General features: G+C 69.8%; 62 protein-coding genes and 3 pseudogenes (1 of these 65 running past the window's edge). 35 read left to right on the forward strand and 30 right to left on the reverse strand.

The genetic code is table 11. The features are described from left to right. Positions 1–146: 146 nt before the first annotated feature. Complete coding sequence (locus ACH442_RS34400) at positions 147–1,226, reverse strand: cellulose binding domain-containing protein (RefSeq protein ID WP_396342239.1); 1,080 nt, start codon at positions 1,224–1,226, stop codon at positions 147–149. A 395-nt stretch (positions 1,227–1,621) separates the two neighbouring features. Between ACH442_RS34400 and ACH442_RS34405 the strand changes: the two are divergent. Together ACH442_RS34405 and ACH442_RS34410 are read left to right on the forward strand one after the other, a co-directional pair. Next, positions 1,622–2,677 (forward strand): annotated as a pseudogene (locus tag ACH442_RS34405) (GAF domain-containing protein); the annotation flags it as partial. 79 nt (positions 2,678–2,756) lie between these two features. Continuing rightward, positions 2,757–3,506 (forward strand): sensor histidine kinase, encoded by a 750-nt coding sequence (locus tag ACH442_RS34410; protein WP_396342240.1) that lies wholly within the window; start codon positions 2,757–2,759, stop codon positions 3,504–3,506. 170 nt (positions 3,507–3,676) lie between these two features. Here ACH442_RS34410 and ACH442_RS34415 read toward each other — a convergent pair whose 3' ends face one another. Beyond that, positions 3,677–3,928, reverse strand: a complete 252-nt coding sequence (locus ACH442_RS34415; protein ID WP_396342241.1) for a hypothetical protein — start codon at positions 3,926–3,928, stop codon at positions 3,677–3,679. 97 nt (positions 3,929–4,025) lie between these two features. After that, entirely contained in the window at positions 4,026–5,972 is a 1,947-nt protein-coding gene (locus ACH442_RS34420; protein WP_396342385.1) for an amino acid transporter, read from the reverse strand. Positions 5,973–6,206: 234 nt separating this feature from the next. Here ACH442_RS34420 and ACH442_RS34425 point away from each other — a divergent pair, with 234 nt between their 5' ends. Next, positions 6,207–7,643: a hypothetical protein gene (locus ACH442_RS34425; RefSeq protein WP_396342242.1), complete on the forward strand. Its 1,437-nt coding sequence runs from the start codon at positions 6,207–6,209 to the stop codon at positions 7,641–7,643. Positions 7,644–7,922: 279 nt separating this feature from the next. On the opposite strand, the gene ACH442_RS34430 is transcribed toward ACH442_RS34425, so the two are convergent. From ACH442_RS34430 to ACH442_RS34440, 3 genes are read right to left on the reverse strand one after another with little or no spacing between them, the layout of a single operon-like run. Further along, positions 7,923–8,162: a hypothetical protein gene (locus ACH442_RS34430; protein ID WP_396342243.1), complete on the reverse strand. Its 240-nt coding sequence runs from the start codon at positions 8,160–8,162 to the stop codon at positions 7,923–7,925. Continuing rightward, a complete protein-coding gene (locus ACH442_RS34435; RefSeq protein ID WP_396342244.1) occupies positions 8,144–8,572 on the reverse strand; it encodes a TMEM175 family protein in 429 nt (142 codons plus the stop codon). Before ACH442_RS34435 ends, ACH442_RS34430 begins: the two co-directional genes overlap by 19 nt. 44 nt (positions 8,573–8,616) lie before the next feature. Beyond that, positions 8,617–9,171 (reverse strand): RBBP9/YdeN family alpha/beta hydrolase, encoded by a 555-nt coding sequence (locus ACH442_RS34440; protein WP_396342245.1) that lies wholly within the window; start codon positions 9,169–9,171, stop codon positions 8,617–8,619. A 77-nt stretch (positions 9,172–9,248) separates the two neighbouring features. On the opposite strand from ACH442_RS34440, the gene ACH442_RS34445 reads away from it, so the two are divergent. Continuing rightward, entirely contained in the window at positions 9,249–9,467 is a 219-nt protein-coding gene (locus tag ACH442_RS34445) for a hypothetical protein (RefSeq protein ID WP_396342387.1), read from the forward strand. Between the two features lie 82 nt (positions 9,468–9,549). On the opposite strand, the pseudogene ACH442_RS34450 reads toward ACH442_RS34445, so the two are convergent. Then, positions 9,550–9,603, reverse strand: a pseudogene (locus tag ACH442_RS34450) (hypothetical protein); the annotation flags it as partial. On the opposite strand from ACH442_RS34450, the gene ACH442_RS34455 reads away from it, so the two are divergent. The 3 genes from ACH442_RS34455 (at position 9,580) to ACH442_RS34465 (ending at position 11,200) form a co-directional block, all read left to right on the forward strand. Further along, the gene (locus ACH442_RS34455; RefSeq protein WP_396342388.1) at positions 9,580–9,732 is read left to right on the forward strand and encodes a hypothetical protein; all 153 of its coding nucleotides are present in this window, start codon (positions 9,580–9,582) and stop codon (positions 9,730–9,732) included. The pseudogene ACH442_RS34450 and the gene ACH442_RS34455 overlap by 24 nt on opposite strands. A 103-nt stretch (positions 9,733–9,835) precedes the next feature. Beyond that, positions 9,836–10,273, forward strand: coding sequence for a chemotaxis protein CheW (locus ACH442_RS34460; RefSeq protein ID WP_396342246.1), 438 nt, complete (start codon positions 9,836–9,838; stop codon positions 10,271–10,273). Between the two features lie 249 nt (positions 10,274–10,522). Next, positions 10,523–11,200: an NADPH-dependent F420 reductase gene (locus ACH442_RS34465; RefSeq protein WP_396342247.1), complete on the forward strand. Its 678-nt coding sequence runs from the start codon at positions 10,523–10,525 to the stop codon at positions 11,198–11,200. An 81-nt stretch (positions 11,201–11,281) separates the two neighbouring features. Here the strand turns inward: ACH442_RS34465 and ACH442_RS34470 are convergent, their stop codons facing one another. Further along, on the reverse strand, positions 11,282–12,103 hold the full coding sequence (locus ACH442_RS34470) for an SDR family oxidoreductase (protein WP_396342248.1): 822 nt from the start codon (positions 12,101–12,103) through the stop codon (positions 11,282–11,284). 180 nt (positions 12,104–12,283) lie between these two features. Here ACH442_RS34470 and ACH442_RS34475 point away from each other — a divergent pair, with 180 nt between their 5' ends. The 3 genes from ACH442_RS34475 (at position 12,284) to ACH442_RS34485 (ending at position 13,647) form a co-directional block, all read left to right on the forward strand. Beyond that, on the forward strand, positions 12,284–12,712 hold the full coding sequence (locus tag ACH442_RS34475) for a universal stress protein (RefSeq protein ID WP_396342249.1): 429 nt from the start codon (positions 12,284–12,286) through the stop codon (positions 12,710–12,712). A gap of 26 nt (positions 12,713–12,738) precedes the next feature. Next, on the forward strand, positions 12,739–12,978 hold the full coding sequence (locus tag ACH442_RS34480; protein WP_396342250.1) for a hypothetical protein: 240 nt from the start codon (positions 12,739–12,741) through the stop codon (positions 12,976–12,978). 75 nt (positions 12,979–13,053) lie between these two features. Continuing rightward, positions 13,054–13,647, forward strand: coding sequence for a dihydrofolate reductase family protein (locus ACH442_RS34485; protein WP_396342251.1), 594 nt, complete (start codon positions 13,054–13,056; stop codon positions 13,645–13,647). A gap of 61 nt (positions 13,648–13,708) precedes the next feature. Here the strand turns inward: ACH442_RS34485 and ACH442_RS34490 are convergent, their stop codons facing one another. Beyond that, positions 13,709–14,125 carry an NUDIX domain-containing protein gene (locus ACH442_RS34490; RefSeq protein WP_396342252.1) on the reverse strand — a complete coding sequence of 139 codons (417 nt, stop codon included), beginning with the start codon at positions 14,123–14,125 and terminating at the stop codon, positions 13,709–13,711. Between ACH442_RS34490 and ACH442_RS34495 the strand changes: the two genes are divergently transcribed. The 6 genes from ACH442_RS34495 (at position 14,042) to ACH442_RS34520 (ending at position 18,233) form a co-directional block, all read left to right on the forward strand. Beyond that, on the forward strand, positions 14,042–14,557 hold the full coding sequence (locus ACH442_RS34495) for a suppressor of fused domain protein (RefSeq protein ID WP_396342253.1): 516 nt from the start codon (positions 14,042–14,044) through the stop codon (positions 14,555–14,557). The two genes, ACH442_RS34490 and ACH442_RS34495, sit on opposite strands and share 84 nt — an antisense overlap. Before the next feature lie 116 nt (positions 14,558–14,673). Next, positions 14,674–15,099 carry a hypothetical protein gene (locus tag ACH442_RS34500; protein WP_396342254.1) on the forward strand — a complete coding sequence of 142 codons (426 nt, stop codon included), beginning with the start codon at positions 14,674–14,676 and terminating at the stop codon, positions 15,097–15,099. 262 nt (positions 15,100–15,361) lie between these two features. Then, positions 15,362–15,658 carry a hypothetical protein gene (locus tag ACH442_RS34505; RefSeq protein WP_396342255.1) on the forward strand — a complete coding sequence of 99 codons (297 nt, stop codon included), beginning with the start codon at positions 15,362–15,364 and terminating at the stop codon, positions 15,656–15,658. A gap of 170 nt (positions 15,659–15,828) precedes the next feature. Beyond that, a complete protein-coding gene (locus ACH442_RS34510; protein ID WP_396342256.1) occupies positions 15,829–16,149 on the forward strand; it encodes a hypothetical protein in 321 nt (106 codons plus the stop codon). A 222-nt stretch (positions 16,150–16,371) separates the two neighbouring features. Next, entirely contained in the window at positions 16,372–17,793 is a 1,422-nt protein-coding gene (locus ACH442_RS34515) for a cutinase family protein (protein WP_396342257.1), read from the forward strand. A 44-nt stretch (positions 17,794–17,837) separates the two neighbouring features. Continuing rightward, the gene (locus ACH442_RS34520) at positions 17,838–18,233 is read left to right on the forward strand and encodes an integrase core domain-containing protein (protein WP_396342258.1); all 396 of its coding nucleotides are present in this window, start codon (positions 17,838–17,840) and stop codon (positions 18,231–18,233) included. Here the strand turns inward: ACH442_RS34520 and ACH442_RS34525 are convergent. Next, the gene (locus ACH442_RS34525) at positions 18,209–18,532 is read right to left on the reverse strand and encodes a hypothetical protein (RefSeq protein WP_396342259.1); all 324 of its coding nucleotides are present in this window, start codon (positions 18,530–18,532) and stop codon (positions 18,209–18,211) included. The two genes, ACH442_RS34520 and ACH442_RS34525, sit on opposite strands and share 25 nt — an antisense overlap. A gap of 276 nt (positions 18,533–18,808) precedes the next feature. On the opposite strand from ACH442_RS34525, the gene ACH442_RS34530 reads away from it, so the two are divergent. Further along, positions 18,809–19,330 carry a hypothetical protein gene (locus ACH442_RS34530; RefSeq protein WP_396342260.1) on the forward strand — a complete coding sequence of 174 codons (522 nt, stop codon included), beginning with the start codon at positions 18,809–18,811 and terminating at the stop codon, positions 19,328–19,330. A gap of 249 nt (positions 19,331–19,579) precedes the next feature. Here ACH442_RS34530 and ACH442_RS34535 read toward each other — a convergent pair whose 3' ends face one another. From ACH442_RS34535 to ACH442_RS34565, 7 genes are all read right to left on the reverse strand, one after another. Beyond that, complete coding sequence (locus tag ACH442_RS34535; RefSeq protein WP_396342261.1) at positions 19,580–20,362, reverse strand: GNAT family N-acetyltransferase; 783 nt, start codon at positions 20,360–20,362, stop codon at positions 19,580–19,582. A gap of 358 nt (positions 20,363–20,720) precedes the next feature. Next, complete coding sequence (locus ACH442_RS34540; RefSeq protein ID WP_396342262.1) at positions 20,721–20,882, reverse strand: hypothetical protein; 162 nt, start codon at positions 20,880–20,882, stop codon at positions 20,721–20,723. Continuing rightward, entirely contained in the window at positions 20,879–21,181 is a 303-nt protein-coding gene (locus tag ACH442_RS34545; RefSeq protein WP_396342263.1) for a cupin domain-containing protein, read from the reverse strand. The genes ACH442_RS34540 and ACH442_RS34545 overlap by 4 nt, the downstream gene beginning before the upstream one ends. 18 nt (positions 21,182–21,199) lie before the next feature. Further along, a complete protein-coding gene (locus ACH442_RS34550; protein WP_396342264.1) occupies positions 21,200–22,150 on the reverse strand; it encodes a helix-turn-helix domain-containing protein in 951 nt (316 codons plus the stop codon). 79 nt (positions 22,151–22,229) lie between these two features. Beyond that, positions 22,230–22,787, reverse strand: a complete 558-nt coding sequence (locus tag ACH442_RS34555) for a DUF4865 family protein (RefSeq protein WP_396342265.1) — start codon at positions 22,785–22,787, stop codon at positions 22,230–22,232. Positions 22,788–22,795: 8 nt separating this feature from the next. Then, positions 22,796–23,332, reverse strand: coding sequence for a TetR/AcrR family transcriptional regulator (locus ACH442_RS34560; protein WP_396342266.1), 537 nt, complete (start codon positions 23,330–23,332; stop codon positions 22,796–22,798). 141 nt (positions 23,333–23,473) lie between these two features. Then, the gene (locus ACH442_RS34565; RefSeq protein ID WP_396342267.1) at positions 23,474–24,460 is read right to left on the reverse strand and encodes a LacI family DNA-binding transcriptional regulator; all 987 of its coding nucleotides are present in this window, start codon (positions 24,458–24,460) and stop codon (positions 23,474–23,476) included. Between the two features lie 264 nt (positions 24,461–24,724). Between ACH442_RS34565 and ACH442_RS34570 the strand changes: the two genes are divergently transcribed. From ACH442_RS34570 to ACH442_RS34635, 14 genes are all read left to right on the forward strand, one after another. Then, on the forward strand, positions 24,725–25,990 hold the full coding sequence (locus ACH442_RS34570) for an extracellular solute-binding protein (RefSeq protein ID WP_396342268.1): 1,266 nt from the start codon (positions 24,725–24,727) through the stop codon (positions 25,988–25,990). Positions 25,991–26,053: 63 nt separating this feature from the next. After that, positions 26,054–26,959: a carbohydrate ABC transporter permease gene (locus ACH442_RS34575; RefSeq protein WP_396342269.1), complete on the forward strand. Its 906-nt coding sequence runs from the start codon at positions 26,054–26,056 to the stop codon at positions 26,957–26,959. Positions 26,960–27,068: 109 nt separating this feature from the next. Continuing rightward, complete coding sequence (locus tag ACH442_RS34580) at positions 27,069–27,866, forward strand: carbohydrate ABC transporter permease (protein WP_396342270.1); 798 nt, start codon at positions 27,069–27,071, stop codon at positions 27,864–27,866. After that, positions 27,863–29,242, forward strand: coding sequence for a GH1 family beta-glucosidase (locus tag ACH442_RS34585; RefSeq protein WP_396342271.1), 1,380 nt, complete (start codon positions 27,863–27,865; stop codon positions 29,240–29,242). The genes ACH442_RS34580 and ACH442_RS34585 overlap by 4 nt, the downstream gene beginning before the upstream one ends. Positions 29,243–29,264: 22 nt before the next feature. Then, a complete protein-coding gene (locus ACH442_RS34590) occupies positions 29,265–29,858 on the forward strand; it encodes a LytR C-terminal domain-containing protein (protein WP_396342272.1) in 594 nt (197 codons plus the stop codon). 96 nt (positions 29,859–29,954) lie between these two features. Then, positions 29,955–30,323: a YciI family protein gene (locus tag ACH442_RS34595; protein ID WP_396342273.1), complete on the forward strand. Its 369-nt coding sequence runs from the start codon at positions 29,955–29,957 to the stop codon at positions 30,321–30,323. A 196-nt stretch (positions 30,324–30,519) separates the two neighbouring features. Beyond that, positions 30,520–31,674: a S1 family peptidase gene (locus tag ACH442_RS34600; RefSeq protein ID WP_396342274.1), complete on the forward strand. Its 1,155-nt coding sequence runs from the start codon at positions 30,520–30,522 to the stop codon at positions 31,672–31,674. Positions 31,675–31,884: 210 nt separating this feature from the next. After that, positions 31,885–32,229, forward strand: a complete 345-nt coding sequence (locus tag ACH442_RS34605) for a response regulator transcription factor (RefSeq protein WP_396342275.1) — start codon at positions 31,885–31,887, stop codon at positions 32,227–32,229. Between the two features lie 76 nt (positions 32,230–32,305). Then, positions 32,306–32,653, forward strand: a complete 348-nt coding sequence (locus ACH442_RS34610; protein ID WP_396342276.1) for a PadR family transcriptional regulator — start codon at positions 32,306–32,308, stop codon at positions 32,651–32,653. Beyond that, positions 32,650–34,014 carry a permease prefix domain 1-containing protein gene (locus tag ACH442_RS34615; protein ID WP_396342277.1) on the forward strand — a complete coding sequence of 455 codons (1,365 nt, stop codon included), beginning with the start codon at positions 32,650–32,652 and terminating at the stop codon, positions 34,012–34,014. The genes ACH442_RS34610 and ACH442_RS34615 overlap by 4 nt, the downstream gene beginning before the upstream one ends. A gap of 275 nt (positions 34,015–34,289) precedes the next feature. Continuing rightward, the gene (locus ACH442_RS34620) at positions 34,290–34,853 is read left to right on the forward strand and encodes a hypothetical protein (protein WP_396342278.1); all 564 of its coding nucleotides are present in this window, start codon (positions 34,290–34,292) and stop codon (positions 34,851–34,853) included. Positions 34,854–34,958: 105 nt separating this feature from the next. Continuing rightward, entirely contained in the window at positions 34,959–35,789 is an 831-nt protein-coding gene (locus ACH442_RS34625) for an alpha/beta fold hydrolase (RefSeq protein WP_396342279.1), read from the forward strand. Further along, entirely contained in the window at positions 35,782–36,393 is a 612-nt protein-coding gene (locus ACH442_RS34630) for a TetR/AcrR family transcriptional regulator (RefSeq protein ID WP_396342280.1), read from the forward strand. The genes ACH442_RS34625 and ACH442_RS34630 overlap by 8 nt, the downstream gene beginning before the upstream one ends. Before the next feature lie 10 nt (positions 36,394–36,403). After that, a complete protein-coding gene (locus tag ACH442_RS34635; protein ID WP_396342281.1) occupies positions 36,404–37,339 on the forward strand; it encodes a DUF389 domain-containing protein in 936 nt (311 codons plus the stop codon). On the opposite strand, the gene ACH442_RS34640 is transcribed toward ACH442_RS34635, so the two are convergent. After that, complete coding sequence (locus ACH442_RS34640; protein WP_396342282.1) at positions 37,317–38,069, reverse strand: alpha/beta fold hydrolase; 753 nt, start codon at positions 38,067–38,069, stop codon at positions 37,317–37,319. The two genes, ACH442_RS34635 and ACH442_RS34640, sit on opposite strands and share 23 nt — an antisense overlap. A 74-nt stretch (positions 38,070–38,143) precedes the next feature. On the opposite strand from ACH442_RS34640, the gene ACH442_RS34645 reads away from it, so the two are divergent. Continuing rightward, on the forward strand, positions 38,144–38,920 hold the full coding sequence (locus ACH442_RS34645; RefSeq protein ID WP_396342283.1) for a helix-turn-helix domain-containing protein: 777 nt from the start codon (positions 38,144–38,146) through the stop codon (positions 38,918–38,920). Between the two features lie 319 nt (positions 38,921–39,239). Here the strand turns inward: ACH442_RS34645 and ACH442_RS34650 are convergent, their stop codons facing one another. From ACH442_RS34650 to ACH442_RS34665, 4 genes are all read right to left on the reverse strand, one after another. Beyond that, a complete protein-coding gene (locus ACH442_RS34650) occupies positions 39,240–39,659 on the reverse strand; it encodes a peptidase inhibitor family I36 protein (protein ID WP_396342284.1) in 420 nt (139 codons plus the stop codon). Positions 39,660–39,986: 327 nt separating this feature from the next. Further along, positions 39,987–40,862: a hypothetical protein gene (locus tag ACH442_RS34655; RefSeq protein WP_396342285.1), complete on the reverse strand. Its 876-nt coding sequence runs from the start codon at positions 40,860–40,862 to the stop codon at positions 39,987–39,989. Positions 40,863–41,109: 247 nt separating this feature from the next. Further along, positions 41,110–43,932 carry a GH92 family glycosyl hydrolase gene (locus ACH442_RS34660; protein ID WP_396342286.1) on the reverse strand — a complete coding sequence of 941 codons (2,823 nt, stop codon included), beginning with the start codon at positions 43,930–43,932 and terminating at the stop codon, positions 41,110–41,112. Positions 43,933–44,288: 356 nt separating this feature from the next. Continuing rightward, positions 44,289–45,179 (reverse strand): hypothetical protein, encoded by an 891-nt coding sequence (locus tag ACH442_RS34665; protein WP_396342287.1) that lies wholly within the window; start codon positions 45,177–45,179, stop codon positions 44,289–44,291. Between the two features lie 535 nt (positions 45,180–45,714). On the opposite strand from ACH442_RS34665, the gene ACH442_RS34670 reads away from it, so the two are divergent. After that, positions 45,715–46,506, forward strand: a complete 792-nt coding sequence (locus ACH442_RS34670; RefSeq protein WP_396342288.1) for an endonuclease/exonuclease/phosphatase family protein — start codon at positions 45,715–45,717, stop codon at positions 46,504–46,506. A gap of 64 nt (positions 46,507–46,570) precedes the next feature. Here ACH442_RS34670 and ACH442_RS34675 read toward each other — a convergent pair. The 6 genes and pseudogenes from ACH442_RS34675 to ACH442_RS34700 all read right to left on the reverse strand — a co-directional run. After that, positions 46,571–46,793, reverse strand: a pseudogene (locus tag ACH442_RS34675) (IS1380 family transposase); the annotation flags it as partial. 79 nt (positions 46,794–46,872) lie between these two features. Continuing rightward, entirely contained in the window at positions 46,873–48,129 is a 1,257-nt protein-coding gene (locus ACH442_RS34680; protein ID WP_396342289.1) for a ThuA domain-containing protein, read from the reverse strand. A 162-nt stretch (positions 48,130–48,291) separates the two neighbouring features. After that, complete coding sequence (locus ACH442_RS34685) at positions 48,292–48,753, reverse strand: peptidoglycan-binding protein (RefSeq protein WP_396342290.1); 462 nt, start codon at positions 48,751–48,753, stop codon at positions 48,292–48,294. 68 nt (positions 48,754–48,821) lie between these two features. Further along, positions 48,822–50,267: an FAD-dependent monooxygenase gene (locus tag ACH442_RS34690; RefSeq protein ID WP_396342291.1), complete on the reverse strand. Its 1,446-nt coding sequence runs from the start codon at positions 50,265–50,267 to the stop codon at positions 48,822–48,824. Between the two features lie 189 nt (positions 50,268–50,456). Next, complete coding sequence (locus ACH442_RS34695) at positions 50,457–51,407, reverse strand: anti-sigma factor RsbA family regulatory protein (protein WP_396342292.1); 951 nt, start codon at positions 51,405–51,407, stop codon at positions 50,457–50,459. Continuing rightward, a complete protein-coding gene (locus ACH442_RS34700; RefSeq protein ID WP_396342293.1) occupies positions 51,404–52,237 on the reverse strand; it encodes an MEDS domain-containing protein in 834 nt (277 codons plus the stop codon). The genes ACH442_RS34695 and ACH442_RS34700 overlap by 4 nt, the downstream gene beginning before the upstream one ends. A gap of 83 nt (positions 52,238–52,320) precedes the next feature. On the opposite strand from ACH442_RS34700, the gene ACH442_RS34705 reads away from it, so the two are divergent. Then, positions 52,321–53,595, forward strand: a complete 1,275-nt coding sequence (locus ACH442_RS34705; protein WP_396342294.1) for an ArgE/DapE family deacylase — start codon at positions 52,321–52,323, stop codon at positions 53,593–53,595. 139 nt (positions 53,596–53,734) lie between these two features. Further along, complete coding sequence (locus tag ACH442_RS34710) at positions 53,735–54,931, forward strand: MFS transporter (RefSeq protein ID WP_396342295.1); 1,197 nt, start codon at positions 53,735–53,737, stop codon at positions 54,929–54,931. 8 nt (positions 54,932–54,939) lie between these two features. Here ACH442_RS34710 and ACH442_RS34715 read toward each other — a convergent pair whose 3' ends face one another. Further along, a complete protein-coding gene (locus ACH442_RS34715) occupies positions 54,940–55,125 on the reverse strand; it encodes a hypothetical protein (protein WP_396342296.1) in 186 nt (61 codons plus the stop codon). 7 nt (positions 55,126–55,132) lie between these two features. Next, positions 55,133–55,490, reverse strand: the 3' portion of a protein-coding gene (locus ACH442_RS34720; protein WP_396342297.1) for a hypothetical protein. It continues 1,001 nt past the right edge of the window; the window shows 358 of its 1,359 coding nt (coding positions 1,002–1,359); its start codon lies off the right edge, out of view; its stop codon occupies positions 55,133–55,135.

The raw sequence follows: 55,490 nt of genomic DNA on the forward strand, positions 1-55,490 counted from the left end.
CCAACATCCTCAACTGCCGCTCCAAGACCGTCGGCACCGCCGCCGTCTACGCCCAGAACGGCGCGCCGTACTACACCCAGGACTTCGGCTACTGATCTTCACAGTGATGCCCCGCGGCTCCCCCGAGCGCGGGGCATCACGTTTTTTCAAGAGAGGAACCTGCCGTAGGGGCCGGCCAGGATGGCGTTCTTCTGGGCCTGGCTGAAGTGGGTGTCCGGGTAGTCGTAGAACGAGGCGGACATCGGCGTGCCGTCGGTCGACGTGGAGTCGGGCAGGCCGAAGGCGTGGCCCAGTTCGTGGACCATCCCGCCGTACCAGCGGTTCATCGCGCCGTTGACACCGGCCGCGCCGTCGGCGTCGTGGCCGCTGAGCAGCACCCAGCCTGGGCTGGCGCCGCCGCCGGACCGGCCGGTCTCCTCGGCGCTGATCTCGCCGACGCACAGCCACCGGCTGTCCGGGTCGGTGATGCCGAACCGGCGCATCAGCTCCTGGTGCAGGTTGCCGGCCACGCACCAGTAGTGGTCACTCCCGGTGCAGTTGGTGGTGATGTACCAGTTCCGGTCGTGCTCGCCGGCGACCACCTCGACGACGGTGTTGTCGAGCGTGAACGTCTTACCGAGCTCCTGCCGGTAGTAGCTCTGGGCCTCGCGCATGACCGCGGCGATGCCGTCGGGGTAGCGCTGGTCGTAGGCGACGTCGGTCGGCCGCAGCCAGAAGACCCGGACCGTCCTGGTCGCCGGCGTGCCCGTCGCTGCCGGGGTCGGGGAGGCGCTGGTCGTGGGGATGACCGTTCCGGTGCAGGCAATGCCGTTGAGGGTGAAGGCCGTGGGCACCGGATTGCTTCCGGTCCAGGAACCGTTGAAGCCGAACGAAGCGCTGCCGCCGGTGGCGAGGGTGCCGTTGTAGGAGGCGTCGACGGCGGTGACCGCGGTGCCGGACTGCGTCACGGTGGCGTTCCAGGCCTGGGTGACGCCCTGTCCCACGCCGAACGACCAGCGCAGCGTCCACCCGGTGATCGGATCGCCGAGGTTGGTGACGGCCACGTTCGCGCCGAAACCCCCGGACCACTGCGAACTGATCGTGTACGACACCTGGCAGCCGGCCGCGGCCGCGCCGGCGTTCCCGGCGGTGACGGCCACCGTGGCACCGAGGGCCGTTGCCGCCGCGGCCGTCAGCAGAACTCGGATCCGCATCGTTCCCTCCAGCATCAGACGATAGAAGCTCATCTATCAAAGTGCGCGCCGAAAACGTTTTCGGCAAGAGGTCGCCCGGGTTGCCGAGCGCCCGATCGTGGCGGCAGTCCCGCGGCGGATCGTGCGCCGGTATTCCGCCCGGTCGATCAGAAATGCCGTCCGCCACGGACTAAACCCGTCAAAGCCGGTAATGCCGACAAATGAAGCTCGGTGTCAGGATCGTCACGTGGTGCAGGGGTGGTCGTTGTCCCGGCGGCTTCCCCGATGATCTCCGCTGGATGGGACTGGCCGTGGCGCAGGTGAACGAGGCAGTGCTGCACGATCCGGTGCGGCTGGCCGCGGTGGGCGCGGCGCGTCGCCGATGGCCGGCCGCGCCGCCGCCGATGGACGCGATCGCGCGCCTGGCAGCCCGCCTCTCGGGCGCCTCGATGGGGGCGATCACGCTGGTCGACGACCTCAGCGAGTATTTCGCGGGCGTCCACCACCTGCCACGCGAGCTGACCGCCGGCGGGCAGGCCCCGTTGACGTACTCGGTGTGCAAGTACGTCGTCAGCCATGACCAGCCGGTCTTCGCCGCGGATCTGCTCGCCGAGGAGTCCCGCGAGCTGAGCGAACACCCGTTGGTGCGGGACTTCGGGGTGCGGGCCTTCGCCGGGGTGCCGCTGCGCGACGCGGCCGGCCACCCGGTCGGGTCGCTGACCGTGTTCGACACCGGGGTCCGGCCGTGGACGGCCGAGCACATCATGACCCTGACCGAGGTCGGCGATCTGCTGCGGCCGGCAGGACCGGACCCGGCGCCGGTCGCGGTGGAGGGCCTGGACACCGCGGCCGTGCTCGACAGCGTGCAGGAGGCGTTCCTGGCGATCGATCAGGACGGCATCGTCATCGGTTTCAACCAGGCGGCGCAGAGGCTGTTCGGGTACACGGCCGAGCAGGTGTGCGGCCGGCACCTGGACGCCAGTCTGCTGCCCGGCTACGACGGGAAGCCGATCGACCTGGCGCTGGGCCGGTTGTTCGAGGCGGCGCCGCGCCTGCCGGTGCTGCGCAGCCTGACCATGCGGCACCGTGACGGGAGCCGGCTGCCGGTCCGCGCGTCGCTGTCCGTGGTCCGCAGCACCACCGGCGCCCTGGCCTGCGTCTTCCTCACCGACCTGTCCGAGCAGAACGCCGCCGAGCAACTGGCCGACCGGCACAGCAGCTTCCTGACCGCGCTGCTCGACAGCCTGTCGGTCGGGGTCGCCGCCTGCGACGACCTCACCGGCGACCTGCGCTCGGCCGGGCACTACGACGCGACCAGCACCACCGGCGACGGCTTCTTCGGCCGCCGCCCGCTGTGCGGGCAGGGCATCACCGGCCGGGTCTGGGACAGCGGCGAGCCGATCTGGGTGCCCGACCTCGCCGGCCTGCCGTCGCAGACGCCCTACGATCAGGAACACATCCGGATCTGCCTCGCCCGCGGGATCCGTACCGTCCTCGCGGTGCCGGTCCGCGAGGGCAGCAGCCTGCTCGGCGTGCTCACCTGCTACGCCGGCTCACCGGAGTTTCCACGAGGACCTGCTGACCGTGCTGCTCGACGGGGTCGCCGCGCAGATCGGCGTCCACGTGGCGCTGCGCCGCTCCGAGCAGCTCACCCGGCAGCTGACCCGCGCCCAGGACGACTTCATCGACCTGGTCGGGCACGAACTGCGTACCCCGTTGACCTCGATCGCCGCCAACGCGAGCCTGCTCGCCGACGAGTCGTCCGACCTCAGCGCCGACCACCAGCACATGATCGAGGTGGTCAGCCGCAACACCGCCGTGGTGCAGCGCATCGTGGACACCCTGCTCGACCTCGCCGGCCTGGAATCCGGCCACGTCTCGCTGCGCGTCGAACGGATCGACCTGGCCCGGATCGTCACCGACGCGGTCACCGCCGCCGGCCGCCGCACGATCGACACGGACCTGCCCGGCCACCTGCCCGTCGACGGCGACCCGGCCCGGCTCCGTCAGGTCGTCGACGACCTGCTCGCCAACGCCATCATCTACAGCCCGCCCGACGGCCGGATCCACATCCGCCTGTGGGTTCACGACCAGCTCGCCGAGCTGAGCATCGCCGACCACGGCATCGGCATCCCGGACGACGAACACGAGCGCGCCCTGGACCGCTTCTACCGCGGGAGCAACGTCCGGCACCAGGGCATCTCCGGCAGCGGCCTGGGGATGAGGCTGGCCCACGCCATCATCCGCCGCCACCACGGCACCGTGACCCTCGACGACAACGCGCCCACCGGCACCGTCGTCCGGGTCCGCCTGCCGCTGCCCCCGTCACGATGACCCCACCCGGTTCCGGAGGATCGCGCGGCCGGCGGTCCCGACCGGTCCTCGCCGGGGCCGGCACAGGGAAGTGGCCGAGCCCGATCGGACCAGCGGGCCGAGAACCAGAACCCGGTTGGTACGCCGTCGACCTGCGCGGGCAAACCTTCGACCTCGACCGAGCAGACACGCTACGCCTGGCCGGCCACACACCATCTCGACCCGGACCGGGCCATCTGCCGCTCGACGTCGTCCACGACGGGCCGTACGACGTCGTCCTCGTCGACGAAGTCGGTGCCGCCACCATCCCGGAAGTCCTGCTCGCCGTCTCCCGAGCCGGAACCACCGCGGTGCTGCTGGGCGACTTCCGGCAACTCGGCGCCGTGGTCCCCGACGCGATCGAAGACAGCAAGGAGCCGGTCGTCCGGCACTGGTCGTGCCAAGACGTCACCGCGCGCCCCGGAGTGGTTCATGGCCGAGCAGGCCGTCCGGCCTCGTGGCGACACGGTGCCGGGCCACCGAACCTGACGGCGGCGCCGGCTACGACCCGACGTGGATGCCGGGCCGCCGGGCCGGGTCGGATTCGTGCTCGCGGATGATCTCGCGGGTGACCGGTGCGGTGTCGCCGCGGCCGAGCAGGAAGTATCGGATCATGTGCACCAACGGGCTGCCTTCGGCCCAGGCGAAGTAGCAGTGCGGGCGGACGCCGGTGGCGTCGCGCAGCGCCAGCAGGATCGCCGCGATCGCGTTCGGTGCCGCGGGTGCCGAGGCGCGCAGCACGCGGAAGCCGCCCACGTCGGCGCCGTGCACGACGAGGACGTCGCTGAACGCCGACGGATCGACCACGTCGATCTCGAGGAAGAGGACGTCGGCGGTTCCGGGGACGGGGTTGTCGCCGCGTTGCTCGTTCTCCTTGTCCCGGTACTCCTCGGCGTCACCGGTCTGCCTGCGGTTGGCGATCAGGTTGATCTGTTCGTCGAAGGCGATGGTGTCGGCGACGAACCGGCGGGCCTGCTCGTCGAACTCGATCCGGTCGACCCGCAGTTCGGTGGTGCGGCTGATCCGGGACACCAGCGAGACCGCGATGATCCCGGCGATGAACAGGGCCGAGATGGTGATCCCGTCCGGCTTCTCGATGATGTTGGCGATCAGGGCGTAGCCGAGGATGAGGGTGAGCAGCGCGAACCCGGCGGTGGCCGGTCGGCGGTGGTGCCGCAGCGCCCAGACGGTGACCGCGAACGCACCGGAGACCATCATGGCCAGGATGCCGGTGGCGTAGGCACCGGCCTGGGCGTTGACGTCCGCGCCGAACGCGATGGTGATGCCCACGCTGATCGCGGTGTAGACCAGCACCACGGGCCGGACCGCCCGGCCCCACTCCGGTGCCATGCCGTATCCGGGAAGGTAGCGGGGCACGATGTTGACCAGACCGGCCATCGCCGACGCGCCGGCAAACCACAAGATCAAAATCGTGCTGACGTCGTACGCCGTACCGACCGTCTCGCCGAGGTAATGGTGCGCCAGCCACGCCAGTGCCCGGCCGTTGGCCTCGCCGCCGGGTTCGAACTCGGCGGCCGGGATCAGGACCGTGGTGACGACACTGGCGGCCAGCAGATACACGCTCATGATCAGCGCGGCCGTGGTCAGCAGGCGACGACTGTTGCCGATCCGGGCCCGCAGGCGCTGCTTCTCGTCGGCGCCGTCCGCGGCGATCAGCGGCATCATGCTCACCCCGGTCTCGAACCCGGACAGGCCCAGCACCAGCAGCGGGAACGCGACCACGGCGGGCTCGACGAGGCCGCCGACGCCACCGCCGAGGTCACCGAGCGCCGCTGTCCACTGCGACCAGGCAGCCGGTTCGGTGAACAGATGGACCAGACCGGCGCCGATCGTGACCGTGTTCAGCACCAGGAAGACCGCGACCAGGGGGATGGCGACGCTGACCGCCTCGCTGAAGCCGAGCAGGAACACGAAACCCAGCACCAGTAGCAGGCCGACGGTCAGGGCAACCTCGTGACCGTGCAACGCCTCGGGAAAGAACGGGTTCTCCACCACGTGCACGCTCGCGTCGGCCGCGGAGAGAGTGATCGTGATGATCCACGAGGTGGCCACGAATCCGAGCAGGACCAGCACGAACACTTTGCCGCGCCAGAACGGCAGCAGCCGTTCCAGCATCGCCACCGAACCGGCCCCGTGCGGGCTCTCCTGCGCGACCCGGCGATACATGGGCAGGACACCGAACAACGTCAGAGCCACGATCAGCAGGGTCGCCAGCGGAGAAACCACCCCGGCGGCGGTGACCGCGATCGCCGGCACGTACGCCAGGCTGGAGAAGTAGTCCACACCGGTCAGGCACATCACCTTCCACCAGGCGTGCTGCTCCGTGTGGTTCTCCCCGGCGGCGGGGCCGACCGGATGCACCTGGTGGCGCAGCAGCCAGCCGCCGATCCCGCGCGAGGGCACCGCGACGCGAGCGGGTGACGGCATCACTGCCGGCAGCGCTATTTCATCCTCCGTAGCCGGTGCCTGCGCGCCGGCCTGTTCCCCGCTCATCGGTCCCCTTCCTCGTCGGGCGAGTTTGTGCCCGCGAGGAGTGTGCCTCAACCACTCAACCCGGCCGCGACGCCGGCGGTAACGCCGCCCTCGGTCGGCGAGACACCTCGCGTTCACCCGGATCGCCTATGTTGCGACGCAGAGGCCGAGTCCACAGAGGAGTCCGCGGTGCCGCAGCACGCCCACACCCGATCGGCGTCCCCGGTCACCCGCTCGGCGACCGCGCCCACCCGGCCCGGCCAGGCGGGTCCGCACGCGCTCCTGGCCCTGCAGCGCCGGGTCGGCAACGACGCGGTCAACCAGATCGTTGCCCGTGCTCCGGCCGAGGTGGATCCCGGCTTCGCCGCCGAGCTGGCGGCCGACCCCGAGTTCGCCGCCCTCGTGCGAGCGATCCTGCCCATGCTGGACGAGGAGCCGGGCGCCGCGCCGCCCTCGCCGGCTGTCGTCCGTGAGCCGACACCCACGCCTCCCGGGACGGCCACGCCCACCCGGACACTCACGCCCACCCGGACACTCACGCCCACCCGGACACTCACGCCCACCCCGACTCCCGCGCCGTCGATGACCGAAACCGATCAGGCGGTGGACGAGGACCCCACGCAGACCATGCCGGGCGCCTGGCAGCAGGCGTGGAGCCGCGACGGCGACAAGTGGAAGGAGCGGGGCGCGGCCGCCGCCTCGCTGGCGTTCGGTCTCGGGGCCGGGGCGGCCTACACCCCGCTCAAGGCCGTACCGCTCGGTGGCACCGCGACGATCGTCAACGCCTCCACGGCGTTCGGTGACTTCATGAGCGAGCAGCAGAAGCCCGTGCCGCCGCTGACCGAACCCGGTCCCGACCCGGAACGAGCCGAAACCCCCAAGAAGATCGAAAACCGAAACCTTCCCAAGTACGTCGGAAGCGGCACGGTCCTTGCCGGTGCCCTGACCAACGGCATCGGCTTCCTCGCGAACAACAACGTTCCGGCGCGGCAGGCGGGCCTCGCCGTCCAGGGCGTCGGTCAGCTGATCAAGGCACCGGGCGAGGCGCTGAGCTTCAACAAGACACCGCAGATGTTCACCCGTGAAGGCCTGCAGCTGGCCGACTGGCCGAAAGGGGCCGGCGCGATCGGAGCCGGCACGGGCGCTTTCGTGCAGGCGGCCGGTCTCGGCAAGCAGCAACAGTTGAGGGCACAGGGTCTGTCCGGCCCGGCCGCCGTACCCCCGGAGCTGGTTGCCGCCGCCGCCCTCAACGGCCTCGCACCGGCCGGCGAAGCCGCCAACGAACTCCGCAAGGGCTGGGACACCGGCCGCCTCAACCCCGGCAAACTCTCCTCCGGCATGGTCGGCACCGCCGCCGCGGGAGTCACCGCCAAGGGCATCCAGTCCACCGACCCCGGCTGGCTCACCGCCGGCCTCGCCCTGACGTTCCTGAGCCTCGCCCTCAAAGCCTGGGGCGAAGGCACCAAACTGGAGAACACCAGCTGGGGCGACCTCAGCCGGCTGCCGCTGGGCCTCGGCTCGTACTTCAGAAAGATCCAGGACGAGAAGAAGCAGGCCGCCGAGGCCCCCGCCGGCCTACCGGGCGCCGAATCCCACGAGCTGCAGAACCGCCGCCCGGACGCGTGACAGCTTCACCGCCCGGCGCGGTGCTCTCCCCGGAGGTCGACTACGCCGACGCGGCCCCGTTGAAGGGCAAGGACTTCGACGCGCCGGTGACCCGCCGGCTCGGCCGCGACGATGTCGCCCGGCATCCAGACCGTCCCGCCCGGCATCCAGACCGTCGCGGCCGGCATCCAGACCGTCGCGGCCGGCGCCGGGCAGACGGGAGCCTCGCCTCAGGAAGCCGCCCGGGCAGACTCCGGACCGGGAACGCGACGTCGGAGCACTGCAGATCTGAAGCAGGCGTCAACGTGTCCGGGCGGCGCGGCGGCCGAGGATCGAGCCGAGCACCGGCGCGCCGAACCACAGGAACGTCAGCCACGGGGTGAACCAGCACAGCAGCACCGTAGCCAGGAAGTACCAGCTCACGGTCCACGAGATGCGCAGGTCCCGGCGGTAGGCGGCCCGGTCGACGTCGTCGCGCAGCAGGCCGTCCTTGAGGGCCAGCCCCTGGATCCCCGAGCGGATCAGCAGCAGGGTCGCCACCGCGAGCGTGAACAGACCGCGGCGGCCGGGTTGAGCGAGTTGTGGTCGTAGACCGTCGTGGCGTACGGCAGCAGCCCCGCGAACAGCAGCAGCGGGAAGTGCAGCCGGATCAGGCCGGGGGAGAGCCGCTCGAGCCGGTCGAACAGCTGGTGGTGCTGGCGCCAGACGACCCACAGGATGTAGAACGCCAGCAGGTACGCGGAGAAGGACGGAATCTGCTCGTACAGGAAGTGCAGCAGATTCCGTGCCGCCTCGGCGCGCCCCACCTCGCTGACCTCGAACTCGGCACCGCCCTCGGGTTTGGGGATGTCGATGACCAGCAGGGTCATGGCGATCGCGAACACCGCGTCGGTGAAGAAGCCGACGCGTTCCGGGCTGTATCCGGCGGGGATGCTCTCCTCGTTCTGCACCGCGCGATTCTGTCGTACGAAGATCAGCCCGTCGTCGGCGAGGCTCAGGGGATGAGCCGATCGACGAGTTCGAACGTGTCGAACGGCTGGTTCCAGTCGCCGAAGTGACCGTCGTCGCGCACGATCTGCGTACCACCGAGCCGCTCGAACATGGCGCGGCCCTGACGTTCGTCGCAGCCGTACGGATCCGTACGCGAGTTGATGAAGTAAATGTCGCGCACGTGGCCACGGATGGCATCCCAGTCGTAGTCCGCCTGCAGGACCGGCTCTTGGCTGTCGTTGGGTCGCGTGCAGTAGCCGGCCACGAGGATCGCCTGGGCCACGGTCACGTCCAGGTGTTCCAGCACGGCGAGCAGGAGGGCGGCCCCACCGGAGTGGCCGACGAGGACGGTGTTCTCGTCGAAGCGGTGCTGTTCCAGGACCGTGGGCAGGAACGTTGCGATCGGCTCGACGTTGATCTCGGGGTGGTGCGGCACCTCGACGGCGTAGCCGCGCTTGGTGAGCTGCCCGGCCAGCCACGGATACCAGGCCACGCCCGGGTTGCCGCCGGTCCCGTGGAAGATGATCGCCGACCGTCCGGTGCCGCTCTCCGTGTTCACGATCCGATCAAAGCACGACACCGGCGAATGTTCTGCCCCTCACCGGGGCAGCGGGCCGTTCTCGTCGGTGACGTCGAGTGGCACGAATCGCGCCCCGAACCAGGGAGATCGAGCCCGCCCAGCGCCACGGCGACCTCGCCGCCGACACCGAGCGGTTCGCGGGCCTGCTCCTGGCCGTGCTGCGCGGCGTCGAGGTGGTCGGCAGGGCCGGCCTGCCCCCGCCGGCCTTGATCGACATGGCCGACACCGCGCTGGCCGTCCTGCCGCGCCCGCACGGCCGCGGCGACGGGGCGTAGACCGGGGACTTCTCAGCCCAGGGTGGCGTGCATCTCCCAGGATGCCGGTGCCGGCGCTCATCCGCTGGGCCAGGCCCGGGTAGATGATCCCGTTGTGACCGGTGGAGTCCTGGTGGACCAGCGACCCCTGCAGCACCCAGGTGACGATCTCCATGTCCTGATGCGGGTGGGTCTCGAAGCCGGCGCCCGGGCGCACCCCGGCCAGACCCGAGTCGTCGGCCGGCTCAGCGAGGCGGTGCTGACCGCGCTGGACACCAAAGGTTGAAAAATCCGGCAGACTTCTTGGATCGGTGCCCGAGCGTCCGATGATCCCGGGGAACCCGTCGCGGCATCCTCTCCCGGCGGAAAGACAATCCCGGGAGTCACGCATGTCCAGTCGTCAGTTCGTCACGTTCGAGGTCGCCGGCCAGTTCTTCGGCGTCGACGTCGGTGCGGTGCAGGAAGTCCTGTCGTACAGCGAGTACACCCCGGTCCCGCTGGCCCCGAACGCCGTCGGCGGCCTGTTCAACCTCCGCGGTCAGGTGATCGCCGCAGTCGACCTGCGGGTACAGTTCGGCCTGCCCCGCCGCGACATGACCGGCCTGGTCCAGAACGTGATCGTCCGCTTCGAAGGCGAGCCGGTCAGCCTCCTGGTCGACCGCATCGGCCAGGTCGCCGACCTCGACGAGAAAATGTTCGAGGAGCCTCCCGCCACCCTCACCGGCCCCTCTCGTGCCCTGGTCACCGGCGCCTACAAGACCGACGGCCGCCTCTTGCTGGTCCTCGACGTCGCCGAGTGCGTCAGCACCACCCGAGTCCTCGCCTGACCCCTTCCACAGTCAAGATCCTTATTTGGTACGCCGTGAGCACCGCACCCCATCCGGCGCCGCCCCGCCCGGGCGCGCCGATCGGGCGGAACTCGCGGCGGCGCGGCGCGGCCGGCATCAGCGGCCACGTCGCGCCGCCGCGCCGGGCGATCAGCCGGCGATCGACGCCCACGACGGCTGATCGTCGACGAACGATGCCGTAGCCGACGTCACGAAATGATCAGAGCCGGCCGGATGTTGCCGTCCGGTATGACGACTGTGGGATTTATCGGTAGCGGATCGATCGGGGCCACGGTGGCTCGCCTGGCCGCGTCGGCGGGATACGACGTCGTGGTGAGCAACTCGCGAGGGCCGGAAACACTCGCGGACCTGGTGGCCGAACTGGGCGACAGGGCACGGGCGGCGACTGCCGCCGAAGCCGCCGAGGCCGGCGAGATCGTGGTGGTCAGCGTGCCGTTCCACGCATTCCGCAAGCTGCCGGTCGAACAGCTGGCCGGCAAGGTGGTGCTGGACACGAACAACTACTACCCGCAGCGCGACGGGCAGGTGGCCGAGCTCGACGAGGGTCAGGTGACCAGCGCCGAGCTCGAGCAGCGGCACCTCGCGACGGCCAAGCTCGTCAAGGTGTTCAACAACATCTTCTTCAAGCACCTGGGAAGCCTGGCCCGGCCGGCCGGCGCGCCGGACCGAACCGCCCTGACGATCGCGGGGGACGACGCCGAGGCCAAGCAGACCGCGACCGACTTCCTGACCGCGATCGGCTACGACGCCGTCGACATCGGGCCGCTCAGCGAGAGCTGGCGGGTCGAGCCGGGACAGCCCGCCTACGGGCCGCCCTACGGCACCTTCGAGGACCCGGTCGGAACGCCGGCGAGCGCCGACAAGGTACGGGCCGCGGTGGCGGAGGCCAAGCGCTCCGCGAACTGAGATCGATACACGTTCGGGCCGGCCACCGTGTGATTTGCGCCCGGCCGCGGCGTGGGCCGCGGCCGGGCATCAGCGGATCGGTCAGCCCTGGGCTTCGGTGGCGACCGCCTCCCACTCGCGCCACTCGGCGATCCGGGATTCGTAGTCGGCCACCGCGATCCCGAACGGCGCGGTGCCGAAGAAGATCCGCAACGGCGGCTTGTCGGCGTCGACGACCTTCAGGATCGCGGAGCGGGTCGCCGCCGGGTCGCCCGGATTCGACGTACGTCCCTTCCGGGCCTCGGCGGCCTGCTCCCGCACCGGCTCGTAGACCGGCAGCGCCGTCGCGTGTTTGGCCGACGAGCCACCCCAGTCGGTGCCGAAGCCGCCCGGCTCGACCAGGGTGACCTTGATGCCGAACGAGGAGACCTCCTGGGCGAGCGCCTGGCTGAAGCCTTCGAGGGCCCACTTGGAGGCGTTGTAGATGCCGATGTTGGCGAACGCCGAGATGCCGCCGATCGACGACACCTGGATGATGTTGCCGCCGCCGCTCTCCCGCAGATACGGCAACGCTCCCTGAGTGATCCACAACGCCCCGAAGACGTTCGTCTCGAACTGCGCGCGAACCTCCTCCTCGCTGAGTTCCTCGATCATGCCGAACTGCCCGTAGCCGGCGTTGTTGACGATCACGTCGAGCCGCCCGAAGTGCTCGAACGCTCGTTTCAGCGCGGCGAGCCCGGCCGCCTTGTCGGTCACGTCGAGGGCCAGCGGGAGCACGAGGTCGCCGTACTCGGCGACCAGGTCGTCCAGCGAGGAGACGTCCCGGGCGGTGGCGGCGACACGGTCGCCGCGGTCGAGGGCGGCCTCGGCCCATTCGCGGCCGAAGCCACGCGAGGTGCCGGTGATGAACCAGGTCCTGGCCATGGATGATGCCCCTTCTCCGAAGATTCACCACCACTCTTATCCCGGTTGACCGCGAACGACACCCGGTTCGCCGAGCAATCCGGCACACGGATCCGTGCCGGTCGACGATCTTGAAGGGCTCGATCGAGCGTCGGGCGGCGCTCGCGCCGAAGGGCGAGCCGCAGTGCAAGAATCGCTGACATGCGCGGTGTGATCATCGTCGGTGTCGACGGTTCCGAGACGTCGATGCGAGCCGGCGCGTATGCCGTCGGCCTGGCCCGCCGGGAGAACCGGCGACTGGTCGGCGTGTTCGTCCGGCCGCTGACCGCCAGCGTGCTGTCGTTCGCCGACCCGTTCGGCGCGTCGATCGCCTCCGCGTTCGCGATGCACGAGGCGGTGGAGACCGAGTTCCGTGACTCCGTGCAGCGGGACCGGCCGGGGCTCGACGCCGACTTCGAGATCATCACGCGCCAGGGCGACCCGTTCGCCGAACTGTGCCGGGCGGCGGCGGAACTGTGGGCGGACGCGGTGATCGTGGGCCGGTCGCAGAGCGCTGTGCACCGGATCGCCGGTTCGGTCGCACAGCGCCTGGTCCGTTGCGGCCGCTGGCCGGTCACCGTCGTCCCGTAGCGGGCCCGTGCTCGCCCGGCCGGACGGTGCTCGACGCCGCCGGCCTTGCCCCGGTCGCGGCCAGCAGCAATCAGGTGGCGCTCTACGGGCCGGCCGACGCCCGTACGCTCGGAACTGCATCTGGTCTGTCGCGGCCCTCCGGCTACCTCGGATCGATCGCGTCCTCGGCCGTCACCGGAACCGTCTACCGTGACCAGCTCACCGACACCGGGGTCGCCGGCATCGCGGACACGATGGCGGCCGTCGAGTCGCGCTCCTGTCCGTGACCGTTCCGGACCGGGCCCTCCACGCACCGCGAGTGTGCAAAGCTGGCGTTTCCCGTGTAGGCGAGGAGGACAGCGATGGCGCGAGTCGTGATGCAGGCGGTCGTCTCGGTGGACGGTTTCATCGCCTACCCCGACGACAGTGTCGGGCCCCTCTTCGACTGGTACGGCAACGGCGACGTGACCGTCCACGCCAACGACAAGTGGTCATTCTCGGTCAGCCGCGCCTCCGCGGATTATGTGAAGCCCTTCTGGGACGCGGTGAGATGCACCGTGATCGGGCGTCACCTGTTCGACACCACCGACGGCTGGTCGGGTGTGCCGGCCGCCGGTGAGACGCTGGTCGTCGTCACCCACCGGCCGCTGCCCCCGGAATGGCTCGCGCGCTTTCCCGACGCGCCGTTCCACACGGCGGACTCCGTCGAGGAAGGCATCCGGCTCGCTCAGGAACTGGCCGGGGACGGGCTGGTCTGCGTGACCGCGGGCGACGTCGGTGGGCAGGCGTTCGCGGCGGGACTCGTCGACGAGGTCGCCATGGACGTGGTGCCGGTGGTCCTGGGGGAGGGGGTGCGCTTCTTCGGCGGCCACACCGGAACTGTCCTGCTCGACGACCCGGACCGGGTCGTCCAGGGTGATCGCGTCCTCCATCTGCATTACACGGTCGAACGCTGACGCCGTGCGCCTGCCCTACGCCGACCGACTGCGTGACCACTTCCGGTCGACGACGCTTCCCTCACCCGGCGAGCACGGCGGTGAAGATCGAGCGGTAGGACTCGTGGGCCAGGCGCAGATCCTCCAGATCGGACGTCTCGAACCACGCGACGGCGTCATGCTCGTCCGGCGCGGCGTTGAACGGTGCTCCGCTCCACTTTTCGACCAGCCAGATCCGCATGTCGAACGTCGCGGCCCGGACCTCACCCAGCGGCGGGCCGGACGGAACCGGCACCGTGATCCCCAGCTCCTCCCGGAGCTCACGGACGAGGCTCTCCGCCGGTTCCTCCCCGCCCTCGACGTGACCGCCCGGCAGGTCCCACACATCCGGGAACCAGCGACGGCCGGGGCGTCGATGACACAGCAACACCCGATCCCCGTCCCGAAGAAGCCCCGTAACAATCCTGGCGCGACCAGCGCCCTCAGCGAAGACCGTCATCGGCGCAGTCTGCCCCATGGAGGTCCACACGACCGACCTCCCCTGACCCACGGCCTCGAGTTTGTGCTCGCTGCCCCTACGAGTGACGACGAGATCCACGTCGAAACCCTGACCATGATCGCGTACTACCACGCCACGGGCGGAGACTATGCCCTCGATCATGGCCACACCGTGCCGATAGGTCGACCCTGGCTACCGGGCTCGCCCTGCGATCACTTGCTGGTCAGCCTGCCCTACCCGTGGGGCCCAGAACTGGAACACTGCGATGTCCCAGGCGGGCATGCACGGGTGCTGTGGCTACTTCCGATTACCGGGGCGGAGAAAAGATTCCGGCACAGTGACGGCTTGGAGGCTTTGGAGCAGCGCTTCGAGGCAGCCGGCATCATCCCCACAGATCCGTATCGTGAAGCTGTTGTTGCCGATATGAGCTGATTTCTGACTGGCATCATTGAGCAAACGGCTCTCTGCCGCGGCGAATGCGTGGGAGGCCGGCTTCTGCCCGGGCTCGGCGGCACTCGCGGTGGCCACCCTGATCTGTTGGCCGGGGAGTGGACATGCTTGGGTTGGCGGGCCGACAACCGCGATCCGGGGAGCCGACCATCTTCTTTTTCGAGGGCAAGCGTGCCGGCTTGTCCAAGCGCCGGTCGGCGCTGGCCGGGTTCTGGGCGCTGCTGTGCGGCGGCGTGCTGATGACGGTGCTGACAGTCGCGCTTCAGCCGGCTACTGACGTGCGGGGCTGCTCGAACTACGGCGGCAATGGCAACGGCACCGCGTTCTCGGACGGGATCTGGGACCTGATCTACCCGTTGCTGCTGCTCGGCTGGCTGGCGGCGGTGATCGTGGAACAGCTGCTTCCGGTTACGTGGAACGGCCGTAAGGCAGGTTCGATCATCGTGCGGGCCGTCCTCGCCGTGGCCACAGTCGTGGTCATCTCCTGCGGTGCGGAACTCAACCTGCTCGCGCTCTGCCACTGACCGGCAGACTTCCGCTTGATCCCGGGCGCTCCCATCTCATGCCTGAGCGCGAAACCGCCACGATTCGGTCCGGTCCCATACTCGTCTGCTGCATCCGTTCATGCCGAGATGAGGCGCCCGGGCAGTGTGCGGTAGGGTGGCGGCCAATTGGCGAGCTCGATACCGGAGTTGGACGATGGACCCGGATTTGCATGCAGTCTGGAACCACTCCATTGACGTTTGGCTCGACGGCGCCTTCGAAACTGCTTCGCAAGGAACCAGGATGTTGGCGAGAGTTCAGCACCTCCACAACAACGTGATTCCGGAGGGATTGGCGTGGGCGGTCGAAACGTTCGAGGAGGCCACATTCCGACGAGCCGCCGAAGGACTTAGATATTTCGGCTTCTCGGATCTCGACCCATTTTTCACGGAACTGCTCGCGAACCGAGACGATCAGGAGTACCTCAATTCCAGGGAGGATGAGTATTTCGAGCTCTTCCCCGAGGACGGCGAGCTCGAAGAAGCTCTTTTTGCGCGGCTGTCCGCTTTTCCCGACGAGTTCGATGACGGCGAGTCCTGACGGGTTGTACGAGGCAGACCCGCGCTCCCTCGACTGCCGCCGGCCGCGCGGCTGTCAGCTCAGCACTGTCACTCGACGTGATGCAGGCTGGTCGACCCGGACAGGGGATAGCGCCGAAACCAGTGCTTGTAGACTTTGGAAATTGCCTATGAGTGGAGTGCCAAGCAGTTGTGATCAGCGAGCGGGACGCGGCCGTTGACCAGCTATGGGAAGCGCATCGCAATGCCCTCTTTCCCGAACGTCTGCGGTACGACGACGTGGCCGGCGTCGACATGGTGCTGCTCGATGCAAGCATCGCGGGCTGCGTCAGCACCTGGCTTAACGAGGCCGTCGACCTCGATGACTGGCGGCGTGGCATCCTCGCAGCCTGTGAGCGTGATCTTGGGGTTGCTCTCCCGACGCTGTCGGGACAGGAAGCCACCTACTGCCAGCGGCTACTCGAAATGACGGTATTGATCCTGAGATCGTTAGATGATCGCTCGCCCGGCTGAAGCGGCTTACTCATTTGCAGCCGATCGGGCACGCCAGACAGCGGGACGCGTGACGCTCGGTGTTCACCCGCGCCCGGTTGACGACGATAAGCTCGGCGGCCTATTGGTGGTGGCCCACCTGGCGGGCGGAGACGGCTGAGCGGCCGACCCCGTCTGGCGGGTTTCAGCCACCGTCGGTAGACGGCGCACCCGAGCCCGCGTTCCGAAGGCCATGCTGCCCAGATGAGACGGATTCTGTCGGCGTCGGCGCTCGTCGCCGCCATCCTGGCCGTGCCCTGCGCCCCCGCCCACGCGACCGCCCCGAAGTGCGGGGACCTGCTCTTCGTGGGCGCTGCCGGGTCCGGTGAGACGGACAAGGGGGCGCCCGGCTACGACAAGTCTGGGATGGGCGCGGAAGTCACCGCGGTCTACAACGCCGTCAAGGCGAAGGCGAAGGGTCGCAGCGTCGCCTTCCACGCGCTGCCCTACCGCGCCGCACCCGTGCTCCCCACGATGATCTATCCCGGCATCGGTACGTTCATGGAGAGCCTGATCGACGGTGAGGGCATGCTGAACACGCTCCTGTTCGACCGCATCCGGAAATGCCCCGGCGAGCGTTTCGTCCTGGCCGGTTTCTCCCAGGGCGCCATGGTGATCCACCGCAGCATGCAGATCCTCGGCAGCCGGGTGACCGACCGGGTCGAGGCGATAGTGCTGATCGCCGACGGTGACCGGCTTCCGGGCGACGACGGGCAGATACTCGGCAGCGCCGGCAACAAGGCCAAGGGCGTCGGCTTGTGGTATCCCCGATTCTCGCTGGCGAGCGGGAGAAAGCTCGGCGCGATCGGTGACCGGGTCCTCAGCCTGTGCAACTCCATGGACATCGTCTGCGACCACCGGCCGGCCCTGCAAAACCCCGTGACCCCGGCCGGCAGGATCGCGATGGGTGTCGGAACGGCCATCCACATGAGCTACCGGCTCGGTCCGCAGCTCGCTGATCTCGGTGCGAAGGCGGCCACCAAGCTGCACAAGGACGCGCTGACGGTGTTCCGGCCGAGCGGCCGCGCCGGTTTCGTCTCCTACGCCATCGGGTTCACTTGCCCGGCGGTGAGCGGCGGCTACACCCTCGTCGTGGCGCGCGGTGCGGGCCAGACGCCGTCCGAGGTCTTCGTCGACCCGTACGACGGGTTCAGCACGGGCGCCCGGGTCGGCAGTTCCGAGAATGCCGCACCGGGCAACTACCCGGCGACGATCACCTGCGAGGCGTCCACCGACCCGAACGTGCGCACTGGCGGCCGGGCACTGGCCACGTACACCTTCACCCAGACCGTCACCACCACCAAACCGCTCCTGGGCGTCAGCCCGCCGGCCGCGCGGCCCGGCCAGGTCCTGACGGTGACCGACGGCGGCGGCTGCGGCGCGTACCCGACGCCCGCGCAGACCGTCGAGGTCGCGGTGCACGACGCGATCCGCGGCGGCAAGCCGGTGGTCGAGGGTACGGCCCCGGTGACCGCCGCCGGCCGTTGGGACGCGGTGCGGCTGACCCTGCCTGCCGGGTCCGGAGCGGGCGGCTGGCACGTGAGCGCCACCTGCCGGGCCACGAACGGTGACGCCCCCGACCAGTCCTACCAGCCCTACCCAGGCGTGACCGTCGCCGCGAGCTGACCGCTATCCGGTTCCCGGGAACGGTGAACCCGTGTCGGGCCGGTATGGGATCGGGCATCCGCAGCGCCTCTGCTGCTCGCTCCTGGCGGCGCAGGTATCCGGCCCTGTTCGACACGATCATCGCGGATGCCGGGATCGAGGTCGTGCTCAGCGGCGTCCGCATGCCCCGGATGAACTCGATCACGGAACGGTGGATCCAAGCCTGCCGCCACGAGGTGCTCGACCGCGCCTTGATCTTCAACCAGGCCCATCTACTACGTGCTCTGCGCGAGTACGAACACCACCACAATCAGCATCGGCCGCACCGGGGCATCGCCGACACCCGGCCGCTCACGCTGTTACCCGAACCGATCACCGACCACGACCGGCTCGCACGCCTGAGCATCCGCCGACAGGACCGACTCGGCGGTGTCCTTCACGAATACGAGCACGCCGCCTGAACAGCACGGATGGCATTAGGGGCCTCCATATCGTGCTCTTCCAAGGCGTCATAGACGGTGTCGGCCCAAGCCTCCGATGACTGCCAGTAGACGAACAGTCCTCGGTTGAGCTCTTCACGGTCGATCGTCTCACCGATCTCTACGATCAGACCGGCATACTTCCGCGGCGCCTCGAGATCATTCAGGTGCGGGTCGAACCCCAGGAGCCTGAGCGCCGCTATGACCTTCTGCGCGAGTTCAACCGTCATCAGAATTGCCCCGATTCGCCCGTCACCATCCCAGAGAATCGAATCCTCCATGTGCGTGGACACGTGCCGACGGCCGGGGCACGGCTACGAAGTTCGACGCGATACCCCCGTGACGCGGTGACCGTTGTCGGCGGTCAGTTCACTCTCATGCCGCCGATCGTGCGCGCCGGGCCACGGAGTTCGGTCACGCGCCGCGATCGTCAACCGAGCCGTCCGAGCGCACGCTCGTGCCGATGCGAGTAAATTCTGACGTGGCGTTCCGCCGAGCAAGGATTCTCCGAGTGAGCAGGCAGTGGCTTATGGGCGGTCATTCATTAGGCTGTCGGCATGAGCGAAACAGGGCTGGTGCCGACCGATGATATCTCATTTCCCGTATTCGACATCGAATCAAAGGGTCCTGACCCTTCAGCCTGGGGCGGGTGGGTGGAGGCGGATGGTTCGTTGTTTGCCGTATCGCGGGTGCGACGAGTCGCGCCAGGTGGCGATGAACTGACTGAGTCCCCGCCAGAAGTGACTGTGTGGTCTTTCGCGCCCGACCGGATGTCGAGTGAAAAAGTGGAGCCGGCACTGCAAGCTGTGTTGGTTTTTGCACGTGAGCTTGCTGAGTCCGATGGTGTCCCGATGCGTGAATCGGCAAGCAGGCTCATGGCCCTGATATCGTCCGGCGGAACGGCCGTAACCGTCATGGTCGACGGGAGTCCGGCGCCCGGTGAACTGTTCGATATCAGGGGTCTCGGCTGGCTGGTCAGTTCCGTTCTGCCAACGCATGCATTGGCAGCGACGTTTTTTCAGTGCCCTGCCGTCCTCAAGTTCACGCGACTGGCTGTCGTCGATGAAAAGGATAGATAGTTTCCGCATCAGCCATTTTGTTTCTCTTGCGGCACGTCGGCTGGCAAGGCCCCTGAGGGTTCTCAGCGGTGAGCCCAAATCACGTTATCATCGTGATTACATATCCGGCGGGGTGACAATCAGTGCTGCGTCCCTCCGGCCTCGAAGCGGCCTGCCGCGATACGAGCGATCCTGCCGGTCACCTCGACCAAGCCTGGCCGGGCTGCGGTCGTACCATCGGTGGATGAGCAGCCGCGATGGGGCGTCCCCTTAGCGCAGGTAGAACCAGCGGTTCGGATGGACCGGCGCTACGTCGAATCCGAGGAAGTGATGCAGGTGGTAGCCGTCCGGTGAAGGGAAGAGGACGGCTTGGGCGGTGCCCGGGCCGGCGGCTGCGAGCCTGACCCGGGTGAGCGCCGTCCCGATCCCGTGGCGGCGCCAGCGCTCGGCGACGCAGCAGTGGACGAGCAGCACTGCGTCGTGGAACTGGAACGAGGTGGCGGCTCCGATCGGGACATTCTGGTGGCAGGCCGTCCAGTGCCGGACCGGTCGGCCGGGGCCGAATCCGAGGCGGGCTGCGTATTCGACGCGGCGGTCGAGTTCGACTGTTTCGTCCCACCAGCCGTCGTCGGCGTATACACGCTGGTTCTGGCGCAGGGCCTGACCGTCGGAGACTTCGCTGATCTGCCACCCCGGTGCGGACGGTTCCGCGGTGTCGGGGTCGAAACCGTCCAGGAGACGCCCCATGTTGTTCCCGGTGCGCTCGGGTTCCAGCCCTCGATCGATCAACCCGGCGGTCGCTTCCGACGTCAGCGGTCTGGTGACGACCACCGAGGCGGGGACCGCCTTCGCACGCAACCAGACGAGCAAGGCGTCCAGATCGTGGGCGTTGTCGAGAACCGACGGGGTGATGACGGCGCCGTTCTCGGTGTTGGAGTCCAGGCCTGTCGACACCGCGAATCCTTCACCAACGCTGATCTGCGGGAAGCCGGCGGCGGCCAGGCCGCGGAACCACGCCACCTGGGCTCGCAGCGCCAACTCGGAGATGTCCACGAGCGCAGGCTATCCAGGCCGGCGCCCTTGGGGAACGGGTGATGTCTCGGTCCGCACATCGTTCTTCGGAGCGGATGGCCCGAGAGGAACGACCGGCTGGCGTCGTCCCGGGGGCCGGACGGCTCGGACGGCGGACGTCGCCGAGGCGGCTCGGCGACGTCCGCTGCCCACGATGGCTGACGGGCTTCGTTTCCGGTCCTCAGATGAGCGGCACCGGCGCGATCGAGTGGGCGCCGGGAGGCCGGCCCGAGTCCAGCATCGGTGGCCGAGGTGGAAGCGGCACCGGCCACGATCGACACGTTCGTCGAGGACCAGTTCTTCGCCCTGCTCGATCAGCTCGGCATCAGCATGTCACGCTTCACGAGGCGTATTCGTCGGAGATCTCGGTGGCGTAGTTCTGCCACAGCGGTTTCATGGTCTCGGCGTTGACCGGCTGCCCGGAATCGATCATGGCCTTGAAGTCGCGGAAGTACTGCACGTACAGGTCCGGCGTGAACGTGTTCAGCATGACCGCGTTCACGTCGCCGATGTTGGCGAACGTGTGTGGCGCCCCGGTCGGCACGATGACCCAGGTGCCGGCCCGGCGTCGTACTGCTCCTCGCCGACGGTGAACCGGAACGTTCCGGCCAGGACGTAGAAGCCCTCGTCGTGCTGGGCGTGGCGGTGCTGCAACGGGCTCGGGGTGCCCGGTGGGATGGTGACCTCGGCGAACCCCAGCCGGTGTTCGGTGTGCTCGCCGTCCTCCAGGATCCGGATCTGTTGCGCCCCGCTGCCGAGGATCTCGCCCTCACCGGGGCGGACGATGTTTACCTTCGCCACGACTTCTCCCATTGCTGTCTACCTGCTTCGGTGAGCACCATCCTGTTCCGGGTCGGCTGTGCGCGTCTTGGTCGTCCGTGCACGGTTACTGGTCATCAGCGCGCGGGCGTTGTAGCCGTACGTCGTCTTGAAGAGCTTGCTGAAATGGGTGGGATCGGTGAATCCCCACCGGGCGGCTACAGCGGTGACAGTACGGCCGCTTCCGGTCAGCTCGGCCCGGCAGCGCTCGAGGCGGCGACGGCGGATCAGGGCGGCGACGGTGAGCGGCTGGTCCTCGAACAGCTTGTGCAGCCGCCGTACGGAGATGTGGTGGGCGGCGGCGATGCCCGGCGGCGACAGGTCAGGATCGGCCAGCCGGGCCTCGATGTAACCGGTGATCCGGTTCCGCAGCCCCTCGTCCGGGGCGGGTTGCCGGTCGCCCAGCCGGGATTCCAGTGCGACGGCGATCAGTTCGATGACGGCCGCCGCCGACCGCAGCGCCTCCGCCTCGCGGAACTCGGTCGCCGACCGCGCCGACTCCCGGGCCAGCACGGACACGAGAGCGCCCGGACCGTGGCTGCCGTCGATGCGTTCGCCGACGAGCCGGTCGATCTGCGCGGGCCGGATCCGAAGTTCCCGACGCGGGACCAGGATCGTGACGTGCGCCGAGGCGGTGCTCTCGAACCGGAACGTACGCGTGGGGTCGAGCAGCACCAGGTCGGCGGGCCCGAGTTCGGCGTCGCCGCGGCCCTGCTCGATCCGCGTCCGGCCCCGGACCATCACCTTGAGTGCCAGGTTCTCGCCGTCGGTGGCGTCGCGCTCCCACCCGGCACAGGCGCTCTCGGGCGTGTCGAGGGAGACCAGCCGCAGCGGACCGAGGTCAGAGGTGACGACCCGGCCCCGGAAGTCGGCTCCGGCCAGCTTGTTGACCAGTGGCGGGAACCCGCTGGCAGCCAGCTCGTCCTGGAAGGTCGCAAGGTCGCCGATCACCGGTCAACGATACCGAGGCACCCCGTTCGGCGGCTCGGCCGGAATGGGTCATACCCGGCGCGGTACGGCACGCTCGGTGTCAGAGCGTGCCGAGGCCGGGGGAGGAGAGGTGCAGGACTTCGTACCGCTCGGTCGCGTCGTGATCCGCCGCGGCGGTGCCGGCCCAGAGGACGAACCGCAGCAGCTCCCACCGATCCGGGTCGACGGCCAGCGCCGCCGTGTGGACCCCGTCCAGCCGGGCGATGTCCCGTAGCTGCGACAACTCCTGGTCGAGGTCGGTCCCCACCGGAGTCAGGCGTCGGGAAGCCGCGAGCGGCGCAACCTCACGGCCCGGCCCGGCGAGGGATGCGACGCCGGTCCAGTGCCGGACCGCCGGGCGGCCGAAGTCGCGGACGATGTTCTGGAAGCCGCCACCACCGACCAGGAAGTGGGCCATCGCCGCGGTGTCGTTCCACAGGTAGAACGGCGCGTACTGGTTGACCGGTGACCCGTTCACCCCGCGTTCCCGGATGAGGTAGGCCTTCAGACCCAGCCCGGGCCGGTCGTCGAGGGCGTGCCCGCCCACGGACACCCGCTTGCGGATGATCCCCATGTCGTAGTCGGCGGGCAGGGTGATCTCGTACTGGCTCGCGTACACGGTGCTCCTCAGCGGGTCAGCAGGCTCAGCACACCGCTGATCGCCTGGTCGAACGGTTCGGCGGAGTCTGCGGCGCGGGCCAGCACGTACCCACCTTGAAGGGTTGCGACGATGGTCGCGGCCACCGCTTGCGGGTCGAGCCCGGTGCCGGTCTCGGCGACGATGCCGGCGAGGCGCTGACGCAGCCAGGCGAGGGTTTCCTCGACGGGTGCCCGCAGCGCCGGGTCGGTCATCACGTCCGGGTCCTGGGTGAGGCGCCCGATCGGGCAGCCTTTCAGCACGTCCCGCTCCCGCCGCAGGTAGGCGGTGATGCGGTCCATCGGGGTCCCCGGCGCCGAGAACTGCTCCTCGGCTCTGGCCCGCATTTCTTCCGCGGTACGGCGGATCGCCGCCAGGGCCAGGTCCTGTTTCCCGCTGAAGTGGTGGTACATGCTGCCCTGCCCGGACCCGGCGCGCTGCTGGATCGCCTTGGGACTGGTCCCGACGTAGCCACGTTCCCACAACAGTTCCCGGGTGCTCTCGACGAGCCGTTCCGCCGCGTTCATGCCGTGACTGTACATACTAGTAGGTACAGAAGTCGACCGGCGCCTGACCGTGGCGGCGTGGAAAGTCGCGTCGCCGGGGAAGGTCCTCCGTCGGCACCGGGAGGACCTCGGCCGGCGTGGTCGCGAGGGTGTGGTGCGGGATCAGGCCGAGCCGCGGACGATCAGGGTGGTCGGGAGGATCGTCGGTTCCGGGGGAGTGGCGCCGCCGGAGAGCATGGACATGACGGCTTCGGCGGCTGCCGTGCCGATGCCGGTCTTGTCCTGAGCGACGGTAGTAAGTCCGGGAGGGATCAGCGCCGCGACCTCGATGTCGTCGAAGCCGACGATGGCGAGGTCGTCCGGCACGCGCAGGCCCGCCTCGTGGACGGCCCGCAGCGCCCCGACCGCCATCTCGTCACCCGCCGCGAACACCGCGGTGGGCGGCGGATCCTGCGCGAGCAGCCGTTTCATGGCCGCGTAGCCGCTGTCGAGATACCAGTCCCCGCCGGCCAGGTATCCGTCGGCGAGGGTCACCCCGGCGGATGCGAGGGCCGCGCGGAAGCCTTCCAGGCGTTCCACGGCCGGGTACGTCGGCAGTGGCCCGGTGATCGTCGCGATCCGCCGATGTCCGCGTTCGATCAGGTGCTGGGCAGCGAGTCGTCCGCCGCCGGCGTTGTCCGACGTGATGTACGTGCAGGCCGGCCCGGTGAAGCGCAGGTCGAGCGCGACACACGGCACTCCGGAGTCGGCGAGGGCGAGCACGGCCGGGTCGCGACTGCCGTTGTCGATGATGACGACGCCGTCGACGTTGTGCCGCTGGACCGCGCGCAGGAAGCGGGTCGGGCCGGGGCTCGGGTCGGGCGCGAGCATCAGCAGGTGCAGGCCGTGGGCGCTGAGCGCGCTCTTGAGGGCGACGAGGATGTCCTGCAGGAACGGGTGCCGCCAGCCGGGCCGGCGGTGGTCGGTGTCCCAGACCAGGCCGACCATGTTGGATTTCTTCGTCGCGAGGGTGCGGGCCGACTCGTTGGGCAGGTAGCCGACTTCGGCGGCAACGCCGAGCACGAGCTGGCGTGTCTGCTGGCTGACCACCTCCGGCGTGTTGAAGACCCGCGAAACGGTGGCGACGGAGACGCCGCTCCGACGTGCCACTTCTCTGATGCTGGACACTCTGGTACGCCCCTATGTAACCGGTTTCAAGACCGTAACAGCGCCGTGTCGCGGCGGTCAACACCCGTCGATCTCGTTACACGCTCGTGACTTGACAGTGGACGCATCGATGTAGGCAAACTCTTGGCTCAAGGGCGCGATCCGCCCCGTCTCGAACCTCCCGCCCGGTCGTCGCAACCTTTTCGAACTTGATCATGTAACCGGTTTCATGAAACCGGTTACATCCTTACGATGGGGGAACTTCACATGCGTTTGTCCCGAACGGCGCGGCTTCTGGCCGCCGCCGCGGCCGGCGCCATGATGCTCACCGCCTGCGGCTCCAGCGGCAACGCCGGCAGCAGCGGCGGAACCGTCACGTTGAACGTCAACCTGTTCGGCAACTTCGGCTACAAGGCGCTCTACGCCGAGTACGAGAAGGCCCACCCGAACATCAAGATCGCCGAGCACACGGCCGCCTACAACGACCATCACCGGGACCTGGCCACGCACCTGGCGACCGGGACCGGCGCCGGTGACATCGAGGGCGTCGACACCGGCTTCATCGCCCAGATGCGCGAGGCCGGCAAGCAGTTCACCGACCTCGGCACCGACCGCGCCTCGCAGTACCTGCCGTGGAAGTGGCAGGCGTCGATCACGAAGGACGGCAAGCAGATCGGCTACGGCACCGACGTCGGCGGCCTGGCCATCTGCTACCGCCGCGACCTGTTCGAGCAGGCCGGGCTGCCGTCCGACCGCGAGGCGGTCTCGGCGCAGTGGGCGTCGGGCTGGGACAAGTACATCGAGGCCGGCAAGAAGTACACCGAGAAGGCGCCGAAGGGCACCGCGTTCTTCGACGGCGGCGGCGCGCTCTACAACGCCGTGATCGGCCAGGCCCCGCAGGGCTTCTACAGCGAGGACAACACGATCGTCGTCGGCACCAACCCCGAGGTGCGCAACGCCTGGGACCTGGTGGTCAAGGCGATCCAGGCGAACCTGAGCGCGAAACTGATCGAGAGCTCGCCGGAGTGGAACAACGGCTTCGCCAAGGGGCAGTTCGCCACCATCGCCTGCCCCGCGTGGATGATGACGAAGATCAAGGACCAGGCCAAGGCGTACGCCGGCAAGTGGGACATCGCTTCGATCCCCGGCGGCGGCGGCAACTGGGGCGGCTCGTACCTGACCATCCCCAAGCAGGGTAAACACATCGAGGAAGCCAAGGCGCTAGCTGCCTGGCTGACCGCCCCCGAGCAGCAGGCGAAGGTCTTCACCACCCAGGGCCTGCTCCCGTCGATCCCGGCGCTCTACGACAAGCCGGAGATCGCCCAGTACAAGGATCCGTTCTTCAACAACGCGCCGGTCGGGACGATCTTCACCACCGCCGCGAAGCAGCTCAAGCCGCAGTACCAGGGCCCGCGCACCGGTGACATCCAGACCACCATCCGCGACGGCCTCGTCCGGGTCGAGCAGGGCAAACAGAACTCGGAACAGTCCTGGCAGCAGACCGTCAGCGACGTCGAGCGACTGAAGAAATAGGCCAACCTCGCACGGCCGGCGGTTCTTGGGGGAGCCGCCGGCCACCCCGGTGAAGGATTTTCGATGACCCTGCTCAACCGGCTCGACACGAAGGGCTCGCCCTACCTCTACGTCACGCCGTTCTTCCTGCTCTTCGCCGCTTTCGGGCTGTTCCCGCTGCTCTACACCGGGTTCGTCTCGTTCAACGACTGGGACCTGCTGGACGCCGGCGAGCACACGTGGGTCGGCCTGGCCAACTACCGCGAGCTGCTGCACGACCCGTACTTCTGGAACGCGCTGGGTAACACCCTGAGCATCTGGGTGCTCTCCACCGTGCCGCAGCTGCTCGCCGCACTCTGGATCGCGCACCTGCTCAACCACCGGCTGCGCGCCCGGACCAGCCTGCGGATGGGCGTGCTGCTGCCCAACATCACCTCGATCGTCGCGGTGACGATCGTGTTCACGCAGATGTTCGGCCGCGACTTCGGCATGATCAACTGGGTGCTCGGCCTGATCGGTATCGGTCCGGTCGACTGGCAGGCCAACACCTGGAGCTCGCACCTGGCCATCTCCGTCATCGTCGCCTGGCGCTGGACCGGCTACAACGCGCTGATCTACCTCGCCTCGATGCAGGCCATCCCGCACGACCTCTACGAGGCGGCCGAGCTCGACGGCGCGTCCTCGAACCAGCAGTTCTGGCGGATCACCGTGCCGCAGCTGCGCCCGACGATCATCTTCACCGCGGTCATCTCGACCATCGGCGGCCTGCAGATCATGGCCGAGCCGCTGCTGTTCGCCGGCACGTCCACCCCGACCGGCGGCTCCGACCGGCAGTTCCAGACCGCCGCGCTGTTCATGTACGAACAGGGCTTCCGGGAGTTCCGCTTCGGTTACGCCTCGGCCATCGCGTGGACGCTCTGCCTGGTCATCGCCATCTTCGCGATCGCCAACTACCTGCTGACCCGGCGCATCGCCAACGACGAGGGGTAGGCCCGCCGTGACCGTTCTGACAGATCAAAGGCCTTCCGTGCGTACGGCGTCAGCCGCTCCGAAGCCGTCAGCTCGCCGACGCCGGTTCGGCTATCCGCGGCGCGCGTCCGTGTGGACCTACGGCGCGCTGCTGGCGGTCGTGGCCGGGTCGGTCTTCCCGCTCTACTGGTCCTTCGTCGTGGCGTCGCAGACCGGTGAAGCCGTCGCCCAGACGCCCCCGGTCCTGATCCCCGGCGGGCACCTGTTCGACAACATCGCCCGCGTCTTCGACAGCACCGACTTCGCCCGTGCGCTGCTCAACTCGTTCATCGTCAGCGCCTCGGTGACGGTCTCGGTCGTGTTCTTCTCGACCCTGGCCGGTTTCGCCTTCGCCAAGCTGCGCTTCCGCGGCCGCAAGGTGCTGCTCGCCCTGGCGATCGGCACGTCGGTCGTCCCGCAGCAGCTCGGCATCATCCCGCTCTACCTGCTGATGGCCAAGCTCGGCTGGACCGACCAGCTCGCCGCCGTGATCGTCCCCGGTCTGGTCACCGCGTTCGGCGTCTTCTTCATGACGCAGTACCTGGGCCGCGCCGTCCCCGACGAGCTGCTGGAGGCCGGCCGCATGGACGGGTGCAGCACGTTCGGCCTCTACTGGCACGTGGTGCTGCCGGCCGCCCGACCCGCAGCGGCGGTGCTCGGGCTGTTCACCTTCATGCAGGCCTGGAACGACTTCTTCTGGCCGCTGGTCGTGCTGCAGAACAACGCCACCGTCCAGGTCGCCCTGTCGTCGCTGGCCAGCGGCTACACCACCGACTACACGCTCACCCTGACCGGAACACTGCTGTCCACGCTCCCGATCCTGGTGATCTTCATGGTCCTCGGCCGGCAGATCGTCGGCGGCATCATGCAAGGAGCGATCAAAGGTTGACAACGTCATACGAACTGCCCGACATGGCGGACGGCTTCGTCTGGGGAGCGGCCACCGCCGCGTACCAGATCGAGGGTGGTGTCGCCGAGGACGGGCGCGGCGACTCCGTCTGGGACACGTTCTGCCGCCGCCCCGGCGTGATCACCGGCGGCTCGTCCGGGGCGGTGGCCTGCGACAGCTACCACCGGTGGCGCGACGACGTGGAGCTGCTGGCCGGGCTCGGCGTGGACGCGTACCGGTTCTCGGTCGCCTGGCCCCGGGTCATGCCGACCGGCCGCGACGAGGTGAACAAACCCGGACTCGACTACTACGACCGGCTCGTCGACGCGCTGTGCGAACGCGGCATCCGGCCGTTCGTCACGCTCTACCACTGGGACCTGCCGCAGGCCCTCGAGGAGACCGGCGGCTGGCGGGAACGCGACACCGCCGAGCGCTTCGCCGACTACGCGACCGTGGTCGCCGACCGGCTCGGTGACCGGGTGCACGACTGGATCACGCTCAACGAGCCGTACGTGTCGTCGATCGCCGGATACGCCGAGGGCCGCCACGCCCCGGGCGCGCGGGAGGGTCACGGCGCGCTCGCCGCCGCCCACCACCTGCTCGTCGGGCACGGGCTGGCGGTCGCGGCACTGCGGGCGGCGGCCCCCGGCGGGCGGGTCGGCATCACGCTCAACCTGTCCCCGGCCGTTCCCGCCAGCACCTCGGCCGCCGACGAGGCCGCCGCGAACCGGATGGACCTGCTGCTCAACCGGCAGTTCACCGACCCGGTGCTGGGCGGCGCCTACCCGGACGGATTCGAGCGCCTCTACGCCGGGGTCAGCGACCTGTCGTTCCGGCGCGACGGGGACCTGGACGTCATCGGGGCGCCGCTCGACTTCCTCGGCGTCAACTACTACTACCGCATCCACGCCGCCGACGTGCCGCGCGAGCAGGACGAACCGGCGCTGCGGACGGCCGACGACATCGGCGTACGGGCGGTGCCCCGCCAGGGCGTCCCGCTGACCGACCTGGGCTGGCCCGTCGAACCGCGCGGGCTCTACGACACGCTCACCGGGCTCGCCGGGCGCTACCCGGGGCTGCCGCCGGTCTACGTCACCGAGAACGGCATCGCCGAAGTGCGCGACGACACCGGGGACGACCCGGAGCGGATCCGATTCGTGGCCGAGCACGTCGCGGCCGCGGCCCGGGCGGTGGACGACGCCGGGGTCGACCTGCGCGGATACTTCTACTGGTCACTCATCGACAACTTCGAGTGGGCGCGCGGTTATGGGCCCCGCTTCGGGCTGGCGCACGTCGACTACGTTACCGGTGTCCGTACACCCCGGGCGAGCTACCACTGGCTGAAGGAGCAGCTGTCCCGCCGTACCGGGAAGTGATCTTGGTTGGGTCCCTGTCTTGATGGCTGAGACAACGGGTACCTTGTGCAACAAAAATCGGCCGGAAAGCGTCAGTGTCTTTATGGGGTTCACTCGCCTGCGGGCGTATTTGGTGTTCGGTGTGCTTGCCGTGGCGGCGGCCGTGGCAGTGGTGTTCGCGCTCGTGAAGGATTCGCAGGGTGGCGCGGTTGCGGGCGGCTGCCCGGCCGGCGCGACGACGGTCAACCTCACGCTGCCGACCGAAGCCGACCAGGTCAAGCTGCGCGTGCTCAACGGCACTCGCACGCCCGGCCTGGCCGACCAGGTCAGCAACGAGTTCAAGGATCGCGGCTTCGTGACGCAGCCGACGAAGGACAGCAAGAAGAAGGTCACTGATGTGGCCCTCATTCAGTACGGGCCGAAGACGGTCGGCGCCGCTCAATGGATCCGCGCCTACTTCCTGGGCGACGCGGTCCCGGAGTACAACGCCGAACGCACCAACGACGTCATCGACATCGTGATCGGTTCCAAGTTCCAGTCGCTTGCCACGTTCACCGAGGTCAACCAGTCGATGGCGCAGATCGGCGTGCCGACCGCACCACCCGGTACGTGCGTGGCCCCGGCGAAGGGCGCATGAGTTCCACCTTTCATCCGGCGTGATGTCGGAACCGGGCGCGGCCGTTCGTGGCATAACTACAGCGGCGAACGACCGCGTCCGGAGGAGGAACAAACCATGACGGAATACCTGATCGCCTTCAACGACGAGTGGGTACCCGAGCACACGCCCGAACAGATCCAGGCGAAGAGCGTGACCAGCCGGGCCGTGATCGCGGAGATGAAAGAGCAGGACGTGCTGCTCTTCTCGAACGGGGCGCTCGACCGGTCCACCGCGATCTGCTCGGTCGAACTGGTCGACGGGAAACCGCTGTTCAGCGACGGTCCCTACGTCGAGACCAAGGAACACCTCGGCGGCTTCTGCGTGATCGACGTGCCGGACGACGAGACCGCCCGCTACTGGGCGGGGCGGCTGGCGGTCGCCCTCGACTGGCCGCAGGAGATCCACCGTTTCCGCGGACCGGGTGAGGCCCGAGCCGTCCGCTGAGTGCCCGTCTTCCCACACCGATCGGATCGGGGCCGGTTCTGCGCCGGCGGCTTGAGCGGTGCGAAGCGCGGTGCTCGGAGCGGCTGTCGGTGGTGCCGCCCTGCTGCGACCCTCAGTTCGCCGGCCGGTGAACCGAGGGTCGGAGCAGGGCCTTCCCGGAAGAATCTCAGGGATCGTCCGCTCTAGATTCTTTCGCATGTCGATCATTCGAAGAGTGGTGACCGCAGCGGGCACGGCGACTTTGATGGTGCTGGGTACGGCGGGCGCTGCTGCGGCGATGTCCGGCGGTACCCCGGTCACCGATCACACCGCCGCCCCGTGGGTCGCGACACTGGCCATGACCGGCGACGCGCCCCTGCTGCAGCGTGCCGGCTGCGGTGGGGCCCTGATCGCCTCCGACCGGGTGCTGACCGCGGCGCACTGCGTGGACGGTACCGACCCGAGCCGCACGGAGGTGCACGTCGGAGCCCACGTCCTGTCGTCCGAGCCGGGTCAGGTCCGCCGGATCCGCGGTGTCTCCACCCTGCCCGGTTACCGCATTCTGCCGTCTCCGGTCGACCCGGGCCGGCCGGACCTCTCCAGCGCCCGCAACGATCTCGCCGTCATCCTCCTGGACTCCCCGGTGACCGATGTCATGCCCCTGCGCATCGCCTCGCACCGTCCGGCAGCCGGCTCCGCGGTCACGTTCTTCGCCCACGGCACGACCGGGATCGCCGGCCAGGACAGTTACCGCAACGACGTCCTGCACCGCGGCGACCTGACTGTCTCGGACGCCCGCGCCTGTCACGACGCGACGCCCGCAACCGTGGACGATGCCTCGGTCGTATGCGCCACGGACACCACGTCCCGCGACGCCGATACCGTGACGCCCCCGGTGACGGGCTGCTACCAGGACAGCGGCAGCCCGCTGGTGCAGACGATCAACGGGGTCACCCGGCTGGTCGGCATGTTCAGCTTCGGCGGCGAGACCGCGGGCAAGTCGTGCGGGCAGGCGTCGCCGCTCTACTTCGCCGATCCCACCGCGTTCCGGGCCTGGGCGCACCTGCCGATTCTGCCGACCCAGCCTTATCCCCAGGACACCCCGCAGGTGACCGTGGCCGGTGACACCGCTCGTTGTGCGGCCCCGGGATGGGACCTGTCCCGTGGGCTGCCACCGTCCCGGATCACCTTCCAGTGGGCGACCGTCACGGTGTACGGCCCGTTCGTCGTCCCGGCCCCGATCGACGGTGCGACCTCCCGGACCCTGCGCCTGGACCCTGACCACGCGGCTACTCCCGTGGCCTGTCTGGTGACCGCCGCGAACCTCGGCGGCGTGACGACCACGATGTCCGACCCGGTGACCGGAGGGTAGAGCCGACGGGCACTCGCCCGATCCGCTGCCGGCCGCTGACGAGACGCCCGGTGACCACAACCCGACGCACGACCGCGCCCTCCAGCGGCAGCCCGCCCCCGCCGGGAGCGGGCCGGGCCGAGCCGTGTGGCCGGCCACGCGGCAGCCCGCCCCGCCGGGAGCGGGCCGGGCCGGGCGGCCGGCCACGACGTGTCACCGCCGGTGAGCACGATGACGACGTGTGGGCGTTCCGGCCCCCGCAGCGCGTGCTCGATACCGACCCGCACGTCGGTGTCGCCGCCACCGTCGAGAACCACGTCACCGACGGTGGTGGCCCGGCGGCGGCCACCCGACGACCCGCTCAGCACGCTGACCGCCCGTGAGCGGGAAGTGCTTGCCCTGATGGCCGAGGGCCGCACGAACCTGGGCATCGCCCGGCGCCTGTGGCTCACCGCCCGGACCGTCGAGACCCACGCCAGCTCGATCATGACCAAGCTCGGCCTGGCCGCCTCCGACGAGGACCACCGCCGTGTCCTGGCCGTTCTCGTCCATCCGCGGCAGCCTCCTGCCGCCTGACGAACCGTCATTGTGCGCCGTCCATACCTTGATCTACTATGCATCGCACTTCTAGGTATGGAGGGGGGAAGCGACCGTGCGCGTCACCAAGGATCTCGTCGCCGCGTCGGCCACGCCGATCGTGCTCGGCATCCTGGCCGAGGGCGACAGCTACGGGTACGCCATCCTGCGGCGCATCAACGACCTGTCCGGCGGGGAGCTGGACTGGACCGAGGGCTTCCTCTACCCGCTGCTGCACCGGCTGGAACGGCTCGGCCACGTCGAGGCGTACTGGCAGGCGGCCGACGGGGGCCGCAAGCGCAAGTACTACCGCATCACCGAACAGGGGAAGGCCGAACTCGCTGAGCAGCACCGCCAGTGGGAGACGGTCGTCGACGCCCTCAAACAGATCTGGTTGACGAACCCAGGGGAGACCTTCGCGTGACCGTGACGAACGAGCCGGACGAGCTGGAGGCACAGTTCACGCAGTGGCGTGACTACGTGCGCCGCCGCCCGGAACTGGCCTCCTCCGACGCCGACGAGCTCGAGGACCACCTGCGCAACTCCGTCGACGAGCTGACCGGCCTCGGGCTGCGCCCCGACGAGGCGTTCCTCGTCGCGGTCAAGCGGATGGGCGGCCTCGACGAACTGTCCCGCGAGTTCGCGCGGGAGCACTCCGAACGGCTGTGGAAGCAGCTGATGTTCGTCGGCGATCCGGTGAAGGCCACCCCGCAGCGGCGTGACCTGGTCGCCATGCTGGTCTGCGCGGCCGGCGCCGCGATCTCGGTCAAACTGCCCGAGCTGTTCGGGCAGGGCTACGACGACGAGGGCAACTTCTACGCCACGAACCTCGCGCTGTTCGCCCTGCCGTGGCTGGCCGCGTTCCTCGCCTGGCGGCGACAGGCTTCGATCAAGGTGTACGCCGTTCTGGCCGCCCTGTTCGTGGTGGGAGCGGTCGGCGCGAACGTCTACCCGCTCGGCGACGAGTCCCAGTCCGTCGCGCTCACGGCCTCGCACCTGCCGATCGCGCTGTGGCTGGTGGTCGGGCTCGCCTACATCGCCGACGACCTGCGTTCGTCCCGGCGGCGGATGGACTTCATCCGGTTCAGCGGCGAATGGTTCGTCTACTTGGTCCTCATCTGTCTCGGCGGGGGAGTGCTGATCGCCTTCCTCGGCGGGACGTTCTCGGCGATCGGCAACTACCCCGACGTACTCATCTGGCAGTGGGTCGTGCCGTGCGGCGGGATGGCCGCGGTCGTTGTCGCCGGGTGGCTCGTCGAGGCCAAGCAGGGCGTCATCGAGAACATCGCGCCCGTGCTCACCCGCCTGTTCACTCCGCTGTTCGCCGTGGCCCTGCTCGCCTTCCTGGTCGCCGTCGGCTGGAACGGCAGCGGCATCGAGGTCGACCGGGACACCCTGGTGATGTTCGACCTGCTGCTCGCGGTCGTGCTCGGGCTGCTGCTCTACTCGATGTCGGCGCGTGACCCGCTGGCGCCGCGCAGCACCGTCGACTTCATGCAGCTGGCCCTGGTCGCCAGCGCCCTGATCATCGACGCGCTGGTGCTGTTCACCATGACCGGCCGCATCGCCGAGTACGGCACCACCCCGAACAACGTGGCCGCGCTCGGCGAGAACATCGTCCTGCTGGTCAACCTGGCGTGGACGGCGTGGCTGCTGCTGAGCTTCGTCCGGCAGCGCGGCGCGTTCGCGGCGATCGAGCGCTGGCAGACGGCGTACCTGCCGGTCTACGCGGTGTGGATGTTTGCGGTCGTGCTGCTCCTGCCGCCGATCTTCCACTACCGCTGACCAGCGGCCGGAGCACGGCGGGCGGTGGCGTCGAGGCGCCACCGCCCGCCGCTGAGCGGGACGAGACGAGGCGATGAAGAAGTTGCCGGTGCGGCTGGCCGTGGTGCTGGTCGCGGCCCTGTCCGGATGCCACCGCTATTACGGACGCCGGTCAACCCGAGCCGGCCGGCACCTCCTGCGTCGTCTCGGACCAGGCCGCGCCGGCTCGGTCTGCTCCGTGCGCGTCGCGCGGACGGGCATCGATTGCGCGGGCTGACCCATTAGAGTCGCGGATCGTGAAGCGTGTATGGATTCCCCTGAGCGTCGTCGGTGTTCTCCTGCTCGGGGTGATCACGGCCGGCGTCGTGGGGCAGATCCGCATCGCGCGACGGCAGGCCGCTCAGGACGCCGCCTACGAGCGGATCGCCGCCGCCCACCAGCTGGAACTGTCGGTGGCGGCGATCGCGGGGGCGCGGCGGGGCGGGCAGGTGACACACTTCGCGCTGGTGCCGTCGGTCGTGCCGCCGGGCGTCGTCCGGGTGGAGACGTCGGTTCCGCTGGCCGACGACGGGGTGACGGACCTCTACTCGTACGGGGAAATGAAGGTCGTCGTGAATTTCACCGGTGTGCCGGGGGCGCAGCCGTGCGCCGGGCAGCCGTGTGTGCGCGACGGCGAGCTGCCGGTCCGGACCGGTGACGCGCCGAGTCTGGGGCACGTGGCGATCTGGGTGCTCGGCTCGCCGTCGGCGGACGTGGAGGCGGTCAGGCGGTTCTGGGCGGGGGCCGAGTTCGTGCGGGTCGCCGACGCCGCGTGGTTCGCCGAGTTGGCCGCGCAGGGCGACATCTACGCCCGCCGCTGACCGAAGCTGATCGTCGGAGCTTTTCCGGTTCTGGGATCTTGACACCCGTAGGCTAACTGCATTAGCTTTATGGCTAACCAAGATAGCTTGCTGAGGGGATACGTCATGACCGAGTTCCTGAACGTCGACGGCGGGACCATTGCGTACGACGTGACCGGCGACGGCCCGCTCGTCGTCCTCGTCCCCGGCATCGGCAACCGCCGCAGCGCCTACCGGTTCGTCACGCCGCGCCTGGTCGCGGCCGGTTACCGGGTGGCCACCGTGGACCTGCGCGGCGCCGGCGAGTCGAGTGCGCAGTGGCCGTCCTACTCCCGCACCGACATCGCCGGTGACGTGCTCGCGGTGGTCCGCCGGCTCGGCGGGCCGGCCGTGCTGGTCGGCCACTCGATCTCCGGCGGTGCCGCCACGATCGCGGCCGCGCAGGCACCCGAGCTGATCACCGGGATCGTCGAGCTCGCGCCGTTCACCCGCGCGCAGTCGTTCAGCCTCGGCGACCTGGGTAACAGCCGGTACCGCAAGGGCGCGGTGAAGATGGTCGGCACGATGCTGGGCCGGCTGTCGTCGTGGACGGGGTACCTCGATCTGGCGTATCCGGGGACGAAGCCCGCCGACTGGAGCACCGACCTCGCCGCGACCGAGGCGATGCTGCGCGAGCCGGGGCGCATGAAGGCGCTGCAGAAGATGACCCAGACGTCCCCGGCCGACGCCGGTGAGCAGCTCGGCAACGTCCGCTGCCCGGCCCTGATCATCGAGGGCACCCTCGACCCGGACTGGGCCGACCCGCGAGCCGAGGGCGAGGCGGTCGTGACCGCGATGCCGGCCGGCATCGGGCGGCTTGAGATGATCGACGGCGCCGGCCACTACCCGCACGTCCAGTTCCCCGACGAAACGGTGTCCCTCATGCTGACGTTCCTGCAGGCGACCGCTCGTGCCTAGGGCCGGGCTCGCCCCGGCCGCGGTGATCGAGGCCGGGGCCGCGCTCGCCGACGAGGTCGGCCTGGAAAAACTGACCATGGGGCTGCTGGCGGAACGGCTCGGCGTGCGTACTCCCTCGCTCTACAAGCACGTCGACTCCCTCGAGGCGTTGCGCCGCGGCATCACCCTGCACGCCATGCGCGAGTTCACCGAGGCGGTGTCGCGGGCCGCGGTCGGGCAGTCCGGCGCCGCCGCGGTGCGGGCGTTCGCTGACGCGTACCGTCGATGGGCCATTGCTCACCCGGGTCGCTACGCGTCCGCGGTCCGGGCGCCGGACAGCAGCGACGAGGACGAGGAGCTGCGGCGGGTGAGCAACGAGGTCATGCAACTGATGTACGACGTGCTGGCCGGTTTCGAGCTGCCCGGCACGCACGCCGTCGACGCCGCCCGCGTCCTGCGCTCCAGCCTGCACGGCTTCACCACGGTCGAGGCGGCCGGCGGGTTCGGGCTGCCGCGCGACGTCGACCGCAGCTACGCGTTCCTCGTCGACACGATCATCGCCGGGTTGCAGCACGTCCGGGTCGAGGCGGCCGAGTCCGGGTCCAGCCGTGAGTTCCACCAGTGAGGGAGCGTCCATGCTGCACGTCCGGGTGATCGTTCCGGAGCAGGTCACCGACCGGGTCCGGGCCGCGCTGGCCGGCGACGACGCGATCACCCACCTCGTCGTCCTGCCCGGCGCGGCGCTGGAACCGGCCGGCGACGTCGTCGAGTTCGACGTGGTCCGCGAGGGCGCCAGCGCGGTGCTCGACCGGCTGCGCGCTCTCGGTCTCGAACGGGACGGCGCGATCGTCGTCGAACGTGTCGACGCCACCATGTCGGCCGCCGCGGACCGGGCTGCCCGCCGTGTGCCCGGGCTCGGCGTCGACGCGGTCGTCTGGCACGAGATCGAGCAGCAGACCGGCGAGGAGGCCGAGCTGTCGGCGTCGTTCCTGGCGTTCATGGCCGTCGCCACGATCATCGCCGCGATCGGGGTGCTGCTCGACCAGCCGATCCTCATCGTCGGGTCGATGGTGGTCGGCCCCGAGTTCGGCCCGCTCGCCGCCCTCTGCGTCGGCCTGGTCCAGCGCAAATGGCATCTGGTCCGGCGCTGCGGGGTCGCGCTCGGCATCGGGTTCCCGTTCGGCATGCTGATCACCATCGGCGCGGTCTGGCTGCTCACCCTCGCCGGCCTGGTGAACGAGTCGATGCTGCTGGCCGCCCGGCCGCTGACCGACTTCATCTGGAAACCCGACGCGCTCTCCTGGGTGATCGGTTTTCTCGGCGGGGTCGCCGGCATCCTGTCGCTGACCTCGGCCAAGGCCGGCACGCTGGTCGGCGTCCTGATCTCGGTCACCACCGTGCCGGCCGCCGCGAACGCCGCGGTCGCGCTCGGCTACGGCGCCGGCGACGAGGCGGCCGGCTCGGCCCTGCAACTGGTCATCAACCTGGCGGCGATCGTGGCCGGCGGCGTGCTGACCCTGCTCACCCAGCACGTGGTGTGGCGAACCGTCAGCTCGCGGCGAAAGCGCTGATCGCCCGGGCCAGCGCGTCCGGCGCCTCCAGCGGGATCAGATGCCCGCTCCCCGGGATCACCACAAGATCAACCTTATGGAGGTACGGCACCAGGTGCGCCCGCAGAGCGTCGACCGGCTCGACCCGATCGTGCTCCCCGGCCACCACCAGCACCGGAACCTCGATCTCCCGCGTGCGGGCGGTCACGTCCTGCGCGATCCCGTGCAACGGCCAGCAGGCCCGCGCCTCCGGTCCGCTGTCCCGTGAGTCGGCCAGCACCTGCGCCTTCAGGCCGTCGTCGAGCGGCGTGGCGGTGAGCACGTGGTCGCGGGCGCCGGCGACGCCCTCCACCGAGTCGTACGCCCGGGACAACGCCTGCTGATACTCGGCAGTGATGACCGGGGGCGGCTCGGCCGGCCCCGGCGCGACCAGCACGAGACCGGTCAGCCCGGCCGGACGGGTGGCCGCCACCAGCTGGGCGACCTTGCCACCCATCGAGTGCCCGACCAGCACGTACTCCCGCAGTCCAGCCTCGGCGATCACGCCCGCGGTGTCCTGCGCCGACTGCTCCAGCGTGTACGGCCCGGGCAGCTCCCGCGACCGCCCCCAGCCCCGCGCGTCGACCGCGACGGCGTCCCGCCCGGGCAGACGCTCGATCACCGGCTGCCAGGTGCGGGCCGAGCCACCCCAGTAGTGCAGGAACACGAGCGTCGGGCCGGAACCTCGGTAGTGGTCATAAGTGGGCAACATGTGCGTTCCCCTTTCGCTCCACCAATCAACCACCGCACCGTGCGGGCCGCATCGTCGTGGAGGGACGAGCCGTGGTGAAAACTGGACACGTGATCCGGCAGATGGTCTACCAGCCGCCCTGCGAGGCGTGGACGCCCGTGGAGACGATGACGTTCGCCCGGCTGCGAGCGCTGAACGACGGCGCGACCCAGCGGGCCGACTTCCACGTGCTCGCGTTCGTCCGCAGCGGCCACGGGAGCGTCACCGCCGACTTCGCCACGCACCCGCTCGGGCCGCGCAGCGCGTTCTGGATCGGACCCGGAGTCGTGCACCGCTGGACCGGCATCGACACGCTCACCGGCGACCTGGTCCTGTTCGTCCCGACCGTGCCCGTCCCACCGGCGTCCGAGCCGTGGACCGCCGGCGCACCGGCCTGGCACGCGCTCGACCACCTGCGCTACGAGTTCGGGCTGGCCGACCGCAACACCGAGGTGCTGCGGCTGCTGCTGTCGGCGCTGCTGCTGCGCCTCGACCCGCCGGCCGGTGCCCCGACGGCGCCCGACGGCACGTTCCAGCGCTTCCGGCTCGCCGTCGAGGAGGACTTCCGCGAGCACCACGACGTCGGTCACTACGCGCGCAGACTCGGCTATTCGGCGCGTACGTTGTCCCGCAGCGCCTACGCGGCGACCGGGCGCTCGGCCAAGGACTACCTCACCGAGCGGCTGCTCCTGGAGGCGAAACGCCTGCTGGTCCACGACGGACTGAGCCCGGGCGCGTGCGGCCGGCGCCTCGGCTTCCCCGACGCGTCGAACTTCTCCGCGTTCTTCCTGCGCGGCACCGGCGTACGCCCAGGGGCTTTTGATCCGCACTGATCAGGTGAGGCGCGCTCAGCCGGTCTCCACCGCGCTCCGGCGGGCGGGACGGCTCTCACTGCAGTCGCTGTCGACGACACAACGGGCTGCTCGGCTGCGGCACCCGGATCGGGGACGGAGGTTGAGCGGCAGGCTTACCGCGGCAGTTCGGCGGCCTGGGACCGGGCGATGCTGGTGGCGAGCAGGTTGGCGGCCACCGCACCGGCGACGAAGGACGGCGAGCCGACCGCCGGAACACCGCCGACTTCTTGCCGGGCGGCCGGCCCGGACAGATGGTGCCGGGCCGGCCGCCACAGGGTCGCTACACGATCAGGCCCGATCAGTACGGGTCCGGCGCCCAGCTGATGGACGAAGCCTTGTCGTTCATGCCCGACGGGGCGTTGCGCTGGCCGTTGGGGCCGACCTCGAACCAGCCGCCGTTCTTGTAGTTGTTGAAGTTGCCGTGCTCGTAGAGCCGGATCCACTGGCTCGTGTTGTTGACGACGAACGATGCGGAGTCGTTGAGGTCCACGCCGTTGGTGTAGCGGTGGCCCCGGAAGTCGACGACGTAACCCTGGCCGCCCGGTCCCATCTCGGTCACCACCGAGACGCTGCCCTTGTAGTTGTAGTCCTGGTAGAGGCAGACCTCACCGGCCCGGCAGGTGTAGACAGCCAGTGCTGCCGTCGGGGCCACCACGAGCGATCCGGCGACGGCGACGACCGCGCCGATGGCGGCCTTGATCGCGATTGGTTTGTTCATACGCACCTCTTCGTCGAGTTCTTGAATATGCTCGGCGAATGTAGCCATGCGCTTGTTGACACCCACTTCATCCCGCATGGAAAACGACTTGACAGCCGAGGTGGAGGGCACTTCTGCTAACGGATACAGGTGACGCAGGCAACAATTCACACAGAATGGTGAGCAGAAATCCGTGCCGCATTACCGATGCCGGAGGACATGTTCACCAGCAGCGTCGGCCGGGCGGGCCACCAGGACCTGTGCCAGTGACCCGCCGCCGTCCATGCGTGCCGGCGGCCGTACCGGTGGAGCAGGTCGGCGGCGTCGGGGAGATGCTGTACGAACACCTCAGCCGGGCGGCGGCACGGTGGTCGTCCTGCCGGCCCGCGATTCTGCCGCGGGCTGGAGTTCGCCGTGCCGGGCGAGGCTGAGAGCGCCGAGAACGGCGATGACGAAACCGGCGGCGGCGACCCATCCCCAGCCGGGGCGCGGGCGGTCGCCCAGCAGCAGCAGGCCGACGCCCGCGGGCACGACGGTTTCCAGGACGACCAGCGGCGCGGTGGCCATGGTCACCGAGCCGCGTTGCATAGCGGTTGAGTAGGTGAGCAGGGCAAGTGCGCCGCTGAGGACGAGCCCGTACGCGGCGGGATCGGTGAGCAGTCCACCGATCGTCAGTGGGCCGGGCAGGATGCGGGTGGCGACCGCGACGACGCTGAACCCGAGGCCGGCCATGCCTCCCAGCGCCGCTGCTCCGGCTCTGCCCTTGAGTCTGGCGAGCGGGACGGCGACGACGAGCAGCACGACCGCCGCCGCCAGCATTCCCCAGCTGACTGATCGTGCCACTGGGACCGGCGCGTCCTCGGCGGCGGAGAGACCGACCAGGATCAGACCGACGACGACCACGGCGATTCCGATCTTGTCGACGCGCGGCAGGGCCGTCTTGAGCACGACGGCGCTGAGCACCGCGGTCACCGCGAGGAAACTGGCCACCACCGACTGCACGACGAAGAGCGGCAAGGTGCGCAGCGCCGCCAGTGACAGCAGAAAGGCGGCGCCGTCGATTGCCAGGCCGAGCAGGTATCGCCAGGATTGCGAGAGTCGGAGCATCAGCCGGACGTCCAGGCCGTCGACGGCAGCGGTTTGCCGTGCTGCCAGCGCTTGCAGCACGGACGCGATGCCGTAACACAAGGCTGAGCCGAAAGCGCCGATCAACCCGAGGATCATGAATCGACACTAGACCGATGGGCGGAGCACGGCGGTGGGGCCGCGCGGTGACGGTGCACGCCGCGGTCGGCGGTGGGCTGCGGGCTGTTCCTTTCCGTTGCCGGGCCGGTCGCCCGGCTGGCGTTCACGGCGGTGGGGGACTCGACCACGCCGTGGGTAACCAGCCGGACGACCCGGACTCGCGCGGCTCGCCGGGCGCGGGCGGGCTCACGACGTACCGGGAAACGGGGTTGATCGTCGGTTTGGGTCAGTTCTGCGGCGGGGCGTCCGCGGGGCGGGAACCCCAGATCAGGTTGGGTGTGGTGGAGCGGGTGTAGACGAGGTGGCCGCCGTCGTGGACGGCTGACGCCGGGAGCCACGCCTGCGGGCGGGGCTTGCCGTCGAGGCGCAGGCCCTGGAGGTACGAGCCGTCGCCCGGCGCGTCGATCCGCAGCGTCCGGCCGCCGGCCAGGTGGACGATCGCGCGCGGGAACAACGGCGTGGTCAGGGCCAGTTCGGCGCGCGTCGGGACGGTCGGGTAGAGGCCGAGGGCGGAGAACACATACCAGGCGCTCATCGTGCCCGCGTCGTCGTTGCCGGGGATGCCGCCGGTGCCGTCACTCCAGCGCCCGTCGATGATCGCCTTGACCGTCTCCTGCGTCTTGTACGCCTGTCCGAAGTAGTTGTAGAGGTACGGTGTCTGGATGTCCGGCTCGTTCGTCGCGTCGAACCGCGTGCCGCTCGACGCACTCAGGTCGAACGTCCCGTCCGGCTTGCGGAAGAACGCGTCCAGCCGCTCGGCCGCCTTCGCGGTCCCGCCCATCGCCTGCGCCAGCCCGAGCACGTCGGAGTAGACCATCCACGTGTACTGCGCGCTGCTGCCCTCGACGAACCCCGTCCCGGTCGACGGGCTGAACCCGGGCGCCCACGTCCCGTCGGCGTAACGGTCGCGCATCCAGCCGGCGAACGGCCCGTCCGTCGGGGTCGGCGTGGCCACCGCGGGGTCGGCCAACTCCAGCTCGGCGAGCTGCACGATGTCCTCGCCACCGTTCGCGGTCACGTTCAGCCGGTAGTAGAGGTAGGGCTTCGGGTCGGCCACCGTGTACCCGACGGTCTGCCCGCGCTGCGCGAACGTCTGCCCGGTCTGCCGGTCGACCACGGTCCACTCGGTCCCGTTGTCGCTGCCCAGCAGTTCCCAGTCCTTCGGGTCCCGCCCCGGCTCGTCGTTGCCGCTGGTCAGCGCATAGTTCGTGACCGTCTGCGGCTGCTTGAGCCGCGCCTGGATCCAGCCGGTCGTCGCGAACGTCAGCCACTTCGTGCCCTTGTCGCCGTCGAACGCCTTGGCCTTCCCCTCGGCGGTCCCGTTCTCGCCGCTCGCCGTGATCGTCGCGATCTGCTCCCGGACGTTGTGCTCCAGCCCCGGGTCGGCCTTCGCGTCCGGATCGAAGACGTTGCGCCAGTTCTTCGAGCGATCCAGGAAGAGCTTTTCGTTGGTACGGTCACCCAACGCCCGTGCCAGCCGGGAGAGACCGTAGTCCGCGGCGGCGTCCTCGAGGGTTTCGGCGGCGCCGCCCCAGCAGTGGCAGTCGTCGGCGGGGACGTACCCGAGCTGCAGATACTTGTCGAGCGCAGGCCGTTGACCGACACACTCCACGTTGCAGCCGGCGTCACTGGAGTCGTTCGCGGTGGGGACGGTGGCCGCCCGTACCAGGGAACGGAATGCGCCCTTGACGTCGAAGTCACGGGCGCCGAACGCGTGCATGGCCGCGACCGCCGCCGCAGCCGGATCACCGGACATCACCGCGGTCTTGCCGTGCACCAGCAGCCACCGGTCCCACTCGCCGTCCCGCTGGCCGGCGTAGTTGTAGAGCGACTGGGCATAGTCGCCGGCCATCGACGGGTCGAGAAGAGTCAGCAACTGGACCTGAGCCCGGTAGACGTCCCAACCGGAGAACGTTCCGTATTGAGCGCGTTGTTTTCCGCGTACGGCGTGAGCCGTCCCGTCCGCACCCATGTACTTCCCGTCGACGTCGCTGGTCAGCGTCGGCTCCAGTTGCGCGTGGTAGAGCGCGGTGTAGAAGGTGCGCCGTTGCGCCTCGGTCCCGCCGCCGACCGCGATCTTCCGCAGTCTGCTCGTCCACGCGGCCCGCGCGGCGCTCGCGATCTGCTCGAAGCTGCGCTTGCCGCTCTCGCGGGCCAGGTTCGCGCGGGCGCCGTCGAGACTCACGTACGAGACGGCCACGCGCATGCCGACACTCGTCGTGCCGGGTGCGAACGTGACGTACCCGCCGGAGCCCTTGCCCGCGTTCGGCCGGCCCGTCGCGCTGTATCCGCTGCCACCGGTCTCGTCGGTCGCGCCCGGGGTGAGTGTGGTGTCCTTCCACGTGCCGGTCGTGGCGAACGGCTGGTCGAGGACGGCGACGAAGTGCAGCGTGTAGTAGGCGTGACTGTTGTTCGTACTCTGCGGGCCGCAGAAGTTGCCGGCGCTGGCCGAACCGGTGACGGTCCGGGTGGCCGGGTCGAGGTGGACGGCGGCGTTCTCGCTGCCGGTCTCCGACAACGACGTACGGAAGAGCAGGCTCGCCGGTTTGTCGGCGGGGAACGTGAAGCGGCCGTCCCCGGTGCGCGGGGTCGCGGTGAGTTCCGCCCCCGCGCCGCTGTCCAGCTTCACCGAGTAGTAGCCCGGCGCGGCCGACTCGTTGGCGTGCGCGAACGTGCTGGCGAACGTCGCGTCCGTGGCATCCGCGGTGGGGGAGGTGGTGACGTCACCGACCTGCGGCATGATCGGGATGTCGCCGTTGCCGCCGGAACAGCCCACGCCGCTGAGATGGGTCAGGCTGAAGCCGCGGATCCTGGTGGCGGTGTACTGGTAGCCGCCCGGCGCCGGGGTCGAGAACTGGTTGCCGCGTGACGTCTGCGGGCTCCACGCGAGCATGCCGAACGGAGTGACCGCGCCCGGGTAGGTGTTGCCGAGATTGGTCGTGCCGATGAACGGGTCGACGAGAGCCGCGGGGTCCTCGACGAGCGGGGTGGGCGCGGCTTGAGCTGCGGCGGCGCCGATCGGGACGGAGAGGGCAACCCCTAAGAGCATTGCGACAGTACGGGATCTGAACACGCTGCCTCCACGGTGACATCGTTGTCAGTCACTTAATGGAAACAAGGTTTATTCGACTGATCTCGATGTGTCAACAGCCGGGTGCCGGCCTCTGGTGGCGGTTGGCCGCCTCTGCGCGGACCCTTCCAGGGCGATCAGGAGTCGGCGTGAGCTGCTCGGATGGGCTGCCGGCAGCAACGCCCGCCGGCGCACCTGAGCGGGCACGGCGCGCTGGAGATCTCGCGGCAGGCAGACGCGTTCGCCGTGAAGGGCGGGGCCGCGTTCGACCGACTCTGACCGTCGGATCCGCCGCCGCCGGTGACGTGATGCACCGGCCGGCGGCGGGCCGCGAACTACTCGGTGAGCACCTTCACGGAGTCGGCGAGACCACCGTTCCGGTTGATGCCGACGAAGAACTCACTGCCGACGTGGGTGATGTCCTCGATCTCGTCGGTCAGGTCGTTGCCGGGAACGCCGATGTCGCTCTCCACGTCACCGCCGGACCAGTTGTACTGGTAGATCCAGTTCCAGCCGGTGTCCGCCGACGAGTCGTTGATCGACTTGGTGTTCCAGATGTAGTTCTCGGAGCAGTCGATGCCCTGGTCCGAGCGGTTGTCGTGGCTCGTCAGGCTGCTCTCCACCAGCGTCCAGCCGCTGGTCAGCGCACCGGAACCCGGGTGAGTCCACAGGCTGCCCAGCCGCCGGGCGGCGTACTTGCCGGCGCCGCCGGCCGCCGTCGCGCTGTAACAGAGCCCGCTGATGTTGCCGGTGGGCAGGTCGACGACCTGCGTCGACCCGATCGAACCGTCGCTGCCCAGGTGGACGATCGTCACGTCGTCGTCCGGGAACGCGGTCTGGCTGCCCTGCGTGGCGATCAACGCCGGGCCGCCGCCCAGGTAGTTCGGGTTGTAGGCGAGGTCGTTGCCGTGGCCGAGCTCCGGCATGGAGACCGGCGCGCCGGAGCAGACCCAACTGGAGCCGTCCCAGGTGGAGCCGTCGCGCAGCCAGCGGGACAGGACCGGCTCACCGGCGCTGCCCTTGGAGAAGATGATGTAGAGCTGGCCGCCCGGACCGGCCACCATGCCCTCCAGAACCGTGCGGCCGGCCCGGCACGCGCTGCTGTTCGGGATGTTCAACCGCTCCGCGCCACTCCGATCGGTGGCGGCGGAGGCGGGCGCGGCCGCGGCGACGGCGGCGCTGAGGGAAAGTCCGAGAACGGACGCAATACTGAGGAGTTTCTTCACCCGTTGTCCTTCCGTGTGGGTAAGGCACGGCGGAGCGTATCAGTGATGTTCACTTGCCGTTCACCTGCGCCGATTGAGTCTCCTCGATTCCGGTTCGGTCTCCTCCGGCGAGCGCGCCTGACCGGCCCGGCCGCACGCGATGCACGGCCAAGAGGACGTCACGCTCCGCTGCAAGCCCGCCGCTGTCCCCGCCCAGAAGTCACTATTTCCTCCGTCCGGCACTGATGAGAGCCACCACCACGCCGCCAACGAGCAGCACGACGATCAAGCAGAAGAACAGGTGCCACGGTTTGATTGCGCCCATGTCGACGGACCATACCGTGCCCCCTCAAGGCGAGGCTGCTCCCCAGCTCGGACGGCGGCAGATCAGTGCGGCGGCCGTCGCTCGGTTCCAGGCGGGCGCCGCCTGCATTTCTCGAACGTCGTACCGCCACACCCGGGATGACCCCGCCGGCCGGGCACGGTCGCCGCAACCATCCCCGCGGGCCGGGCGCGCACCGGTAGGCCCGATCGGTTGGCCGGGCATGATGGCCTGATGCCCAGCGAATTTGTCGTCGTGTCGCTGAACGTCTGCACCGGCCTGCGCAACGACCTGCCCCCGCTGCGGGAGCGCGCCGGCGCCTTGGGCATGGCGATGGCCGAGGCATCCGCCGATGTCGTCCTGCTCCAGGAGGTCTGGACGCGGAAGGCTCTTCGCGCGCTGACCCGCAGCATGCCCTGGCTGCCGCATGTCGCGTGGACGCGGGGCACACTCGGTGGTCCGGCCGGCGGTCTGGTGATCTGTTCCCGGGACCCGCTCGGGCCGGCCCGGTTCACCCGGTTCCGCGGGGTACGCGCCCGGCGGGGCAGCCCGGCCTTCCGGACCCGGGTGATGACCGGCAACCTGGTCCGCGGCGTCCTGAGTGCCCGGCTCACCCGTCGCGCGACGCTGCTGGCCACAACCCAGCTCACGTCGAATTCCGATGGTGACTGGTCGGCCGGGAACCGCCACCATCTCGTCCAGCGCGCCCAGCTCAGTCAGCTTTACGCCGCTCTCACCGGTCCGGAACCGCGGATCCTCGGCGGCGACCTCAACATCTCCGCCGACGGAGCGCTCTATCCGGAGATCGTCGCGGACGGCTGGTGGGACCCGTTCGCCGGCGACCGGCGGCCCACCTACCGCATCGAGTGCCTGCCCCCGGACAGCACCGCCCACCGTATCGACTACATGCTGGTGAACGCGGAACCGGCGAACTACCGCGTGACGGCGACCGAGCTTCTGCTGACCGGCCCGGAACTGCACACCGATCACGCCGCCCCGCTGGTCCGGTTCACCCCGGGCCGGTGAACAACCGGCAAGATCCCGCTGCCGCCGGCCTGTCGCCGGCCTGTCGCCGGGCTGACCTCGGCCGGCCAGTTCCCGGAGGAACTGCTGCCGGTACCGCCCGCCCTCTTTCAGTGAACGCGGCGCCGGGGCTGAATCGGATGTCCAGGTGCTGCTCGCGCAAGCCTCGCATGCGGGCGAGGAGGCGTGACGGGAACCAGCCGAATCGCCGGGCAGCAGGGATCGGGGTGCCGTAAACGGTGTGCGTCGGGGATCTGAGCCAGGGCCCGGTCGAGCACGGTGAGGTGGTCGCACCTCCAGCGGCCGGTCCTCACGGTGTGCCGAGGTTGCTCGATCGAGGCACACCGTGAGCGGGCTACGGCGGGATGGTCACTCCAGGCGGAAGCTCTGGGCGGCGGTGCCGTTGCAGGTGTACTGGACGAGTTGGACGCTGTCGGCGGTGCCGGCGGCGGGCACGTCCAGGCATTTGCCGCTGTTGCGGTTGAGGTAGTGGTAGTAGCCGTTGCCTTCGTCGACCGGTTGCCACTGCTGGTTGGTTCCACCTCCGTACGTCCAGGTCTGGATTTTGGCATTGTCGGCGGTGGAGACGTCGGTCACGTCGAGGGCCTGGGTGGCGTTGCCGCGGTTGTTGATGCGGACGTAACCGTTGTTCGTGGTGGCGAGTTGGTATTGCTGTGCGGTCGATCCGTTGCAGGTGTACTGCTGGATGGCGGTGCCGTTGACGGTTCCGGCGGAGCGGGCGTCGACGCATTTGCCGCTGTTCTTGTTGACGAGCGCGTGCCATGCGGGCTGCGGCGTGGTGGTGCTCTGGCCGCCGAGCCACAACAGGCCCTGGATCAGCCACTGGTTCTGTTGCGCGCTGTCGAAGGTCGACGACGTCCGCGTGTTGGTGTCGTAGTTCATGCCGTTGTGGCCGAAGTTGGCGTACAGCATCTTGTAGTTCTTGTTGGTCCACATGATCGGGTAGAAACCGCTGCGCCACTGCTGGTTCGGGTCGCTGCCGACCGGGAAGGTCGACGCGTCCAGGGAGGCGAGAATGTCGATGGCCGGGTTCTGCCGCAGGTCGTTGCTCCACGAATACCATTCGCTGACCGACGACTGAACGGTGGCGGGCAGCCCGGCGGTGGACGGGTGGTTCCGGTCCTCGATCTTCAGCGTTTCGGCGGTCGGTCCCCAGGTGTTGGAGACGAAGTTCCCGGAGCCGAGGAACGTGTTGTAGTACCAGCTCCACGAGCTTGCCTCGGTGGTGAACGCGCTGACGTGGAAGCCGAGGAAGCCACCGCCGTTCTGGACGTACTGCTGGAATGCGGCGCGGCGTTCGGCCGGCGGGCCGTCGTCGAGGAACATGATCACCTGGTAGCCGGCCAGGCCGGTGGCGCTCAGGCGGCTCCAGTCGGTGGTGGCTTCCCAGGTGAAGCCGTATTGGGCGCCGGCCTTCGGGAACCAGTCCCGGGCTTCTTTGTCGAAGTCGATGTGCGCGGCGTCCCAGGTGCCGTTGTAGAACGCGAGCACTTTGAACGGTGTGGCGGCGACGGCTTCGGCGGTGCGCACGAACAGGCCGGTGGCGACCGCGGTGAGCAGGGCGAGTGTCGCGACGAGGGCGCGTTCGAGCAGCTTTCTGGCCACGTGGATACCTCGGGGACGCAGGGGCGGGGGAGGGCGGCGCCGCTTGGCGTACATCCTCAGGTATCGATGACTGTCACCGCAAGGTAAACAGTCCTAATAGTTAAACTCTTTTATTGACGAGCGGGCGGACCGGCACCGACCGTGCCGGCCCGCCCGTCCCGATCAGAACGAAAGCATGCCGCTGACCAGCGCCTGCCAGGTCATCGCGCCGACGACACCGTCAACCACCATGGACGGGACGTCCGCGTGGATCGCCGTCTGGAACCCGCGTACCGCGGCTTCGGTCCTCGGTCCGAAGACGCCGTCGACCGTGAGGCCTTTCGACGGGTCGCCGGAGAGGTTGCGGAACTGGAACTCCTCCTGGACGCCGCGCACGGCGTCGCCCTCGTTGCCGCGCCGCACCTCGATGACCAGCGCGCCCCAGGTGCGCGGGCCGACGATGCCGTCGACCGACAGGCCCTTCTCGCTCTGGAAACTGCGCACCGCGGCATCCGTCTTGGGGCCGAACAGACCGTCGACCACCACCGTGTGCCCGCGGGCCCGCAGCAGGTACTGCAGGGTCGGAACGGGGTGTTCCTTGGCGCCCTTCATGACCTCCGGCCAGGGCTGCAGGGTGTTCGCCATGTCGAATTCTCCCTTCGTGTTCCCTGTCGTGCCTTGTCCTCCCCAGTAGAGTGCGGACCGGACCGTGGTCACCAGAGTCCGTTCGTGCGGACTACGGCGGCGTCGCCGAACCAGCGGCTCAACTGCTGATCCAGTCCTGGCTGGTCGTCGCCGATCCACGCGACGTGCCCGTCGGGGCGCAGCAGGAGAGCCGGGACGTCCACGGCCGCGGCCGGATCGGCGAGGTGGTCGACCCGGTCCGACCAGCCGCCGGTGGTCAGTTGCCCGGTGCGGTCGAGCAGCAGGCCACGGCCGTGACGCAACAGGTCGTAGAGGCGGCCCGGCTTCACGTCGACGTCGGGCAGGCGGCGGCCGAGCAGGGCCGGACCGTCGCCGAAGTCGTAGCGGACCCCGATCGCGCTGATCTTCTCGAGCAGGTGGCGGTTCACCTCGTCGAACTCCATCAACTCGGTGAGCAGCCGGCGGGCGGCCCGCGCGCCCGGCTCGTCGGCCAGCAACGCCGTCTGGGCACGGGTGTTGTCGAGCACGTCCGCGGCGACCGGATGACGTTCGGCCTGGTAGGAGTCGAGCAGGGAGTCCGGTGCCCAGCCGCGGACCTGTGCGGCCAGCTTCCAGCCCAGGTTGAACGCATCCTGAACGCCGAGGTTCAGCCCCTGCCCGCCGATGGGCGGATGGATGTGGGCGGCATCGCCGGCCAGCAGGACCCGCCCGACCCGATAGCGGTCGACCAGCCGGGTGGCGTCGCCGAAACGGGACAGCCAGCGCGCGGAACGGGCGCCGAAATCCGTTCCGGCGACGGCCCGCAACTGCCTCCGGAAATCGTCGAGCGTGGGTGGTTCCTTGCTCTCGCTGACACCCGCGGCGGGAATGACGACACGGTAGACGCCGGGACCCGCCGGACCGATCATGAACCGTTTCTCGGATTCCCGGATCTCGGCCACCGTCGCGGCGATCTGCTCGTGTGGCGCGCTCATGGCCAGCTCGCCCATCAGCGTCTCGTTGCGCGAGGGCTCGCCGGGGAATCCGACGCCGAGCAGTTTGCGAACAGTGCTGCGTGAGCCGTCACAACCGACGAGATAGCGCGTACGCAATTTCTCCCCGCTGCCCAGCGTCACGGTCACGCCGTCGTCGTCCTGGTCGAGGCCGGTCACCGTCGTACCGTGCCGGACCTCGGCGCCCAGGGCGACCGCATGGTCCTCGAGCAGCTGAACGACGACCGGCTGCGGAATGCCCAGCAGAAACGCGTGCGCGGAGTCCAGATCGGCGGGCGCCGGTTTGTCGATCGCGGCGAAATAGGCGCCCGCGGGGCGTCGCCGCCCGCGTTCGAGAATGCGCTCCAACAGGCCACGCATGGCCATCAGTTCGAGGCTGCGAATGTGCAGGCCGACGATGCGGACGACCGACCCCGGCTCGGTGTCCTTCTCCAGGACCAGAACGCGTACGTCGTGAAGTCGCAATTCGGCGGCGAGAGTCGCGCCGGTCGGACCGCAGCCGGTGATGATCACGTCAAACATGGGGTTGTGCCTTCCGGGAGTGGTGCTCCCGGCGACCCCTACGTCAGCCGCCCGGCCGTGACGGCAGGGGGAGCACCCACATCGATACCAAGGTCATGGGGTCTCACCTCCTCCGGTGGTGTCACGGTCGTAAGCAAATTACCGGCCCGGGCGCGGCCCTGTCCAGCCCGTTCTCAACGGAGGCCGAGGTCAGGCCAGGTCGCCGGCGATCAGCCGGATGGTGAAACCGGCCGGGCCGCGGTGCATGCCCACGAACGCGCACACCTGATGACTGATCCACAAACCCAGCCCGCCACTGCCGGCCGGCCGGTCCGCGGGGAGCAGACCGGCGTACGGCGCCCGCGGCCCCGGCCCGGCGTCGGTGACGGTCACGACGACGCGACCCGGCCCCGTCCAGGCCCGCACCGTCACCGGCGCCAGGCCGTGGATCAGAGCGTTGGTGACGGCCTCGCTCACCGCCAGGAGCAGGCCGTTCAGGTCCTCGGCGGGCAGACCAGCGGCGACCCGGGCAACGGCGGCGCGCGCCTGCGAAGTGCTCGGGGCGAACAGATCCAGGGCGGGCCGGTGCTGTTCGAGGGGGTCGCGCCAGGTGTCCGACCGGGCCCGCAGGAACTCGGCCGGGTCCTCGAACGCCGGGTTGTCGGCGTGCCGGTGGGCGTGCGCGACGTGCGGATGGGTGCGGCGGACCTCGGCGACGACATCCGGCGGGGCGGTGCGGGTGTCGTACGGACAGATGCCCCACACCGGGAAGTCGTGGTACGCGTGGTTGACGACGGCCTCGTAGCGCGCCCACCAGTCCCACGGCGACCCGACCCCGGGGTGCGGGACGTCACCGGCCACCCGGATCTGATCCGCGCCACCGGCCACATACTCCCGGAACAGCTTCCGGTAGCCACGGATCGCCCCGGCCGGCCGGGAGTAGTGCTCGTCGCCGTCGAGGAACCGGATGCCGCTGCCCGAACCGAACACGCCCCGCACCAGGCCCTGGTTCGCGGGGGCGAACGCCGAGATCACCGGCTCGCCGGCGGCCAGCCCGTCGGCGAAGAACGGCACGATCACACCGAGGAACTGCTCATCGGAGTCGTAGAACGCGGTCTCGTGAAAATAGCCGGCATGCCCCGCAGCCGCGCCGGATCTCATGCGGACACCACCTGCACTTCCAGACCGCTCATCGGGACCAGATCGGCGATCATTTTCGGCACACTGCCCGGGCAGGCCCGGATCACCGCGGTCACACCCCGCTCGGCAGCGTAGTCGGCCAGCGCCGCCAGCCCGTGGTGGTCGACGAACGTCAGTGCCGTGACATCGACGGTGATCCGCCCGTCCCGCGGGGCGGGGTGCGCCTCCCGCAGCACGGTCTCCAGGGTCCGCCGGTTGCCCGGGTCGATCTCGCCGGCCAGCGCGAAGCCCGTGTCCGGGTCGGGCGTGGTGTAGAGGCGGAAGTCGCTGGAGTCCGGGGTCAGCGCCGGATGCAGGCACGACACCTCGGCCAGGGCCGCCTCGCCGAGGACCCGCCGGTCGAACCCGCACAGCCCGGCGAGCGGGGTCGCGGCGATGAACGCGTCGACGAGATGCTCGTAGCGGATCCAGGCGGCCCGCTGCCGCTCGGTGCGGACCAGGGAGGTGATGTCGGCGGCGACCCGCAACCCGGTCCAGCCGTCGGCGAGGGCCCGCTCGACCTCGGCGGCGAACGTGCTGACCTGTCGTTCCGGCTCCACCGGCCGATCCGCGCCGTACAACTCGGCGACCGAGGCGACCTCGGCCCGGCCGTCGGCCACCGCGTCGTCGAGGACGGCCGGGGCGGGCGTGCCGGGGCCGGCGACGTAGAGGACCCGCTCCTGCGAGGCGAGGCCGTCGTCGAGGAACTGCCCGGCGACCGCACGGAAGTCGGCGGACCGGGCGAACGCCCAGCCGACATGGTCGTGCCGGCCCAGTCCACCGGCCGTGTCGACGATCCCCGACAGCCGCATCGTCGCAGCCTACCTCGCGACCTTCACGAGCCGCCCGCGGAGACGTAGGGTCCCGGACGTCGGAACAACGGGAGGATGCAGCGATGACGGCGAACATCAGCGACGTCGAGGCGGCCGCGCTGGCCGGGGTCGACGAGACGGCCATCGCCGGGATCCTGCTGGAGCTGCTCGCCGTGCCCAGCGTGACCGGTACCGACGCCGAGTCGGAGCTGCAGCACGTGCTCGCGGGGCACCTGCGACGGCTCGACCTGGACATCGACCTGTGGTCCATGGACCTGGCCGGGCTGCGCGCGCACGCCGGTTTCCCGGGCGGCGAGGCACCCCGGACCGAGGCGTGGGGACTCGTCGGGATCACCCGCGAGAGTGACGACGGGCCGACGCTCGTCCTGCAGGGGCACGCTGACGTCGTACCCCCGGGAGATCTTGGGCAGTGGGCCGGGGACCCGTTCCGGCCGTGGGTCGCCGGTGACGTCGTGCACGGCCGGGGCGCCTGCGACATGAAGGCCGGCGTGGTCGCGATCCTCGCCGCGCTGGCCGCGATCCGCTCGGCCGGGGTGCGACTGCGCGGCCGGGTGGCGACGCATTTCGTGGTCAGCGAGGAGGACGGCGGGCTCGGCGCGTTCGGCACGCTGGAACGCGGGCACACCGGGGACGCGTGCATCATCACCGAGCCGACCAGCGGCGCGCTGATGATCGCGAACGCCGGGGCGCTCACGTTCCGGATCGAGGTGCCGGGACGGGCGACGCACGGCAGCACCCGGTACGCCGGGGTCAGCGCGATCGACGCGTACCTGCCGATCCACCACGCCCTCGCGGCGCTGGAGGAACGCCGCAACGCCGGTGCCGACCCGCTGATGGCCGACTGTCCCGTCCCCTACCCGCTGTCGGTCGGGACGGTGCGATCCGGTGACTGGGCCAGCAGCGTGCCCGACCTGCTGGTCGCCGAGGGGCGCCTCGGGGTCCGGCTCGGCGAGGACCCGGCCGCGGCCCGCGCCGACCTGGCGGCGTGCGTGGCCGAGGCCTGCGCCGGCGACCCGTGGCTGCGCGACCACCCGGCGACCGTGACCTGGCCCGGCGGGCAGTTCGCCAGCGGGCGGCTGCCGGCCGGGCACCCCCTCGCGGCGCTGGTGGCGGACGCGCACGCCGACGTGACGGGCGGGCCGCGGCCGGCCGAGCGGGGCGCGCCCTACGGCAGTGACCTGCGCCTTTACGCCGAGGCGGGGATTCCCACCCTGCAGTACGGGCCGGGGGACGTACGCCTCGCCCACGGCCCCCGCGAACAGGTGCCGGTCAGCGAGATCGTCACCGTCACCCGCGCCCTGGTCCTGGCCACGCTGCGCACCGCCGGGGTCAGGTGAGCACGCGTCCTTGGCCACGGTCGCCCAGTCGAGGTAGAAGCCCGGCCCGTCCGGGTCGAGGAACGCGAACCGGGCCAGGTTCGGCCGCCGTCAGAGCCGGACCTGCCACCCGTACCGCCGAAGGGGTTTGCTGGTGGTCGTGACGATCTCCACTTCGCACCGGCCGATGACCCGCGGCCTCACCGTCCTGTTCGCCGTCGCCGCCGGGCTCGCCGTCGGCAACCTCTACTGGGCGCAACCCCTGCTCGGTTTCATCGCCGGTGACCTGCGCACCGGCGCCGGCGCGGCCGGCTGGCTGGTCACCGCCACCCAACTCGGCTACGCCGTCGGTGTCCTGCTCATCGTCCCGCTCGGGGACGTGCTCGACCGGCGCCGCCTCATCCCGGTGATGCTGCTCTGCTCCGCGGTCGCGCTGGCCGGGTGCGCGCTCGCGCCGACGTTCCCGGTGCTGCTCGCCGCGATGGCCGCGCTGGGCGCCACCACTGTGGCCGGTCAACTGCTCACCCCGCTGGCCGGGGACCTGGCCGGCGACGGCGAGCGCGGACGGGTGCTCGGCGTGGTGGTCTCCGGCGTGCTCACCGGGGTCCTCGTGTCGCGTACCGTCAGCGGTCTGGTCTCCGACGTCGCCGGCTGGCGCGTCGTGTTCGGCGGTGCGGCCGTCGCCGCCGTCGTGTTCGCGGCGATCCTGCGCCGGGCGATCCCCGTCCTGCCGCCGCGCGAGCCGGTCGGCTACCCGGCGCTGATCCGGTCGGTCGGCACGGTCGTCGCCCGCGAACGCGCGGCCCGCTGGACCCTGGCCCTCGGCGGCACCGGGTTCGCCGCCTTCACCATGTTCTGGACGGCGCTGACGTTCCTGCTCAGCGCCGAGCCGTTCGGCTACTCGACGACCGTCATCGGCCTGTTCGGGCTGGCCGGCCTGGCCGGTGCGATCGCCGCCCAGCGCGTCGGCCGGCTGCACGACCGCGGCTGGTCCGTCCCGGCCGTCGGCGTGGCCGGCCTGCTGCTGACCGGGGCGTACGTGCTGGCCGGGCTGGGCGGGCACTCGGTCGTGCTGATCCTGGTCGCGGTCGTCCTGTTGGACGTGGCCGTGCAGGCCCTGAACGTGCTGAACCAGGTCCGGATGTTCGCCGTCGCGCCGGCCGCGCGCAGCCGCCTGAACACCGCGTTCGTCACCGGCAACTTCGTCGGCGGCGCGATCGGCTCGGCCGCGGCCACGCTGCTCTGGTCGGCCGGCGGCTGGACCGCGGTCACCGCGACCGGTGCGGCCCTCGGCGCGGCCACCTTCCTGATCTGGCTGGCCGGCCGCCGAGGGCCACTTCGGGTCACGAACCGCTGACCGGTGTCTCAGGTGATGGTGAACCGTTTCCGGCGTACGACGGGTGCACCCTGCTCGTCCGTGGTCACCTCGTGGGTGGCGGCCGGGGGCGGTTCCGTCCCTTCGGGAACGGCTTCACCCCGGCTGATCAGGTCGGCGAGAAAGCGGCGCTCGTCGTCGGACTCCGGCGGCCCCTCTGGTTCGTCCGGTTCCACGGCGAGGTCACAGGAACAGCCGGCGGACCAGGACCAGTTCGTCGTCCTGCTCGACCATCTCGTGCGTCTGGCGCCCCGGGCTCGTAGCGGTGCCGATCAGGCCGCGTCGTTGCCGGTCGGCCGGGGTGATCACGCGGCCCCGGCTGATCAGGTCGGCCACGAAGATCAGCCCGTCCTGGGTGCTCCCGGCGGGGAGCTGGAACGTGAGGGGCCGGTCCAGTCCGAGTTCCCGCCCGTCCTGCCGGTGGGTGGTGAGCTCGTCGAGGTCCGGGGCGATGCCGGCGGCGGCCCGCGGGAGCTCGGTCGCCGCCCGGGGCGACAGGATGCCGTGCGCGAGGAAGGCCCGGCGCAGCGAGGCGTTGTAC

Origin of the sequence: Actinoplanes sp. NPDC020271, assembly GCF_044388125.1 — a bacterium.
Classification (GTDB): domain Bacteria; phylum Actinomycetota; class Actinomycetes; order Mycobacteriales; family Micromonosporaceae; genus Actinoplanes.

Bases quoted from the DNA above. Each gene is read 5' to 3' on its own strand.
- ACH442_RS34605 (WP_396342275.1), top strand. From the start codon at position 31,885: ATGACGACGTGTGGGCGTTCCGGCCCCCGCAGCGCGTGCTCGATACCG.
- ACH442_RS34485 (WP_396342251.1), top strand. From the start codon at position 13,054: ATGGCGCGAGTCGTGATGCAGGCGGTCGTCTCGGTGGACGGTTTCATC.
- ACH442_RS34625 (WP_396342279.1), top strand. From the start codon at position 34,959: ATGACCGAGTTCCTGAACGTCGACGGCGGGACCATTGCGTACGACGTG.
- ACH442_RS34575 (WP_396342269.1), top strand. From the start codon at position 26,054: ATGACCCTGCTCAACCGGCTCGACACGAAGGGCTCGCCCTACCTCTAC.
- ACH442_RS34515 (WP_396342257.1), top strand. From the start codon at position 16,372: ATGAGACGGATTCTGTCGGCGTCGGCGCTCGTCGCCGCCATCCTGGCC.
- ACH442_RS34695 (WP_396342292.1), bottom strand. From the start codon at position 51,407: ATGAGATCCGGCGCGGCTGCGGGGCATGCCGGCTATTTTCACGAGACC.
- ACH442_RS34475 (WP_396342249.1), top strand. From the start codon at position 12,284: ATGCGCGGTGTGATCATCGTCGGTGTCGACGGTTCCGAGACGTCGATG.
- ACH442_RS34400 (WP_396342239.1), bottom strand. From the start codon at position 1,226: ATGAGCTTCTATCGTCTGATGCTGGAGGGAACGATGCGGATCCGAGTT.
- ACH442_RS34700 (WP_396342293.1), bottom strand. From the start codon at position 52,237: ATGCGGCTGTCGGGGATCGTCGACACGGCCGGTGGACTGGGCCGGCAC.
- ACH442_RS34520 (WP_396342258.1), top strand. From the start codon at position 17,838: ATGGGATCGGGCATCCGCAGCGCCTCTGCTGCTCGCTCCTGGCGGCGC.
- ACH442_RS34655 (WP_396342285.1), bottom strand. From the start codon at position 40,862: ATGATCCTCGGGTTGATCGGCGCTTTCGGCTCAGCCTTGTGTTACGGC.
- ACH442_RS34660 (WP_396342286.1), bottom strand. From the start codon at position 43,932: ATGCTCTTAGGGGTTGCCCTCTCCGTCCCGATCGGCGCCGCCGCAGCT.
- ACH442_RS34460 (WP_396342246.1), top strand. From the start codon at position 9,836: ATGTCCAGTCGTCAGTTCGTCACGTTCGAGGTCGCCGGCCAGTTCTTC.
- ACH442_RS34635 (WP_396342281.1), top strand. From the start codon at position 36,404: ATGCTGCACGTCCGGGTGATCGTTCCGGAGCAGGTCACCGACCGGGTC.
- ACH442_RS34465 (WP_396342247.1), top strand. From the start codon at position 10,523: ATGACGACTGTGGGATTTATCGGTAGCGGATCGATCGGGGCCACGGTG.
- ACH442_RS34590 (WP_396342272.1), top strand. From the start codon at position 29,265: ATGGCTGAGACAACGGGTACCTTGTGCAACAAAAATCGGCCGGAAAGC.
- ACH442_RS34705 (WP_396342294.1), top strand. From the start codon at position 52,321: ATGACGGCGAACATCAGCGACGTCGAGGCGGCCGCGCTGGCCGGGGTC.
- ACH442_RS34670 (WP_396342288.1), top strand. From the start codon at position 45,715: ATGCCCAGCGAATTTGTCGTCGTGTCGCTGAACGTCTGCACCGGCCTG.
- ACH442_RS34595 (WP_396342273.1), top strand. From the start codon at position 29,955: ATGACGGAATACCTGATCGCCTTCAACGACGAGTGGGTACCCGAGCAC.
- ACH442_RS34685 (WP_396342290.1), bottom strand. From the start codon at position 48,753: ATGGCGAACACCCTGCAGCCCTGGCCGGAGGTCATGAAGGGCGCCAAG.
- ACH442_RS34650 (WP_396342284.1), bottom strand. From the start codon at position 39,659: ATGAACAAACCAATCGCGATCAAGGCCGCCATCGGCGCGGTCGTCGCC.
- ACH442_RS34490 (WP_396342252.1), bottom strand. From the start codon at position 14,125: ATGACGGTCTTCGCTGAGGGCGCTGGTCGCGCCAGGATTGTTACGGGG.
- ACH442_RS34505 (WP_396342255.1), top strand. From the start codon at position 15,362: ATGTTGGCGAGAGTTCAGCACCTCCACAACAACGTGATTCCGGAGGGA.
- ACH442_RS34495 (WP_396342253.1), top strand. From the start codon at position 14,042: ATGACACAGCAACACCCGATCCCCGTCCCGAAGAAGCCCCGTAACAAT.
- ACH442_RS34530 (WP_396342260.1), top strand. From the start codon at position 18,809: ATGAGCGAAACAGGGCTGGTGCCGACCGATGATATCTCATTTCCCGTA.
- ACH442_RS34640 (WP_396342282.1), bottom strand. From the start codon at position 38,069: ATGTTGCCCACTTATGACCACTACCGAGGTTCCGGCCCGACGCTCGTG.
- ACH442_RS34525 (WP_396342259.1), bottom strand. From the start codon at position 18,532: ATGGAGGATTCGATTCTCTGGGATGGTGACGGGCGAATCGGGGCAATT.
- ACH442_RS34600 (WP_396342274.1), top strand. From the start codon at position 30,520: ATGTCGATCATTCGAAGAGTGGTGACCGCAGCGGGCACGGCGACTTTG.
- ACH442_RS34420 (WP_396342385.1), bottom strand. From the start codon at position 5,972: ATGCCGTCACCCGCTCGCGTCGCGGTGCCCTCGCGCGGGATCGGCGGC.
- ACH442_RS34560 (WP_396342266.1), bottom strand. From the start codon at position 23,332: ATGAACGCGGCGGAACGGCTCGTCGAGAGCACCCGGGAACTGTTGTGG.
- ACH442_RS34470 (WP_396342248.1), bottom strand. From the start codon at position 12,103: ATGGCCAGGACCTGGTTCATCACCGGCACCTCGCGTGGCTTCGGCCGC.
- ACH442_RS34570 (WP_396342268.1), top strand. From the start codon at position 24,725: ATGCGTTTGTCCCGAACGGCGCGGCTTCTGGCCGCCGCCGCGGCCGGC.
- ACH442_RS34690 (WP_396342291.1), bottom strand. From the start codon at position 50,267: ATGTTTGACGTGATCATCACCGGCTGCGGTCCGACCGGCGCGACTCTC.